At 62.0% G+C, this 57,301-nt stretch carries 48 protein-coding genes, 1 tRNA gene and 2 pseudogenes (1 of these 51 cut by a window edge); 31 read left to right on the forward strand and 20 right to left on the reverse strand.

The window, feature by feature from the left end; all coding sequences use genetic code 11:
* The 5 genes from FS767_RS22900 to FS767_RS18295 form a co-directional block, all read left to right on the forward strand.
* Positions 1–2,502 (forward strand): YDG domain-containing protein (locus FS767_RS22900; protein ID WP_256674283.1); only part of this gene is annotated, 2,502 nt, incomplete at its 5' end.
* A 277-nt stretch (positions 2,503–2,779) separates the two neighbouring features.
* On the forward strand, positions 2,780–3,301 hold the full coding sequence (locus FS767_RS18280; protein ID WP_144967251.1) for an RNA polymerase sigma factor: 522 nt from the start codon (positions 2,780–2,782) through the stop codon (positions 3,299–3,301).
* Complete coding sequence (locus tag FS767_RS18285; RefSeq protein WP_144967253.1) at positions 3,298–4,221, forward strand: FecR domain-containing protein; 924 nt, start codon at positions 3,298–3,300, stop codon at positions 4,219–4,221. Before FS767_RS18280 ends, FS767_RS18285 begins: the two co-directional genes overlap by 4 nt.
* 85 nt (positions 4,222–4,306) lie before the next feature.
* On the forward strand, positions 4,307–6,730 hold the full coding sequence (locus FS767_RS18290; RefSeq protein ID WP_256674284.1) for a TonB-dependent receptor: 2,424 nt from the start codon (positions 4,307–4,309) through the stop codon (positions 6,728–6,730).
* Between the two features lie 98 nt (positions 6,731–6,828).
* A complete protein-coding gene (locus FS767_RS18295) occupies positions 6,829–7,350 on the forward strand; it encodes an AAA family ATPase (protein ID WP_144967255.1) in 522 nt (173 codons plus the stop codon).
* 27 nt (positions 7,351–7,377) lie between these two features.
* Here FS767_RS18295 and FS767_RS18300 read toward each other — a convergent pair whose 3' ends face one another.
* Positions 7,378–9,333 carry an ATP-binding protein gene (locus tag FS767_RS18300; RefSeq protein ID WP_144967257.1) on the reverse strand — a complete coding sequence of 652 codons (1,956 nt, stop codon included), beginning with the start codon at positions 9,331–9,333 and terminating at the stop codon, positions 7,378–7,380.
* A gap of 211 nt (positions 9,334–9,544) precedes the next feature.
* On the opposite strand from FS767_RS18300, the gene FS767_RS18305 reads away from it, so the two are divergent.
* From FS767_RS18305 to FS767_RS23575, 3 genes and pseudogenes are all read left to right on the forward strand, one after another.
* Complete coding sequence (locus FS767_RS18305; RefSeq protein WP_144967259.1) at positions 9,545–11,320, forward strand: sensor domain-containing phosphodiesterase; 1,776 nt, start codon at positions 9,545–9,547, stop codon at positions 11,318–11,320.
* A gap of 176 nt (positions 11,321–11,496) precedes the next feature.
* Positions 11,497–12,183 (forward strand): annotated as a pseudogene (locus FS767_RS23570) (PAS domain-containing protein); the annotation flags it as partial.
* 102 nt (positions 12,184–12,285) lie between these two features.
* Positions 12,286–12,735 (forward strand): annotated as a pseudogene (locus FS767_RS23575) (methyl-accepting chemotaxis protein); the annotation flags it as partial.
* Between the two features lie 70 nt (positions 12,736–12,805).
* On the opposite strand, the gene FS767_RS18315 reads toward FS767_RS23575, so the two are convergent.
* Positions 12,806–13,627: an amino acid ABC transporter permease gene (locus FS767_RS18315; RefSeq protein ID WP_144967263.1), complete on the reverse strand. Its 822-nt coding sequence runs from the start codon at positions 13,625–13,627 to the stop codon at positions 12,806–12,808.
* A complete protein-coding gene (locus FS767_RS18320; protein WP_144967265.1) occupies positions 13,624–14,445 on the reverse strand; it encodes an ABC transporter substrate-binding protein in 822 nt (273 codons plus the stop codon). The genes FS767_RS18315 and FS767_RS18320 overlap by 4 nt, the downstream gene beginning before the upstream one ends.
* A gap of 118 nt (positions 14,446–14,563) precedes the next feature.
* Between FS767_RS18320 and FS767_RS18325 the strand changes: the two genes are divergently transcribed.
* Positions 14,564–15,448, forward strand: coding sequence for a homocysteine S-methyltransferase family protein (locus FS767_RS18325; protein WP_178102749.1), 885 nt, complete (start codon positions 14,564–14,566; stop codon positions 15,446–15,448).
* Between the two features lie 163 nt (positions 15,449–15,611).
* Positions 15,612–17,585, forward strand: a complete 1,974-nt coding sequence (locus FS767_RS18330) for a choline BCCT transporter BetT (RefSeq protein WP_144967267.1) — start codon at positions 15,612–15,614, stop codon at positions 17,583–17,585.
* A 6-nt stretch (positions 17,586–17,591) separates the two neighbouring features.
* Here FS767_RS18330 and FS767_RS18335 read toward each other — a convergent pair whose 3' ends face one another.
* From FS767_RS18335 to FS767_RS18345, 3 genes are all read right to left on the reverse strand, one after another.
* Positions 17,592–18,551, reverse strand: a complete 960-nt coding sequence (locus tag FS767_RS18335; protein ID WP_144967269.1) for an arsenic resistance protein — start codon at positions 18,549–18,551, stop codon at positions 17,592–17,594.
* Positions 18,552–19,033: 482 nt separating this feature from the next.
* A complete protein-coding gene (gene glyA / locus FS767_RS18340) occupies positions 19,034–20,287 on the reverse strand; it encodes a serine hydroxymethyltransferase (protein WP_144967271.1) in 1,254 nt (417 codons plus the stop codon).
* A 250-nt stretch (positions 20,288–20,537) separates the two neighbouring features.
* Positions 20,538–24,407: a bifunctional diguanylate cyclase/phosphodiesterase gene (locus FS767_RS18345; RefSeq protein ID WP_144967273.1), complete on the reverse strand. Its 3,870-nt coding sequence runs from the start codon at positions 24,405–24,407 to the stop codon at positions 20,538–20,540.
* Between the two features lie 199 nt (positions 24,408–24,606).
* Between FS767_RS18345 and FS767_RS18350 the strand changes: the two genes are divergently transcribed.
* The 3 genes from FS767_RS18350 to gdhA all read left to right on the forward strand — a co-directional run bounded on the left by FS767_RS18350 (position 24,607) and on the right by gdhA (position 28,564).
* On the forward strand, positions 24,607–25,005 hold the full coding sequence (locus FS767_RS18350) for a hypothetical protein (protein WP_144967275.1): 399 nt from the start codon (positions 24,607–24,609) through the stop codon (positions 25,003–25,005).
* A gap of 252 nt (positions 25,006–25,257) precedes the next feature.
* A complete protein-coding gene (ettA, locus tag FS767_RS18355) occupies positions 25,258–26,925 on the forward strand; it encodes an energy-dependent translational throttle protein EttA (RefSeq protein ID WP_023533201.1) in 1,668 nt (555 codons plus the stop codon).
* Between the two features lie 298 nt (positions 26,926–27,223).
* Entirely contained in the window at positions 27,224–28,564 is a 1,341-nt protein-coding gene (gene gdhA / locus FS767_RS18360; RefSeq protein WP_144967277.1) for an NADP-specific glutamate dehydrogenase, read from the forward strand.
* Between the two features lie 68 nt (positions 28,565–28,632).
* Here the strand turns inward: gdhA and FS767_RS18365 are convergent, their stop codons facing one another.
* The 4 genes from FS767_RS18365 to FS767_RS18380 all read right to left on the reverse strand — a co-directional run bounded on the left by FS767_RS18365 (position 28,633) and on the right by FS767_RS18380 (position 32,112).
* Positions 28,633–29,133, reverse strand: a complete 501-nt coding sequence (locus FS767_RS18365; RefSeq protein WP_144967279.1) for a GreA/GreB family elongation factor — start codon at positions 29,131–29,133, stop codon at positions 28,633–28,635.
* Positions 29,134–29,203: 70 nt separating this feature from the next.
* A complete protein-coding gene (locus tag FS767_RS18370; protein WP_144967281.1) occupies positions 29,204–29,554 on the reverse strand; it encodes a hypothetical protein in 351 nt (116 codons plus the stop codon).
* A 143-nt stretch (positions 29,555–29,697) separates the two neighbouring features.
* On the reverse strand, positions 29,698–31,551 hold the full coding sequence (locus FS767_RS18375) for a DUF4105 domain-containing protein (RefSeq protein ID WP_144967283.1): 1,854 nt from the start codon (positions 31,549–31,551) through the stop codon (positions 29,698–29,700).
* 72 nt (positions 31,552–31,623) lie between these two features.
* A complete protein-coding gene (locus tag FS767_RS18380; RefSeq protein WP_023533283.1) occupies positions 31,624–32,112 on the reverse strand; it encodes a DUF3015 domain-containing protein in 489 nt (162 codons plus the stop codon).
* Between the two features lie 253 nt (positions 32,113–32,365).
* Here FS767_RS18380 and FS767_RS18385 point away from each other — a divergent pair, with 253 nt between their 5' ends.
* The 4 genes from FS767_RS18385 to FS767_RS18400 all read left to right on the forward strand — a co-directional run bounded on the left by FS767_RS18385 (position 32,366) and on the right by FS767_RS18400 (position 36,619).
* Positions 32,366–34,804, forward strand: coding sequence for a Lon protease family protein (locus tag FS767_RS18385; RefSeq protein ID WP_058603100.1), 2,439 nt, complete (start codon positions 32,366–32,368; stop codon positions 34,802–34,804).
* A gap of 156 nt (positions 34,805–34,960) precedes the next feature.
* On the forward strand, positions 34,961–35,299 hold the full coding sequence (locus FS767_RS18390) for a hypothetical protein (RefSeq protein WP_027915475.1): 339 nt from the start codon (positions 34,961–34,963) through the stop codon (positions 35,297–35,299).
* 92 nt (positions 35,300–35,391) lie between these two features.
* The gene (locus FS767_RS18395) at positions 35,392–35,880 is read left to right on the forward strand and encodes a TIGR00645 family protein (RefSeq protein ID WP_003247486.1); all 489 of its coding nucleotides are present in this window, start codon (positions 35,392–35,394) and stop codon (positions 35,878–35,880) included.
* Between the two features lie 121 nt (positions 35,881–36,001).
* Positions 36,002–36,619 carry an FKBP-type peptidyl-prolyl cis-trans isomerase gene (locus FS767_RS18400; protein ID WP_058603099.1) on the forward strand — a complete coding sequence of 206 codons (618 nt, stop codon included), beginning with the start codon at positions 36,002–36,004 and terminating at the stop codon, positions 36,617–36,619.
* A 46-nt stretch (positions 36,620–36,665) separates the two neighbouring features.
* Here FS767_RS18400 and FS767_RS18405 read toward each other — a convergent pair whose 3' ends face one another.
* The 3 genes from FS767_RS18405 to FS767_RS18415 form a co-directional block, all read right to left on the reverse strand.
* Positions 36,666–36,911: a hypothetical protein gene (locus FS767_RS18405; RefSeq protein ID WP_023533238.1), complete on the reverse strand. Its 246-nt coding sequence runs from the start codon at positions 36,909–36,911 to the stop codon at positions 36,666–36,668.
* A gap of 83 nt (positions 36,912–36,994) precedes the next feature.
* Positions 36,995–37,336: a zinc ribbon domain-containing protein YjdM gene (locus FS767_RS18410; protein ID WP_144967285.1), complete on the reverse strand. Its 342-nt coding sequence runs from the start codon at positions 37,334–37,336 to the stop codon at positions 36,995–36,997.
* Positions 37,337–37,463: 127 nt separating this feature from the next.
* Positions 37,464–38,432, reverse strand: coding sequence for a polyprenyl synthetase family protein (locus tag FS767_RS18415; RefSeq protein WP_058638612.1), 969 nt, complete (start codon positions 38,430–38,432; stop codon positions 37,464–37,466).
* A 245-nt stretch (positions 38,433–38,677) separates the two neighbouring features.
* On the opposite strand from FS767_RS18415, the gene rplU reads away from it, so the two are divergent.
* The 5 genes from rplU (at position 38,678) to FS767_RS18440 (ending at position 42,366) form a co-directional block, all read left to right on the forward strand.
* Positions 38,678–38,992, forward strand: coding sequence for a 50S ribosomal protein L21 (gene rplU, locus FS767_RS18420; protein WP_023533254.1), 315 nt, complete (start codon positions 38,678–38,680; stop codon positions 38,990–38,992).
* Positions 38,993–39,030: 38 nt separating this feature from the next.
* The gene (gene rpmA, locus FS767_RS18425) at positions 39,031–39,288 is read left to right on the forward strand and encodes a 50S ribosomal protein L27 (RefSeq protein ID WP_023533198.1); all 258 of its coding nucleotides are present in this window, start codon (positions 39,031–39,033) and stop codon (positions 39,286–39,288) included.
* A gap of 189 nt (positions 39,289–39,477) precedes the next feature.
* Positions 39,478–40,704 carry an Obg family GTPase CgtA gene (gene cgtA, locus FS767_RS18430; protein ID WP_023533221.1) on the forward strand — a complete coding sequence of 409 codons (1,227 nt, stop codon included), beginning with the start codon at positions 39,478–39,480 and terminating at the stop codon, positions 40,702–40,704.
* 85 nt (positions 40,705–40,789) lie between these two features.
* Entirely contained in the window at positions 40,790–41,908 is a 1,119-nt protein-coding gene (gene proB / locus FS767_RS18435) for a glutamate 5-kinase (RefSeq protein WP_058603097.1), read from the forward strand.
* A gap of 2 nt (positions 41,909–41,910) precedes the next feature.
* Positions 41,911–42,366, forward strand: a complete 456-nt coding sequence (locus tag FS767_RS18440; RefSeq protein WP_371259680.1) for a CreA family protein — start codon at positions 41,911–41,913, stop codon at positions 42,364–42,366.
* Positions 42,367–42,500: 134 nt separating this feature from the next.
* Here FS767_RS18440 and mksF read toward each other — a convergent pair whose 3' ends face one another.
* From mksF to mksB, 3 genes are read right to left on the reverse strand one after another with little or no spacing between them, the layout of a single operon-like run.
* Positions 42,501–45,332, reverse strand: a complete 2,832-nt coding sequence (mksF, locus tag FS767_RS18445; protein ID WP_144967287.1) for an Mks condensin complex protein MksF — start codon at positions 45,330–45,332, stop codon at positions 42,501–42,503.
* Positions 45,329–46,036, reverse strand: coding sequence for an Mks condensin complex protein MksE (gene mksE, locus FS767_RS18450; RefSeq protein WP_144967289.1), 708 nt, complete (start codon positions 46,034–46,036; stop codon positions 45,329–45,331). The genes mksF and mksE overlap by 4 nt, the downstream gene beginning before the upstream one ends.
* Complete coding sequence (mksB, locus tag FS767_RS18455; protein ID WP_144967291.1) at positions 46,026–47,315, reverse strand: Mks condensin complex protein MksB; 1,290 nt, start codon at positions 47,313–47,315, stop codon at positions 46,026–46,028. The genes mksE and mksB overlap by 11 nt, the downstream gene beginning before the upstream one ends.
* 222 nt (positions 47,316–47,537) lie before the next feature.
* On the opposite strand from mksB, the gene FS767_RS18460 reads away from it, so the two are divergent.
* From FS767_RS18460 to FS767_RS18470, 3 genes are read left to right on the forward strand one after another with little or no spacing between them, the layout of a single operon-like run.
* On the forward strand, positions 47,538–48,323 hold the full coding sequence (locus tag FS767_RS18460; RefSeq protein WP_144967293.1) for an energy transducer TonB: 786 nt from the start codon (positions 47,538–47,540) through the stop codon (positions 48,321–48,323).
* Complete coding sequence (gene rimI, locus FS767_RS18465; RefSeq protein ID WP_023533216.1) at positions 48,320–48,772, forward strand: ribosomal protein S18-alanine N-acetyltransferase; 453 nt, start codon at positions 48,320–48,322, stop codon at positions 48,770–48,772. The genes FS767_RS18460 and rimI overlap by 4 nt, the downstream gene beginning before the upstream one ends.
* Before the next feature lie 41 nt (positions 48,773–48,813).
* On the forward strand, positions 48,814–49,407 hold the full coding sequence (locus FS767_RS18470; RefSeq protein WP_178102748.1) for a D-Ala-D-Ala carboxypeptidase family metallohydrolase: 594 nt from the start codon (positions 48,814–48,816) through the stop codon (positions 49,405–49,407).
* Here the strand turns inward: FS767_RS18470 and FS767_RS18475 are convergent.
* Positions 49,347–50,264: a LysR substrate-binding domain-containing protein gene (locus tag FS767_RS18475; protein ID WP_144967295.1), complete on the reverse strand. Its 918-nt coding sequence runs from the start codon at positions 50,262–50,264 to the stop codon at positions 49,347–49,349. The genes FS767_RS18470 and FS767_RS18475 overlap by 61 nt on opposite strands.
* A gap of 174 nt (positions 50,265–50,438) precedes the next feature.
* On the opposite strand from FS767_RS18475, the gene FS767_RS18480 reads away from it, so the two are divergent.
* Entirely contained in the window at positions 50,439–51,050 is a 612-nt protein-coding gene (locus FS767_RS18480) for a LysE family translocator (protein ID WP_144967297.1), read from the forward strand.
* Positions 51,051–51,132: 82 nt separating this feature from the next.
* Here the strand turns inward: FS767_RS18480 and FS767_RS18485 are convergent.
* Positions 51,133–51,209: transfer RNA gene (locus tag FS767_RS18485), tRNA-Met, on the reverse strand.
* A gap of 314 nt (positions 51,210–51,523) precedes the next feature.
* On the opposite strand from FS767_RS18485, the gene FS767_RS18490 reads away from it, so the two are divergent.
* From FS767_RS18490 to FS767_RS18495, 3 genes are all read left to right on the forward strand, one after another.
* A complete protein-coding gene (locus FS767_RS18490) occupies positions 51,524–52,738 on the forward strand; it encodes an MFS transporter (protein WP_144967299.1) in 1,215 nt (404 codons plus the stop codon).
* A gap of 119 nt (positions 52,739–52,857) precedes the next feature.
* Positions 52,858–52,995 (forward strand): hypothetical protein, encoded by a 138-nt coding sequence (locus FS767_RS22905; protein ID WP_167338938.1) that lies wholly within the window; start codon positions 52,858–52,860, stop codon positions 52,993–52,995.
* A 76-nt stretch (positions 52,996–53,071) separates the two neighbouring features.
* The gene (locus FS767_RS18495; protein ID WP_058638607.1) at positions 53,072–54,232 is read left to right on the forward strand and encodes an MFS transporter; all 1,161 of its coding nucleotides are present in this window, start codon (positions 53,072–53,074) and stop codon (positions 54,230–54,232) included.
* A 67-nt stretch (positions 54,233–54,299) separates the two neighbouring features.
* Here FS767_RS18495 and FS767_RS18500 read toward each other — a convergent pair whose 3' ends face one another.
* Positions 54,300–55,253 carry a FecR domain-containing protein gene (locus FS767_RS18500; RefSeq protein WP_144967301.1) on the reverse strand — a complete coding sequence of 318 codons (954 nt, stop codon included), beginning with the start codon at positions 55,251–55,253 and terminating at the stop codon, positions 54,300–54,302.
* Positions 55,240–55,755, reverse strand: a complete 516-nt coding sequence (locus FS767_RS18505; RefSeq protein WP_027915459.1) for a sigma-70 family RNA polymerase sigma factor — start codon at positions 55,753–55,755, stop codon at positions 55,240–55,242. Before FS767_RS18505 ends, FS767_RS18500 begins: the two co-directional genes overlap by 14 nt.
* Before the next feature lie 171 nt (positions 55,756–55,926).
* Between FS767_RS18505 and FS767_RS18510 the strand changes: the two genes are divergently transcribed.
* Together FS767_RS18510 and ada are read left to right on the forward strand one after the other, a co-directional pair.
* A complete protein-coding gene (locus tag FS767_RS18510; protein WP_144967303.1) occupies positions 55,927–56,550 on the forward strand; it encodes a DNA-3-methyladenine glycosylase in 624 nt (207 codons plus the stop codon).
* A gap of 36 nt (positions 56,551–56,586) precedes the next feature.
* A protein-coding gene (ada, locus tag FS767_RS18515) for a bifunctional DNA-binding transcriptional regulator/O6-methylguanine-DNA methyltransferase Ada (protein ID WP_144967305.1) crosses the window boundary here: on the forward strand, positions 56,587–57,301 show its 5' portion. 341 nt of this gene lie beyond the right edge of the window; 715 of the gene's 1,056 nt are visible here — the first part of the coding sequence; it begins with the start codon at positions 56,587–56,589; its stop codon lies off the right edge, out of view.

A 57,301-nucleotide genomic window follows, 5' to 3' on the forward strand; every position in this document is an offset into this window, starting at 1 on the left:
ACCGGTAAGGCCGACGTGGCCAACAAGGTCTACGACGGCGGCACCACTGCTCAGTTGAGCGACCTGGATCTGGTTGGCGTGGTTGATGGCGACGAGGGCAAGGTAACCGGTACGGGGACCACAGGTGCATTCGTGGACAAGAACGCTGGCACCAACAAGTCGGTCACCGGTGCAGGCGTTGCCCTGACCGGCGAAGAGGCCGGGAACTACAGCTTCGACACCACCGCTGAAATCGGCAAGGCCAACATTGATCGCAAGGTCCTGATCGGTAAGGCCGACGTGGCCAACAAGGTCTACGACGGCAGCACCACCGCTCAGCTGAGCGATCTGGACCTGGTTGGCGTGGTTGATGGCGACGAAGGCAAGGTAACCGGTACGGGTACCACAGGTACATTCGTCGATAAGAACGCTGGTACCCAAAAATCCGTAACCGGTTCCGGTGTTGCCCTCACCGGCGAAGAAGCAGGCAACTACAGCTTCGACACCACCGCCGAAATCGGCAAGGCCAACATTGATCGCAAGGTCCTGATTGGTAAGGCCGACGTGGCCAACAAGGTCTACGACGGCAGCGCCACCGCTCAGCTGAGCGATCTGGACCTGGTTGGCGTGGTTGATGGCGACGAAGGCAAGGTAACCGGTACGGGTACCACAGGTACATTCGTCGATAAGAACGCTGGTACTCAAAAATCCATAACCGGTTCCGGTGTTGCCCTCACCGGCGAAGAATCAGGCAACTACAGCTTCGACACCACCGCCGAAATCGGCAAAGCCAACATCGACCGCAAGGTTCTGACCGGCAAAGCCGACGTGGCCAACAAAACCTATGACGGCACCACTACCGCTCAACTGAGCGACTTGAGCCTGATTGGCGTGGTCGATGGTGACGAAGGCAAGGTAACCGGTACCGGCACCACAGGCGCGTTCGTGGACAAAAATGCTGGCACCAACAAGTCGGTCGATGGCTCCGGTATTGCGCTGAGCGGCGAAGAAGCCGGGAACTACAGCTTCGACACCACCGCCGAAATCGGTAAAGGCGCCATCGACCGCAAGGTCCTGACCGGCACCGCCGATGTCACCAACAAAGTCTATGACGGCACCACCCTCGCGCACTTGGGCAACATCAGCCTGATCGGCATCCTCGATATCGATATGGGCAAAGTCGACGGTACCGGCACCATCGGCGCCTTCGTGGACAAGAACGCAGGCACCAATAAGTCGGTCACCGGCGCAGGTGTGGCGTTGACGGGTGAACAAGCCCGCAACTACAGCTTCGACACCACTGCCGAGATCGGCAAGGCCAACATCGACCGCAAGCTGCTGACCGGCACTGCCGATGTGGCCGACAAGGTGTATGACGGCAACACGGTCGCGCAGTTGGGCAACGTGGGTCTGATTGGCCTGGTTGACGGTGACCAGGGCAAGGTCGTCGGCGCAGGCAACACAGGGGCGTTCGTCGACAAGCAGGCGGGGACCGACAAGTCCGTTTCCGGTTCAGGTATCGTGCTGACGGGCGAGGAGGCGGGCAACTACAGCTTCGACACTACCGCATCGATCGGCCGTGCCTCCATTACGCCGAAGACCCTCGGCGGCACGGTGGTGGTTGGCAGCAGGCCCTACGATGGCAGCACCCAGGCGCCCATCGAGCGAATCGTTCTGGACGGCGTGATCGGCGGCGATACTGTCAGCGCTTCAGGCACTGGCCACTACGCAACAGCCGTGGCCGGCCTGGGCAAGCCGGTAAGCGTGGCAGAGCTGCTGCTCAGCGGCGCCGATGCCGGCAACTACCGCATCGACCCGGCCATGCTGGTGGGCGAAGGGGTCATCGAGCCGGTGCTGTTCACGCCAGTCGGCCTGATCACCGACGCGCAGGGCGCAAACGGTACTGCCTTGTTCGTCGAGCGTAGCGACGCGCTGGTAGCCGACCAGCTTGCCAGCAGCCAGCAGGTCGCCAACAGGCCGCTGTACGCTGACGCCACGTCGGCTACCTTCGACGGGCGTGATGCTCAGGCGCTGGTGCTCGATACCCCGCTGCGCAGCCATGGACGATTGAGCCTGGCCTTGGCTGACCAGGCGCCTGAGCCGACTACCCGCGGTACGTTGGGCGTGTTCAACCTGGAGCAGGGTGACCGTGCGCAGCTTCAGGGCCGTTACCGTGCAGCCGACATGGGCAACAGCATCACGCTCGAGTCCACCACCGACGCGGTACAGGCAGTGCCTGACCTGAGCGGCAATCACTCGGCCTGGACCCGTGCCGAGGTCCGTGATGGCAACGGCACCGCCGTCACCATCCAGGTCATGCTGTTCAGCAACGGCACGCTGCGTATCGATGCACCGGTTCCGGCGGCGGCGGTTTCCGACGAAGAACTGGCAAGCCAAGGCCTGGCTGTTGCCAAGCTGCGGCTCAAGGCGGGTGTGGCCGGCATCCGCGCCGTGTTGATCGAGCGCAGCGCCCGCCAAGGCGCAGTGCCGGGAGGTACGCACTACACCGTGGCACAACGCTGAGCCTAGGGCACGGCGGGGTAGCCTGCTGCCCCGTGGCCCCTTGATGCAGCCCAGCGGCTGACGTTGCTTTCGCAACGTGCGCAGCAGGCTGCATCCCTTCAAGCCATCCGAGTTCCGTCTGGGGCCGGATGGCTTTGTCGTTTCACCGCCCACCGTGCATCCGTTGATTTGAAGAACAGTGTTATTGGCGCTTCAATCTGGCCAGATGCCATAATCTCTTGCGAGTAATTCTCAACAACGTTAGCATCGCCGCTTCTTCTGTGCCCGGCATACGCCAATGTCTGACGAGCAGCAAGCCCGCAGCCTGTCGCTGCTCTATCAGCGCCACCGCAACGAGTTGCTGGCGTTCCTCACCCGCAAGGTGCGTTGCCGTGAAACCGCTCGCGACCTTACGCAGGACACGTTTGTACGTCTGCTGCACAGTGAACACGGCCACGTAGGCAATTTACGGGCCTTTCTGTACCGTATCGCCACCAACCTGAGTATCGACCATGCTCGCCGCACCCAAGTACGCGGCGTCAACGACGAGCAGGCGCTGGAGCAGTTGCTGACGGACGCCACGCCTGAGCGCAGCGCGGTCGCAGGCAATACGCTGGCCCACTTGGAGCGCCTGATCGATGGCCTGCCGTCGCCAACACGGGAGGTCTTTCTGCTGGCTCGTGTCGAGCAATTGGGGTACAAGCAAATTGCCCAGCGGCTGGGGCTCAATGAGCGGGCAGTTGAACGGCACCTCAATAAAGCCCTCCAGCAGTGCGCAGCGGCCGCCCTGGACGCGCGTATGCAGATCGAATCGTCATGACTGGCTCCCAAAAACACGATGCCACCACCCAGCAGCAGGCCCTGGACTGGTTTACTCGTCTGCGCGCTGCAGACGTCACGGTCCAGGAGCGCGACACCTTCGAAACGTGGCGTCAACTACCGCAGAACGCGCATGCCTACGCCCAGGTGGAGCACATGTGGCAGTGCCTTGAGCTGCCAGCACGGCGCGTGCGCAAGGCACGGCGAACCGTAAGGGCAAAAGGGTTGCGCCTGGGCGCAGCGGCCTGCCTGTTGCTCGCACTGGGTACGCTCATCCTGGCACGGCCCGGGCTGGTGAATCTTGGCGCTGACATTGCCACCGCCACAGGTGAGCGACGCGAAATCCAGCTTGGCGACGGCTCCCGTCTCATGCTCGACAGCGCCAGCGACGTGGATGTGGATATGGCTGGGGCTACTCGCAGCGTTCGCTTGCGCCATGGGCGCATGTTCGCCGATGTAGTCCACGATGGCCGACCCTTCGTGGTTCAGGTGGGTAAAGCCAGAATCCAGGTGCTGGGGACACGGTTCTCCGTCAGCCGCGCGGGAGACGAAGATGAGGTGATATTGCTGAGCGGCCACGTACAGGTGTCCACGCCGACCCAGCAGCAACACCTGACGCCCGGTCAGCGCGTGACGCTGCGCGGGGCTGAGGTCACTGGCCCGGAGACGGTAGACGCCGAACGTCTGCTGGCCTGGCGCACTGGGCAACTCAGGGTTCGTGATGTGTCGTTGCAACAGGTTCTGCAGCAACTGGCGGCCTACCAGGGGAAACAGCTTGTGCTGGTGAACGAACAAGCTGGGCAGCGTCGGGTGAGCGGAAGCTTCAACCTGGATGAGCCTGGCACTGCACTCGATGCCTTGATCGCCAGCCAGCATCTGCAGGTCAGTGAGCTATTGGGCCACTGGTTGATCATCCGATAGGTTCCCTCGTGCGGGGAATGCGAGGCGTGCTGCGTCATACCCATACATAAGAAAAATTTGCATTCGCATTTCTTGGGGAAGACACATGCACCGCTTACGCACAACGCTGTTCAAACGCAGTACGCTGGCCACGGCGCTCCTGGCGCCAAGCCTGTTGCCATCGATGTTCTCGCTGCCCGTTCAAGCGCAGGAGCACCCAATGGAACGGGCCCAGGTGCAGCAGCATACTTTCGATATTCCTGCCCAGCAGCTGGCTGACGCCCTAGACGCGTTCAGCGCGCAGAGTGGCTATCAAGTGATCTACACCGCCGAGCAGGTAAACGGTCAAACATCGGCTGGCGTGCGGGGCAGTTTCGGTGTTCGTGAAGCCCTGAACGTGTTGCTGAGCAGCAGCAAAGCGCAGGTCAGCCAGCCCAATGGCAACAGCTTTGTGATCACTGTGCCGATGCAGGTCGGTGGTAGCATACAGCTCGATACGCTTAGCATCTCTGGCAAGGCGCCTGGCTCGACTACAGAGGGGTCGGGGTTGTACACCACCTATTCTTCGAGTAGCTCCACACGCCTGAACCTCACCCCGAAGCAGACGCCGCAGTCGCTGACGGTGATGACGCGTCAACGGCTCGACGACCAGAAGCTCACCACACTCAACGAGGTGTTGGAGCAGACCCCAGGCATCACTGCCTCGCACACCAGCATCGGGGCTGAAAACAACACCTACTGGTCACGCGGATTCCAGATCAACAACTTCGAGATCGATGGCGTACCGACGTCGTCGCGCATCGACAATTCGACGCACTACACGGCCATGTACGACCGGGTCGAGATCGTGCGCGGCGCCACAGGGCTGATCAGTGGCTCCGGTACCCCCTCGGCGACAATCAACCTCATTCGCAAGCGGCCCACTTACGAGCCTCAGACCAGCGTTCGTGCCGAGGCTGGCAGTTGGGACCGTTACGGTGTCGGCCTTGATGTTTCCGGACCATTGACCGAGTCGGGTAATGTGCGCGGCCGCCTGGTACTGGACTACAAAGACCAGAGGTACTGGGTTGACCGCATGTCGTCCGACGCCGCGCTGATATATGGCATCGCCGAAGTTGACCTGGCGCCTTCGACCCTGCTCACGCTGGGGTTCAGTCATGCCAATACGCATACCAACTCACCGCTTCGTGCGGGCTTTCCCGCTTATTTCAGCAACGGCAACAAGACTGACTTCCCTCGCTCGACGAACAGTTCGCCTGACTGGGCGTATTACGATCGCAAAGTGACCAACCTGTTCGGCTCGGTAGAACATACCTTCGATAACGGCTGGAGCGCCAAGATGGAGCTCAGCCATACGCAGAATACCTTCGACCAGCTCACCAACTACCTTAACGGCGCGATCGATCAGCAGACCGGAGAGGGCGCCTACCTCTACCCCAATCGCTGGACCGGCACACCTCGACAAGACACCGTGGACGCCTATGTCACTGGGCCGTTCAGCCTGCTGGGGCGCGAGCATGAACTGATCGTGGGCACGACGCTGTCGCGTTATCGAGAGCACACCCCCGAGCGTGGCGGCTGGTACGGGCCGTGGACTGGCTACGACGGTACCCTGGGCAGTTTCTTCACCTGGGACGGCAGCGGGCCTCGTCCCGACACCACCCCGGTGGGCAAAAGCCTGATCGACGAGGACCAATATGCCGCCTACCTCACCACGCGTCTGCATGTAACGGACAATACCCATATTATTCTGGGTAGCCGGGTCACCGACTGGAAACGGTCCAACGACAGGGTCGACGAAGGCGGCCTCAGGATTAGTGACAGCCAGAACCGGCATGGCGTGTTCCTGCCATATGCAGGGCTGGTTTATGACCTGAACGATACCTGGTCCCTGTACGGCAGTTACACCAAGATTTTCAACCCTCAGCAATACGGCATGAAAGGCGATAACGACAAGGCGCTAGACCCTCAGGAAGGGGTTGGCTACGAGGTGGGGATCAAAGGTAGCTTCAACGACGATCGGCTCAACGCCAGCCTGGCGTTGTTCAAGATCGAGCAGGACAACCTGGCGGTCTATGTGCGTGACCCGGATATCTATCGGCTCGAGCAGGGCACCACGACCAAGGGCGTCGAGTTGGCGCTTGATGGCGAACTGGCTGATGGTTGGCAAGTCATGGCCGGCTATGCCTATAGCATCAGTACCAACCAGGACGATCAGCGCATCGTCACTAACATTCCCCGCCACAGTCTCAAGACATTCACTACCTATCGCCTCCCTGGGGCCCTGGACCACGTGACCGTAGGGGGTGGCGTCAATTGGCAGAGTAAATACGGTCAGGACTTGCGCACCTTCACTCAAGGCAGTTTTGCCGTAGTCAACCTGATGGCTCGGTACGATGTGAGCAAGGACCTGAGCCTCAAGCTGAACCTTAACAACGTCTTCGACCGGTCCTACTACGGATATGCCGACAGCTGGGTGGTGTATGGCGAGCCACGTAATTTCGTGACCAGTGCTGAATACCGTTTTTGATCAGCGCTCAGCGGGCTGCGCGCAATTGGCACGCAGCTTCGAGACTTCTTTACAACCCCAGCCTCATGTACAAAATGGCGGGTTGAAAAGGAGTCCCCATGAAACGCGTCATGATCGTTGGTCAACCGGGCGCCGGCAAGAGCACGCTGGCTCGCCAGCTGGGCGAGCGAACCGGCTTGCCGGTCGTGCATATCGATACCATTCACTGGCTACCTGGCTGGGTCGAGCGCAGCCGGGACGAAAAGACCCGCCTGTGCCATGAAGTGGAGGCGCGCGAACGGTGGATTTTCGAGGGCGGGCATTCGGCGACCTGGGACAACCGTCTTGCCAGGGCCCAAATGCTTATCTGGATTGACCGTTCCCTGACGGTCCGATTGTGGCGTGTGCTGGTCAGGACCCTGACCCAGTTGGGCCGCACACGCCCGGACCTGCCAGACGACTGCCCCGAATCGCTGCGCAATTTGCCTGGCTTCATCCGGTTCATCTGGTCCACGCGGCATTCTTCACAGGACAAGATCAAGCACCTGATGGCGACGGCGCCTGCGGGGTGCCGGGTCGTGCACCTTCGCTCCAACCGGCAGACGCGTCAGTTTCTGGCGTCGATCGATTCGCAGCCCTGAGGTATGTGACGCTTGTCGGCCATGGTGTTAGCGGCGTTTGGCCTGGTCCAGCAGCAGGGGTGCATCCTGGTCACCGAACATCCCTTCGACGCACGCCTTGAACTGGCCGAGCGTGAAGGGCTTGGGCAGCAAGCGTGAATGAGGCTGCTGCTCGGCAAGGCTGGCCGGCGCCTCGATCAACCCTGAAATGAACAGCACCCGCACTGCCGGCACAAGCGCCCGCACCCCTTGGGCGATGTTGTCTCCCGTCAGGCCGCCGGGCAGGACCAGGTCGGTCACCACAAGCTTCAGGTCTTGGCACTGTTCGATCAGGTGCAGCGCATCGGCAGGATGGGTGACTTCGATCACCTCGAAACCGAGCTCCTGCAACGCTTCGCCGACCAGCTCCCGGATCGCGCCCTCGTCCTCGATCACCAGTGCACTGCCGCGGTTGTCGGTACGGGCTGCCAGGGTGGCGTGCGTGATCGCTGTGACGCTGGACGGGGCCGGCTCAAGGTGGACGGGCAACAGCAGACTGACCGTGGTGCCGCTGCCCATGACCGATTCGATCACTGCCGTGCCACCCGCCTGGCGAGCGAAGTCCCTGACCATCGAAAGCCCCAGACCCGTGCCCGACCCCAGCGGCTTGGTGGTGAAGAACGGTTCAAAGGCCCGCTCGGCAATGCTGGCCGGCATCCCCAGGCCTGTATCGGTGACACTTACCTGAATGTACTCGCCAGCGCGTAGCCCAAGCTGCTCCAACTCAGCCGGGCTGCGGGTGACCTCGCTGATCCGCACCTGCAAACGGCCCCCTTGGGGCATGGCGTCGCGTGCGTTGATGCACAGGTTCAGCAGCGCATTTTCCAGCTGATGGGCGTCGCAGTAGCACAAGGCTGGCGCAGGATATGGGCTGAGCTGAAACTCGATCTTGGGTGTAAGGGTTCTGGCCAGCAGCTCTTTCATGTCGTCCACCAGCAGCACCACATCGACCGTGGTGCTGGCCAGTGGTTGCCGCCTGGCGAAGGTCAGCAGGCGGTGGGTGAGGGTGCTGGCCTTGCGAGTGGCAGTTCTGGCCAACGCCAGGTAACGGCCCAGTTCGTCATGCCGGCCCTGCGCCAGGCGTTGCTCGATCATGTCCTGCGTGCCGGTGATCACGGTCAGCAGGTTGTTGAAGTCATGGGCCAGGCCGCCGGTGAGCTGCCCGAGCGCTTCCATCTTCTGGCTTTGCTGCAGTTGCTGGCTGACCTGCTCGAACGCCTGCTGCCGCTCGCGGTACTGGGTGACGTCACGTGCCACGGCAAAGTAACGGCCCTCGAAGCCGGCAATGCGCCAGTTGAGCAGCAAGGGTTGGCCATCGCGGCGCACGCTCTGGGTGTCGAGCTCGACGATGGGCTTGTGATTGAGCTCGCGTAACGCGTTCGCCAATTGTGCGGGAGAGATGAAACTGTAGAACGTCCCAGTCTTGAGCTGTTCTTCAGTGAAGCCCGTTTCTACCTGCCACGCCGGGTTCACCGATAGCACCTGGCCGTTTTCGGACAACGTGCAGATCAGGTCGGGGGACACGTTCCACAGGCTATCGCGCTCCCCCGTTCGGTGTTGCACTTGTTGCTCGAGCGTATCGTTGAGCCGTTCCACGGCGCTCAGGTTACGCCTGAGCGAAGCACACACCACCGCCATGGCGAAGGTCACAACGCCAAAACTCAAGCTGTTGGCCCACGTGGCCCAGTCAGCATCGAAACCCAGCGGCCCGATGAAAAAATACTGGGCGATCAGCACCGCCATGATGCAGCCCAGCAGGGACGGACCTGCGCCGAACCAGAACCCGATCAGCATCAGCCCAGGGATGAAAAACAGGTAGGGGAGCGCGACAGGCGACATCTGCGCGCGCGCCAGGGAGCACGCAGCGATGATCAACGCGGCGCCCACGTAGCGGCTGGCCGTGCTCGGTTCAGCACGTCGCAGGCGTTGCAGGATGGCGGTAATCCTTTCTTTGAACCAGGCCAAGGCTGACTCCGTAACAGGCTGAACATCATCTAAGCGATCTGCCGTGCCAAGCGCGGCTGACAGCCTTTTAGGCTAGCTGACCGCAGGCGTCCAATAGATTTTTTGGCCGACCGCCGGTGGGGGCGCTCAATTGTCGAGAGAAACCGATCACAGCTAAGCTGGCAATGTGCCTTCTGGGCTAGAATTTGCTGTTACCGCGACCGGAGCTTTCATGGACAACTTGACGACCCTTCGAGACGAGCGCTTGCGCCTGGTTGAAGTGGACCGCCTTACATCGGACCTGACAAATGGAGAGGATCCGGTGCTCAATGGCGTCGTCAACATGCTCTGTGCGCACTTCGACGTCCCCACCGCGCTGGTTAGCATCGTCGACCGCGATTACCAGGTATTCAAAGCCAAGATCGGCATGGCCGACGACCGCACGCCGCGCGAAATGTCCATCTGCGCCCACGGCCTGCGCCAGGAAACGGTGCTGGAGATCTGCGACACGCTGCAGGACCCGCGCACGGTGGATAATCCTCTTGTGCAATCGGCCCCCCACATTCGCTACTACGCTGGCGCACCGCTGATCGTTCGGCCAGGCGTCAGCCTGGGTGGGCTGTGCATCATCGACCATGCCTCGCGCGAAGCCTTGTCGGAGCGCGACCGTAATCTGCTGACCAACGCCGCCAAAGTGGTGGTGGCTCGTCTGCAATCGATCCACCGGCAGAACTTCTACGATCCGATGACCGGGCTGCCCAATCGGCGGCGGTTCGAGACGGACTTCAAAGAAGGTGCCGTGACGGCCGGCCAGGTGGCTGTTTTCATCGAGCCGGTGTCGGCTGCGGGTATGGACCGACTGTTCAAGGCGCTGGGCATCGAGTTTTTCACCGATTTCATGCTGGCAGTCAAAGAAGTCCTGCTCACAACACTTCCGCCCGGCTGCCGCCTTTATCGGGCCAGTACCCTGGGCTTCATGACGGTTATCGGGGCGTGCGATACCAGCTTTCTCGCTGGTTGGCTTCAGACGCTGGTGGCTTCGCTCGGTGGGCCACTGCGCAGCGGTCACGTACCGGTCACGCCGGATGTCGGCATCAGCGTCCTGACACTGGGCGTGGACGCCAGCGCCTCGCCGGATATCCTGCGACTGATGGCCAGCATGACCGACACCGCTCGCAAGAGCGAGCAGCGCTGGTTGGCGTACGACCCGGTGGTGGACGCCAGCCTGCGGCGCAACACCGCCATCCTCAATGCCCTGGAAGCCGCACTGCTGGCACCCGACCAGTTGAGCCTGGCCTACCAGCCCAGGATCGACCTTGGCAGCAACCGCTGCGTGGCGGTCGAGGCGCTCTTGCGCTGGACGCATCCGCAGCTGGGCGTGATCAGCCCGGCCGAGTTTATTCCGCTGGCCGAAACCACCGCGTCCATCCGCGGCATTACTCGCTGGGTGGTGGAACAGGTGTGCCGTCAAATTGCCCAGTGGCAGGCCAGCGACCTGATGTTGCAGGTCTCGTTGAACATCTCGGCCCTCGATCTGGGTGATGGTCAGCTGTACGAAGATGTCACGCGAGCGCTGGCCCGACACCAGGTGCACCCGAGCCTGGTGGAGCTCGAGTTCACCGAAAGCGCCCTGGTAGCCGACTTCGATGCCGTGCAGGAGCAGCTCCAGCGCTTCCGCGCCCTGGGCATTGCGATCGGCATCGACGATTTTGGCAGCGGCTACAGCAACTGGATCTACCTGCGTAAAATCCCCGCCACCAGCGTGAAGCTCGACCGTTCCCTGCTGGCCGAACTGCAGCCTGGCGGCAATGACTGGCACATTGTGCGCGGGCTGGTCAGCCTGCTGCGCGACCTGCGCCTGACGGTGGTGGCCGAGGGTGTGGAGACGGACCTGCACCATCATGTGCTACGGGGATGGGGCTGTGATCAAGGGCAAGGCTATTATTACGCAAGGCCCCTCCCGGCAGATGACCTGGCTGCATGGTTGTGTCAGCCGCGGCAAGCCTGACGTTAGGTGAAGCAGCACTCGGTGTGCGCTGCCTGCCAGCGCCTGTTCAATCCCAACAGTTGTCATCCGCAATGACGAGGATCGCCATGTTCAATAAAGCGCTTAGGGATGAGGTCGAGGCACTCAAACGGGAGCTGCATGGGCTCAGGGCTGCGCAACAAAGCAGGTCCAGCGAGATGCTTGAAATCACCGTGGACCGCGACCTGCTGATCACGGCCGTCAACCCGCGGTTTTCCAGCTTCGTGGGGATCGACGCTTCGAAGCTTGTCGGTACACCGATGGGCGCGCTCACACCCGACTATGTGAAGGACTTGCCGTGCTACAAGGATTTCCAGATCGCGATGAGCCAGGGCACTGGGGTGAGCGACGACTACCGCTACATCGCGGCTGATGGGCGTCTGGTCTGGATGCGCGCGGCGTGGTGCCCGGTCAAGGCTCCCAGCGGCGAGGTGACCCACATGACGGCCTACGGCACCGAGGTTACCGCCGCCATCGACAAGGCCCGTGAAAACGACGAGCTGATCAAGGCGCTTTCCCGGTCCACGGCGGTGATCGAGTTCGCACTGGACGGCACCATACTCACCGCCAACCAGAACTTCCTGAACACGGTGAACTACACGCTCCCGGAAATCGTCGGCAAGCATCACAGTATTTTCTGCGATCCGGCCTATACCAGGTCGCCGGATTATCAGCGACTGTGGGCCAGCCTCAACGACGGTCGGTTCGTTGCCGAACGCTTTTTGCGGTTTGACAAGGGCGGCCGCGAGCTGTGGCTCGAAGCTTCCTACAATCCGGTGCGCGACACCCGCGGGCGGCTGTACAAGGTCGTGAAGTTCGCGGTGGATATCACCGCTCAGGTCGAAAGCGAGAAGCAGGTCAGCTCGGCGGCGGACGTTGCCTATGAGATCTCCATGAAAACCGACAGCTCCGCCCAGCGCGGCGCGGAGGCGGTCAGGGACACGGTGGAAACCATGAACCGCATCGTCGAGCAGGTCTCGAACGTGTCCACGGGTGTGGAGGCGCTGGGGCATCAGTCGCACCTGATCACGTCCATCGTGTCGACCATCGGCGGCATCGCCCAGCAGACCAACCTGTTGGCGCTGAACGCGGCCATCGAAGCTGCGCGTGCAGGTGACCAAGGGCGAGGCTTTGCCGTGGTGGCGGACGAGGTTCGCAAGTTGGCCGGCCGAACCAGTGCCGCGACCCAGGAAATCGTCGAGGTGGTGCAGAAGAACAACGCGCTGGTGGAGGAGGCGGTACACAGCATGGGCGAGAGCAGGAAACAGGCTGAACTGGGCCTGAGCCTGGCCCAGCAGGCGGGTACCGTGATCACGGAAATCCAGTCAGGTGCGCAGGAAGTGGTCACCGCCGTTGGCCAGTTCTCTTCGAAACTGGTGGCGGAGGCGGGGCGTTAGTCCGATCCGGCAGCACGGCTGCCGATGAACGCAACGCCTGCTCCTGGCCAGGGGCAGGCGCTAGGCACCGTCAGCGCTGATAGGCCTTGCCGTAATGCCGCTCAAGGCGCGCCTGTACCAGCTCCAGCGCGATCGACAACACCCAGTAGATCACGGCAGCGGTGGTCAGCATTTCCAGGTAGCGGTAGCTCGACCGTCCGTAGGACTGAGCCAGGAACATGATTTCCCACACTCCCATCACCGAGATCAACGACGAATCCTTGAGCATGGAGATGAACTGGTTGGCGGTTGGCGGGATGATCACCCGCATGGCCTGCGGCAGTACGATGTGGCAGAAAATCTGCGGCGGGCGCATGCCCAGCGCCAGCGAAGCTTCGCGTTGGCCTCGGGCAACACCCAGGATGCCCGCGCGGAAGATTTCACTGAGGTAGGCGCCGTAGTTCAGCGACAGGGCGATGATACCGGCGCTGATCGCGCCGGGCACCAGGCCTATCTGCGGCAAGCCCAGGTAGATGAGCAGAATCTGGATCAGCAGCGGTGTACCGCGGAAAAACGACGTGTAGAAACTGGCAACACCCACCAGCACTGCGCTGCCGGACAAGCGTGCCAGCGCGGCGGCAAAGCCCAGCGCCACCGACACCACCATCGAGCACACGCACAGGAACAGTGTCAGCGCTGCACCCTGCAGAAAACCATTGGGCCCCAGTTTGAAACCGGCCAGGTTGGGAAACTTCTCCAGGATGATCGAAAACTTGAGGTCGAAGCTCAGGAAGAACCCGACGAACAGTGCGAACATCACCAGCCAGGTGAGCATCAGCCGTGTGCGAAAGCCCAGCAGACGTGTGCCCGTGGTACTGGCCACGGGCTTGGGGGAGGGCGGAAACGTGCTCATTTGCTGATATCGGCGCCGATCCACTTCTGCGACAGCTTGCTCAGGGTGCCGTCTGCCTTGAGCTCGGCGAACACCTGGCGAACCTTGGCATCCCATTCTGGGTCGCCCTTCTCGATGGCGACCGAGTTAGGTTCTTCATACAGCGGCGCACCGGCGAGCTTGAAACGTTTGTCCTGGTCCAGGCGCGGCTTGGCCGTGACCAGGTTGGTCAGGATTGCATCCAGACGCACGCCCGCGCCCAGCCCTAGGTCCTGGAACGCCACATTGTCGGTGTCATACGGGGCGATCTGCACGAAGTCGAAGGGGTAGTCGAGGGTTCGGCCCTCGTCACCCTCGATGACCAGATTCTTGTTCAGGTAGCTTTCATAGCTCGACGCGCTGGTCAGGCCGACCTTGCGCCCGTCCAGGTCCTTTGCACCGTGGATGCGGTCATCCTTGGCATTGACCACGATGACCGCCGGGGAGGCGTAGTACTCCACAGGGAAGTCGAACACCTGGGCGCGGGCCTTGCTGGGGGTCATCGAGCAAATGCAGATGTCGTAGCGCCCACTCCAGCGACCGGCGGCGATCACATCCCAGGAAGGCGTCTCCAGGCGCAGCTTCACGCCCAGCTTGTCCGCCACTGCCTTGGCCACATCCACGTCGAAGCCGTCGAGCTGGTTCTGGTCATTGAGAAACGAGAACGGGGGATAGCTCTCCATCAGCACATTGACCAGTTCCTTGCGTGATTCGACCCGCTCCAGCGTGGCGCCGGCAAAGGCCTGGGTAGCGGTTGCAAGCAGCGCAAGGCCTGCCCCGAGCAATGTGGAAAAACGCATGTTCATACCTGAAGTGTTGGCCAAATGAGTATTAGGGTATTAAATAGTTATATATCTAACCCACATAATGAATTTTATTCATAAGCACCTTCAGAGTAGTTATATGACAGAGCGAGCGATGGTGATTCTCGACGGTGGCATGGGCCGCGAACTGCAGCGCAGCGGTGCGCCGTTCCGCCAGCCAGAGTGGTCTGCACTGGCGTTGACCGAGGCGCCGGAAGCGGTGGTGGGGGTGCATGCGGCGTTCATTGCCGCAGGTGCTCAGGTCATCACCAGCAACAGCTATGCGGTCGTCCCCTTCCACATTGGTGAAGCGCGCTTTGCCGAAGAAGGCCGGCAGTTGGCCAATGTTGCCGGTCAATTGGCCCGCCACGCAGCCGACACCGGCCCGCACCCGGTGAGGGTGGCCGGTTCGCTGCCGCCGTTGTTCGGCTCCTACCGTCCCGACCTGTTCCAGCCTGAGCGCGTCGAGGAAGTCTTGCGGCCGCTGCTTGAGGGTCTGGCGCCACATGTTGACCTGTGGCTTGCCGAAACCCAGAGCGCGATCGCTGAGGTCCGCGCCATACGTGCCCACCTGCCCGAGGACGGTCGCCCGTTCTGGGTGTCCTTCACCTTGCAGGACGAAGACGTCGATACGGTGCCGCGCCTGCGCTCCGGTGAGCCGGTGGCCGATGCCGTGCAGGCGGTGATCGAGCTCGGCGCAGCGGCGGTGCTGTTCAACTGCAGCCAGCCAGAAGTGATCGGCGCGGCCATCGATGTCGCCCGTTCGGTCATCGACCAGCAAGGTGGCGAAGTCGCCATCGGTGCCTATGCCAACGCCTTCCCACCCCAGCCCAAGGAAGCCACCGCCAACGACGGGCTGGATGAACTGCGCGAAGACCTGGACCCACCGGGCTACCTGGCCTGGGCCAAGGACTGGCGCGCACGCGGCGCCAGCATGGTAGGTGGCTGCTGCGGCATTGGCCCTGAGCACATTGCCGAGCTTAAACAGCGTCTCGGCTAACGGGTCCCGGGCATCGACAAGGCAAGCGAAGCGTTTAAGTTTGGGAAATGCTGGAACTGACGGTAAGGTTTGAGCATCTTCCATTCATCATGCGCCACGGGCAGTCCTGTTCTGACTGCCCAACCATGGAGCGCTACGCTGAACGTCAGAAGGAGCAATGCCTATGCCCGAAGAACAACAACGCAGGAGCACCATCAACCCACCTGTCTTTTTCACCAGTGCCGTATTGATTCTTTTATTGGTGCTATACGCCACCCTGTTTCAGGAGCATGCCCAAGGCGTGTTCGAAGCGGTTCAGCAATGGATAATTACCAATGCGAGCTGGTTCTACATTCTCTCTGTCGCCTTGATATTGATCAGCGTGGTCTTCCTCGCCATCAGCCGGTATGGCGATATCAAGCTCGGGCCTGACCATAGCGAGCCGGATTATCCCAACAAGAGCTGGTTCGCCATGCTCTTCTCTGCCGGCATGGGCATCGGCCTGATGTTCTTCGGCGTGGCCGAGCCGGTCATGCACTTCATCAACCCCCCTGTGGGCGACCCCAACACCGTTGCCGCCGCCCGTGAAGCCATGAACATCACGTTCTTCCATTGGGGGCTGCATGCATGGGCCATCTACGCCATGGTGGCGTTGATCCTGGCCTACTTCAGTTTCCGCAACGGCCTGCCGCTGACGCTGCGATCAGCGCTGTATCCCCTGATCGGTGAGCGCATCTACGGACCCATCGGCCACGCCGTAGATATCTTCGCCATCCTGGGTACGGTCTTCGGTGTCGCGACATCGCTGGGCTACGGCGTGCTGCAGATCAACAGCGGCCTGAACCAGTTGTTCGACCTGCCTATCAACACGACTGTCCAGGTTATCCTCATTGCCGTGACCTGTACCCTGGCCACGCTTTCGGTAGCCAGCGGGCTCGATAAGGGCGTTCGTATTCTGTCCGAGGTCAACCTTGGGCTGGCCGCCATACTGATGCTGTTCGTGCTCGCCGTAGGGCCGACGGTGTTTCTGCTGCAAGCGTATGTGCAGAACACCGGCGCGTACCTGTCTGACATCGTCAACAAGACCTTCAACCTCTTCGCCTACGAACCCACCGACTGGATCGGTGGCTGGACGCTGCTCTACTGGGGCTGGTGGCTTTCCTGGTCGCCCTTTGTCGGGTTGTTCATTGCACGCATCTCGCGTGGCCGGACCATTCGTGAGTTCGTCTGCGGCGTGCTGTTCGTGCCTGCCGGCTTCACCCTGCTGTGGATGACGGTATTCGGCGACTCGGCCATCCACATGATCCTGCATGGGGGTGTCAAGGAACTTGCGGCGGTGGTGGACAAGGACAGTTCATTGGCTCTGTTTGCGTTCCTTGAACAATTCCCTTGGTCAACGGCCATTTCCATGGTGGCCGTGCTGATGGTGGTGGTGTTCTTCGTCACCTCCGCCGACTCGGGTGCGTTGGTCGTCGACATGCTGGCCTCGACCGGCAAGGGGCAATCGCCGCTGTGGCAACGCGTGTTCTGGTCGATCACGACCGGCGCGGTGGCCATTGCCCTGCTGTTGGCCAATGGGCTGAAGGCGTTGCAGGCTGCCACCATCGCCAGTGCCTTACCCTTTGCGATCATCCTGCTGGTGGCCATGTGGGGGCTGTTCAAGGCACTAGGGATGGACGCCACACGCCGCGGCCTACGCACACAGGCGCTACCTGGCCAGCGTCAGCACCGGCAGAACCACGGCGGCTGGCAGCGCCGCCTGCGCAACATCGCCATGATGCCGCGTCGCGCTCACGTCACCCGGTTCATTGGTGAGGTGGTCAAGCCAGCGTGCGAGGAGGTCGCCCAGGAGCTGCGCAAGCAGGGCTATGACGTCACTGTCGATGAACGTGAAGATGGCCGCGTTGCATTGGAACTGTCCCACGCCGGCGAAGGCCGTTTCCGGTACGAGGTGCGCCCGCGAGCGTTCAATACCCCAAGCTTCGTGTTGCGCGAAACCGACGACAGCAATGACTCACGCAAGTATTTCCGTGCGGAGGTGTACCTGCGCCAGGGCGGGCAGGACTACGACGTCATGGGCTGGAGCCGTGAAGACGTGATCGGCGACATCCTCGACCAGTACGAGCGCCACCTGCACTACCTGCACGTGGTCAGCTGAGCCCGCCTACGTGCGGGCGACCACTGGAATCGCCCGCACGTACACCAGCTCGCAGATCAGCTCGATCATTGTCTGCGTGATCACCGCCGCTGCTGCCAGCGTTCGTATCTGCTCTGGCAAGGCCAGCGCCAACGGCAACACCACCAACGAATTGCGCGTCGAAGCACTGAACATCACGGCGCGCTTTTGTTGTACAGGCAAGCCCATCAGTCGTGCCGTCGCCCAGCCAATCACCGGTGCCAAAAGCGCAAAGCCCAGGTATACCGGCACCACGGGCAGCAGTTGATCCAGCGCCTGCAACACGATGCCGATCTGCGAAGCGATCACCACGAACAACACGAGTGCCATCGCTGGCACGGGCATCCAGGCCCAGGCGTCTTTCCAGCGACTGACCCGCTTTGATTTGGCCACGTGCGCACTGGTAAGCACCGCCAAGGCCAACGGCACGACGATCATCAGCACGAACGCCTGCACAAAAGGCCCGAGCGCCAGGCTTATGTGCTCGCCGTCTTCAAACATGAGCGCCAGGTAAAGCGGCAGCAGCACCAGCTGCAGCAGCAACAGCACGGGTGTGGCGGCCAGCATGAGCCGTGCATCGCCCTTGCCCATGTGCGTGAACACCACCACGTAGTCGATGCAGGGCGCCAGCAGGACCAGCAAGGCGCCGATCAGCAAGGCCGGGTGGCCTGTCAGCCCACGGGTCAACGCCCACGCCAGGACGGGCACCAGCACGAAGTTGGCCAGGAGCAAGGCAGTCATGAAGCGCCGATTGGCCAGGCTCGCGCGCAAGTGCAGAAAGGGTATCTGCAGGAACATGGCGTACATCAGCACGGCAATGGCTGGCGTGATCAGTGCTTCCAGATCAGGGGCAGCACCTGCATCGGCTACAAGGCCGAAGGCGATGGCTGCCAGCACGGTGGCGAAATAAAGGGGTGTCTGCCGGGTTTCGAGTTGGTCTCTGGTCAAGAACGTACCTGTTTGGAAAAGGCGCAGCGCTGCAGTGCGATGCGGCATTCGTCTACTGCCTTGTTAGCATCGCAGTCAGGGTCGAGCAGTGGTCTGAACGCTACGTTGCAATTGTTCCCGGCCCATGCACCAGTAAGCGTACAGACAAAGAGTGCGCTTTGTGATTCATCGCCGACGTTCAGGGACGAACCCAGAGGCTATGCCGATGTGCGCTAGGGGACTAACCGGAATGGGTCCAAACGCAGGATACAAAAAAGCCCGGCACCTAGCTGTAATGCTTTTACTTGAAATTGTTGGGGCCGCTGCGCGGCCCATCGCGGCACGAGGCCGCTCCTACAAGTACCCGCTAACCGATCAGCTCAGTGGTCACACGGTCAGTGTAGGAGCGGCCTTGCGCCGCGATGGGCCGCACAGCGGCCCCAACGATCTTAAGTGAAAAGCATTACGGCACCTGGCCGGGCTTTCCAGTTAGCGATCAGCGATCAGTTGCCGTACACCGGCAGCTTTTTGCAGATGGCTTTGACCTTCTCGCGCACGGCGTCGATCACCGCTTGGTTGTTCAGGTCGGCGAGGATGTCGCAGATCCAGCCAGCCAGCTCGCGGCACTCTGCTTCCTTGAAACCGCGAGTGGTCACGGCCGGGGTGCCGAAACGCAGGCCCGAGGTGACGAACGGGGAGCGTGGGTCGTTCGGGACCGAGTTCTTGTTGACGGTGATGAACGCCTTGCCCAAGGCCGCGTCAGCGTCCTTGCCCGAGATGTCCTGCTTGATCAGAGACAGCAGGAACAGGTGGTTTTCGGTACCACCGGATACCACATCGAAGCCACGCTCGATGAAGACGCTGGCCATGGCCTGGGCGTTTTTCACCACTTGCTGCTGATAGGCCTTGAACTCTGGCTGCAAAGCTTCCTTGAAGCAGATGGCCTTGGCTGCAATCACGTGCTCCAGCGGGCCACCCTGGGCGCCTGGGAAGACCGCAGAATTGAGCTTCTTCTCGATCTCTTCGTTCTTGCGCGCCAGGATCAGGCCGCCGCGCGGGCCGCGCAGGGTCTTGTGCGTGGTGGTGGTGACGACGTCGGCGAAGGGAACCGGGTTAGGGTAGACGCCAGCGGCTACCAGGCCCGCCACGTGCGCCATGTCGACGAACAGGTAGGCACCGACCTTGTCGGCGATGGCGCGGAAGCGGGCGAAGTCCAGTACCTGGGAGTACGCCGAGAAACCGGCAACGATCATTTTCGGCTTGTGCTCGACTGCCAGGCGCTCGACTTCGTCGTAGTCGATCAGGCCATTGCCGTCGATGCCGTACTGAACGGCGTTGTACAGCTTGCCCGACGAGCTGACCGAAGCACCGTGGGTCAGGTGACCACCATGGGCCAGGCTCATGCCCAGGATGGTGTCACCAGCCGACAGCAGGGCCAGGTAGACAGCGGCGTTGGCCTGGGAGCCGGCGTGCGGCTGGACGTTGGCGTAGTCGGCACCGAACAGTTGCTTGGCGCGGTCGATGGCCAGTTGCTCGACCACGTCGACGTATTCGCAGCCACCATAGTAGCGCTTGCCTGGATAGCCTTCGGCGTACTTGTTGGTCAGTACCGAACCCTGGGCTTCCATGACGGCCGGGCTGGTGTAGTTTTCCGAGGCGATCAGCTCGATATGCTCTTCCTGGCGCAGGGCTTCTTGCTGCATGGCTTCGAAGAGCTCGGCGTCGTACTTGGCAATGGTCAAATCACGGCTGAACATGGCGGTCCTCAAGGATCGGGGGTGAAGTGGGTGGGCATTCTACCCCATTGATCCGCCGCTGGCATATGAAGTGGCATCAAGTCGCGGACCAGTGGGGCTCATGTTGCATCCCGCGCCGTTGCTGGGCTCGGCGGGCATTCGAGTTGACTTTCAGGTCCGGTTTTGACGCTGCCTGCGCATGCCGCAGGACCAGGGGTGAGCAGGCCCGCTGCCGTTTGAGCGGCAGTGCGAAGACAGGGTCAAGGGCGGCTCAATTGAACATGAACAACGTCTCATTGGCGAACTGCGCCTCGAACTGATGCGCCGGCATCGGTCGTCCGAACAGGTAGCCCTGTACTTCGTCGCAGCCGTGCTCACGCAGGAACTCAAGTTGCTCATGGGTTTCGACGCCTTCGGCGATGACCGCCAGGTTCAAGCTGTGGGCCATGGCGATGATAGCCCTGGCGATCTGCGCATCCTGCTCACCTTCGGGCAAGCCGTCGACGAAGGTACGGTCGATCTTCAACACATCGATCGGGAACTGCTTGAGGTAGTTGAGCGAAGAATAACCGGTCCCGAAATCGTCCACCGCAATGCTCAGGCCCAGGTTCTTGAGGCTGGCCAGAATCTGCAGCGCTTCGTTCACTTCGCGCATCAGGATGCTTTCGGTCAGCTCAAGCTCAAGACACGCCGGTGGCAGGCCGCTTTCTTCCAGAATGTTGGCGATCCGCGTACCCAGCTGACCATCGGAAAACTGGCGCGCGGAGATGTTGACCGACACTTTCGGCACACGCACCTTGGCCTTGTGCCAGGCCTTCAGCTGACGGCTGGCTTCGCGCAGCACCCAATCACCGACGTCCACCACCAGGCCCAGTTCTTCGATCACGGGAATGAAGTCGCCCGGTGGCACCAGGCCGCGGGTGGGGTGCCGCCAGCGCAGCAGTGCCTCGGCACCGGTCAGGCGCTTGCCGTCGCCGCTAAATTGCGGCTGGTAATACAGAATGAATTCGTTCTGCTCCATGGCATGGCGCAGGTCACTTTCCAGTTCCAGACGCTCCAGGGCGCTGGCGTTCATCTCGGCCTGGTAGAACTGGAAGTTGTTTTTGCCGCGCTCTTTGGCGTGATACATGGCGGTGTCGGCGTTCTTCATCAATTGGCTCAACTCGCCGCCATCCTGCGGGCTGAGTGCGATGCCGATGCTGGCCGTGACGAAGAACTCGCGGTTCTCCAGCACGAACGGCTTGACCAGGCTGCCGAGGATGTTTTCGGCCACGTGAATGGCGCGGTTCAACGCCAGCTCGCGGGTAGGCCGGGGCTGTAGCAGCAGCGTGAATTCATCGCCGCCCATGCGCGCGACCGTATCGTCCTCGTCTACGCAAGCCAGCAAGCGCAGCGCCATGTCCTTGAGCATGCGATCGCCCGCGGCATGGCCAAGGGAGTCGTTGATAGGCTTGAAACGGTCCAGGTCCAGGAACATCAACACCACCCAGGCCTTCTGCCGCTCGGCCTGCTGCAGGGCGTTGTAGAGCCGGTCCTGGAACAACGTACGGTTGGGCAGGTGCGTGAGGGCGTCGTAGTAGGCCAGGCGGTGAATGCGCTGTTCGCTGGCCTTGCGCTCGCTGATGTCGGTAAAGAAGCACACGTAGCTGGCCAGGTCGCCTTCATCGTCCAGCACGGCAGTGATGCCTACCCAGGCCGGGTAGTGATCGCCATCGCGGCGCTTGAGCCACACCTCGCCCTCCCAGCTGCCACGCTGGTTGAGCTGCTTGAGGATGTAGCGCAGGTGCGCCTGCTGCTGGTCGTTCATGACCAGCATGCTCGGCAATTGGTCCAGCACCTCGCTGACCGCGTAGCCGCTGACCCGGCTGAATGCCTCGTTGGCCTGCACGATGTAGCCGGCAGGGTCGGTGATCAGTATGGCCGAGGTCGAGTGCTCGAAAACCGTCGCGGCCATGCGCAAGTCTTTCTCTGCACGGCGCTGCTGGCTGATATCGCGACCTACTCCCAGTACACCCTCGAAACGCTGGTCGTCATCCCAGACCAGTACCAGGCGCAACTCGATGGGGATCTTGCGGCCGTCGGCGCGCAGGCAGTCGAACAGGAACAGCTGGGTCGGCAGCTGGCCACGCAGTTCGGCCAGTTGAGCCGGGTCGTCCATCGCCTTGCTTACCCGCTCCATCAACCCGTAGATGCCCGTGAGCTGGGCGGGGTTGGCGATGATCGAATGCCAACCGTTGGCGAAGATCCAGTCGGCGTGATAGCCCAGCACGCTTTGCACCGAGGGGCTTACGTAGTCGAGCTTGAGCTGGCTGTCGGTGGAGAAGATCACGTCACTGATGCTTTCGGCCAGCATCCGATAGCGCTGTTCGCTGTCGCGCAGCGACTCGCTCGCCTCGATCTGTACGGTCACGTCCTTGCCTACACCGATGATGCGCGTCACCCGGCCGTCGGCGTCACGCGCCAGCACTTGCTCACGTATGTCGTAGCAGCGCCAGTTGCCATCATGGTGCCGGAAACGAAGCTGGCAGTGCAGCGGCAAGTCGTGGCCGTTGTCGAGCTGCTGTTGGCGCAGGTCCTGGTAATGCGCGGCGTCTTCGGGGTGCAGCAGCAGCTCCCAGAAGCGGTCGCCCATGCGGGCCAGTTCCGTGCGGTCATACCCCAGTGTCTGGCCCAGGTGGCGGTTGCTGAAGATCATCCGCTGGCTGTGGATATCCTGGACGTAGAGCTGATCCGGTACGGTACGCACCACGTCCGACCAGAACCGCTCGCGCTCGAGCAACGACAGCTCTACCTTCTTGCGGCTGGTGATGTCGCTGATGCTGAGGATCACGGCCTGGTAGTTGCGGCGCAATTGCGGCAGGCGCGCTGTGAGCCACAAGTGCAGTGCGTCGCCATGCGCAGCAGGCAGGCGCACCTCGAGCTCCAGGGACGGGCGTTGGTCGATCAAGGCTTCGAGCAGCTGCATGCCAACGCTGTCCTGGCCGTCACCGCTGTCGTCGATCAGGCGCTGCCAGGCTTGCTGGTGGTCTTCGATTTGGAGCAGCTGGCGCGCTACCTGGTTGATTTCGGTGATCTTCAATTGCGCCAGGAGCGAGCGGCGCAGGTGAGGGTCCAGCATCAGGCTGTGCTTGAGCGCGGCGCGGTTGCGCACGTGATAGCGGTCCAGTTGGCCGGGCAAACTGGACAGGTCCAGCACGCACAGGGCCACACCTGTGCCTTCGAAGATCTCCTGATAACGCCTGCGGTCTTCCTGCAAGGCCCGCTGCCGGCGGCGCATGTTGACCAGCGCCAGTACTGGGAGCAGGGCGCAGAACAGCACCAGCAGGCATTTGCCTATCAAGGCAGGCAGCAGGTCATTGCGCGCCCGGTCAGCGTCGAACAGGCCGCGCAGTTGCCAGGCACTGTTGTCGATGAACGCCAGCATGACGCTCTGCAAGGGCGCGTCGGGGCGCTCGGAGGCCAGGTCGCGTTGCAGCACCTCGCCTGTACGGCTGTTTTCCAGCAGCCATAGCAGATGGTCAGCTTCGTGCAGATGGCCGGTAAGCGCGCGGTAATAATCAGGCGACAAGCGCAGTAGCCAATGGCCTTGGCCTGGTGATTGGCTCAGCAGCAGGTACACGCTGGCGTTGCTGGGCGCATTGGTAAAGAAATAGGGCCGCTCCTGGTTGAGCCTCAGCACCTCACCGATGACTGCGTGGTCGTCGCTGGCAGGTGCACTGTCGGCAACGATCTGCCCGGCATCGTCTAGCCAGACCACGCTGCGCAGCGCAGGCACTCGCTCGCGCAGCGTGATCACCAGGGGCCCAGCTGCCGATGCCGCCACGGTTGGGTAGGGCTGGAGCAGGTTGATCGCCTGCTGCGCCTTGAGTGCCATGTTCAGACCCAGGTGGTCCGCCAGCTCGGTCGTGTCTTCCAGGCGCTTGTTGCGCAGTTCGGCCTGGGTCAGGCTGAACTGCGCGAATAGCTGCCATAGCAGCAGCCCGAGCAGAATCAAGGCGAGCAATGCCAGCGCACCCTTGATCGACCCGCGCAGGCTGGCAGCGGGCGCCTTGGACACGCTACGCGATGACGGCGGTGGAGTGAGTGTGATCAAGCGTCGATCCTGCGATGGGCCTGGCGATGGCAGGGAGGGGTCGGGCATGGCGTATGCTTTTTTTATGAGGTAACCGATGCGCGGTGGCGCACTATAAGCCGACCACTCGAAACCGGCTAGCATGCCTCGCATTATGGCAAAGTGCCAGTGCCATTCATGCTTCCGACCGCCCGTATTCGGCAAGCGCATGCCTGCTGTGCGAGAATGCCGCCCGCTTTACATGACAATGCCTGGGAGATGTTCGGTTTTGGTTACTCATTTTTCCATCAATGGCCTCGATTCCGCCTGTGGGCGCAGCAGTCAGACCCTTGTCAGCTCTGCCGTGACCGAGGACGTGTCCTGCAAATCGTGCCAGCGCTCACTGGCCAAGCCCGAGGCGGCCACTTCTACCAAAAGCAAGGCGCCGTCGCTGGCCGAGCTGCGCAAGTCTGCCAAGGCACCTGCCCCAGCTGCAGTCGTTTGCGCCGCCCCACCTGCGCCGACGGCGGCATCGGTCACGTCCGGCACCTCTGATAACCGTGTCGCCGCTGCGCAGCCTGCGCGCTCGGGCGGGTTTTGCGTCAAGTCCGCCTGGGCGGCGCGCCTGGCCGAGCAAGGCGACCGTTGCCGACTGCCACGGGGCAAGGTGCGCCAGCGTCACGTCTGAGCAAGGGCTGCTCGCCAGGCGCGGCCACAGGGCCTGGTCGCTGCTACCGGACGACCGTTCCATGCCTGCACCGCAGGCAGATCCAGGCGTGTACAGCGCCGTGATGCCGGCGCGTTCTTGCGCTCGGCGGCTCCTATCAAATACTGCGCGTTGGCGTAGAATGGTCCACTTTGTTCAACGACACCCGACCCCTGGCCGACCCGCTGGGGCGATCGTCGATGTCTTTACCTATCTGAATTAGAGGGCTTGGTTTTGGCTCAATACGTCTACACCATGCATCGGCTGAGCAAGGTCGTGCCGCCGAAGCGGGAAATCCTGAAGAACATTTCCCTGTCGTTCTTCCCTGGCGCCAAGATCGGCGTGCTGGGCCTCAACGGCGCGGGTAAATCGACGCTGCTGCGGATCATGGCGGGCGTCGACAAGGAATTCGACGGCGAAGCCCGTCCGATGCCTGACATCAACGTGGGCTACCTGCCCCAGGAGCCTCAGCTGGACCCGAGCAAGTCGGTCCGTGAGGTGGTCGAGGAAGCCGTCAGCGTCATCAAGGACGCCCAGGCGCGCCTTGACGAGGTCTACGCGGCCTACGCCGAGCCGGACGCCGACTTCGACAAGCTGGCCGCCGAGCAGGCCAAGCTCGAATCCATCCTGCAGGCCGCCGACGGGCACAACCTGGAGCGCCAGCTGGACGTTGCCGCCGACGCGCTGCGCCTGCCGGCTTGGGATGCACGCATCGAGCACCTCTCCGGTGGCGAAAAGCGCCGTGTCGCCCTGTGCCGTCTGCTGCTGTCGGCCCCCGACATGCTGCTGCTCGACGAACCGACCAACCACCTGGACGCTGACTCGGTCGCCTGGCTCGAGCGCTTCCTGCACGACTTCCCCGGTACTGTGGTGGCCATTACCCACGACCGTTACTTCCTCGACAACGTCGCAGGCTGGATCCTGGAACTCGACCGCGGCGCTGGTATTCCTTATGAAGGTAACTATTCGGGCTGGCTGGAAGCCAAGTCCGACCGTCTGGCCCAGGAATCCAAGCAGCAAAGCGCCCATGAAAAGGCCATGAAGGAAGAACTGGAGTGGGTGCGCAAAGGCGCCAAGGCTCGCCAGTCCAAATCCAAGGCACGTCTGCAGCGTTTCGAAGAACTGCAGTCGCAGGAATTCCAGAAGCGCAGCGAAACCAACGAGATCTACATCCCGGCCGGTCCGCGCCTGGGCGACAAGGTCATCGAATTCAAGAACGTGACCAAGGGTTATGGCGACCGCGTCCTGATCGACAACCTGTCCTTCGCCATGCCCAAGGGTGCAATCGTGGGCGTGATCGGGGGTAACGGTGCCGGTAAATCCACCCTGTTCCGCATGCTCATGGGCAAGGAGCAACCGGATTCGGGCAGCATCGAGATCGGTGAAACCGTGCAACTGGCTTGTGTCGACCAGAGCCGCGAGGACCTGGACGGTGCCAAGACCGTGTTCCAGCAGATTTCCGACGGCTCGGACATGATCCGTATCGGCAACTACGAAATCCCGTCGCGTACCTACGTGGGCCGCTTCAACTTCAAAGGTGGCGACCAGCAGAAGTTCGTCAAGGACCTCTCGGGCGGTGAACGTGGCCGTCTGCACCTGGCGCTGACCTTGAAAGAAGGCGGCAACGTCCTGCTGCTCGACGAACCGTCCAACGACCTGGACGTCGAAACCTTGCGTTCCCTGGAAGAGGCACTGTTGGACTTCCCCGGCGCCGCCATCGTGATTTCCCACGACCGTTGGTTCCTGGACCGCGTCGCGACTCACATCCTGGCGTACGAGGACGACTCGAACGTGGTGTTCTTCGAAGGCAACTACACTGAGTACGAAGCCGATCGCAAGAAGCGCCTGGGCGACGCCGCTGCACAGCCGCACCGTGTGCGGCACAAGAAGCTGGCGCAATAAGCCAGATCTTGCTGCACAGAAATGGGGCCCTCAGGGGCCCCATTTTCGTGCGTCCAGCACAACTTGGCACGATCCTCTCGGCAGGTCGTGAGGGCCTACGGCAGGCCTTCTATCGTCTTGTATCTCACGCGTGTTGTTTGAACGATCGCCCCCATCTTTCCCGAAGGTTTGTATACATTTACATAAAACGCACCAAATTATTTCAATAAAACGACATTTCGCCCTGTTGCAGGGCAATTGCTTCTTGGTACATTCGGGAAAAACCAATAAGTCCAATCCTCTTGGTGAGATGTCTACCATGATCGAATCCGTCGACAATTTCCTTGCACGCCTGCAACAGCGGGACCCTGGCCAACCGGAGTTTCACCAGGCTGTCGAAGAGGTGCTGCGCACCTTGTGGCCCTTTCTGGAAGCCAACCCGCACTACCTGCAAGCGGGCATTCTCGAGCGTATGGTCGAGCCTGAGCGTGCAGTGCTGTTCCGGGTGTCGTGGGTGGACGATCAGGGCAAGGTCCAGGTCAATCGCGGTTACCGTATCCAGATGAACAGCGCCATTGGCCCTTACAAGGGCGGCCTGCGCTTCCATCCTTCGGTGAACCTCAGTGTTCTGAAATTCCTGGCATTCGAACAGGTCTTCAAGAATTCCCTGACCTCACTGCCCATGGGCGGTGGCAAGGGTGGGTCTGACTTCGATCCCAAGGGCAAGAGCGACGCCGAAGTGATGCGCTTCTGCCAGGCCTTCATGAGCGAGTTGTACCGTCACATCGGCGCCGACTGCGATGTACCGGCCGGGGATATCGGGGTAGGCGCCCGCGAGATTGGGTACATGTTCGGTCAGTACAAGCGTCTGGCCAACCAGTTCACCTCCGTGCTGACCGGTAAGGGCATGACCTATGGCGGTAGCCTGATTCGTCCGGAGGCCACGGGCTATGGCTGTGTGTATTTTGCCGAGGAGATGCTCAAGCGCCAGGGCCAGCGCATCGACGGTCGTCGCGTGGCGATCTCGGGTTCGGGCAACGTCGCGCAGTATGCGGCGCGCAAGGTCATGGACCTGGGGGGCAAGGTGATCTCGCTGTCCGATTCCGAAGGCACGTTGTACGCCGAAGCGGGCCTCACCGACACGCAGTGGGAAGCGGTGATGACCCTCAAGAACGTCAAGCGCGGCCGCATCAGCGAGCTGGCCGGGGAGTTCGGCCTGGAGTTCCGCAAGGGCCAGACGCCGTGGAGCCTGGCCTGCGACATCGCGCTGCCATGCGCGACGCAGAACGAACTGGACATCGAGGATGCCAAGGCGCTGTTGGCCAACGGCTGTATCTGCGTCGCAGAAGGCGCCAACATGCCAACGACTCTGGCGGCTGTGGACATCTTCCTCGAGGCGGGCATCCTCTATGCGCCCGGCAAGGCATCCAACGCCGGCGGCGTTGCGGTGTCGGGCCTGGAAATGTCGCAGAACGCCATGCGCTTGCTGTGGACTGCCGGCGAAGTGGACAGCAAGCTGCATGGCATCATGCAGTCGATCCACCACGCCTGCGTTCACTTTGGTGAGCAGGCCGATGGTCGGGTCAACTATGTGAAAGGGGCCAACATTGCAGGCTTCGTGAAGGTGGCTGATGCAATGCTGGCCCAGGGGGTCGTCTGATTGGGTGAGGCTTCGCAGCCCATCGCCGGTGACAGGGGCATTGGCCTCGCCGGGCCGACTGCGGTGGGCTATTGGCCCGCCGCTTCGATCTCGATGATCTCGATGGCCTGTTCACCGACAGGCCGGCGCCATGTCACTTCATCTCCAGGGGCTGCACCCAGCAAGGCCCTGCCCAGGGGGGATCCCCAGTTGATCAGGCCACGTGCCGCGTCAGCCTCATCTTCACCAACCAGACACACCAGGTGTTCCTGGTCCTGATCATCGATGAACCTGACGCGGCTGCCTATCTGCACTTTTTCGGTGGACAAGGCTGGTGGCACCACTTGGGCACTTTGCACTCTGGTGGCGAAATACCGCAGATCCCGCTCGACTTCGGCCAACCGCTGTTTGTCGGCACGCTCGCCTTGGGCCTGCAATTCACTGCGCAACGTATTGAGTTCGGTCAGCCGCCGTTGCAGCTGGCGCAGGCCGTTGGCGGTGACGTAATTGGGCTGGTCGCTGACGCGCCGCTCGACCGGTTGGTCGGCCTGGGCGGCGGCCTGGTCTTCGTTGACGAATGCTCGGCTCATGAGGGCCTCCTTGTGCAGAAGACCATCATGGCAGGGGCGGGGTTTCAAGCGATGTCCAGCTGCGACACCTTCAGCGCCAGGCGCGGGCGGCGCCGCGGTCTTTCTCCTGCTGCCACTGACGGTCCCGGTCGTCCCAGAAACGCTCGTGGTAGCGCTGCTGTTCGGCGCGCTCCTGCATGGCCTGGCATTGGCGAAAGCCATCATCCCAGCCAGACTCGTACTGCCGTTCTTGAAGATAGCGCGGCACGTTCTTGCGAAAATCACCTGCTGGTACACCCGCGGCCTGACGGCCGCTGCTGCATCCGTCCTCGAAGCCATCGGCGTAGGCAGGGGGATACCCCTGCCCAAGCATCTGTTCGTGAGCTGTTTCGCACCCCGACAGCAGCATCGCCACGCACAGACCCAACCAGAACCGCCCCATAGACCTTGCCCTCATGCCGTCCAGGTAAAGTCTAGAAGGCCAGTTGTGGGCGTGCTGTCAAAACCGTGTCAAAGACTAATTGAGGCGGACCACAGGCCGCAGTTGCGCTGTAAACATGAACACTTTCGCAACAAACCAGCCCATCAATAGTGATACCACTTCACTTCCAGCATGACCTCGTTCTGCGCCGTGGACAGGTGGCTGAACTGTCGCGCGGCACTCAGGCGCAGCCCCAGGTTCTGGCTGATTTCCCACTGCTGGTTCAGGCTGACGCTTCGGCGCACCTCGCCATTGGTGAAGTAATCACCCTTGGCCTCCAGCGTCATGTTGCCAAGCCCATTGCGCCACAGCAGCCCGCCATTGAAACCTGCGGCAGGCGCGATGAATTGCGCGAAGTCGTTGTGGTGTTCTACACGGACCGTGCCCAGTGCAAAGCCCAGCAGGTCATCACCCAGCTGCCAGGTGCCACCGGCGCCACCATTGACGTGGCTCACCAGCACCTCGTCATCATGTTTGCCCGGTACTCGCTCAAGACCGCCGGCCACTTGCCACGACCAAGGCTTGAGCAGTTCGTTGCGCGGTGTCAGCGAACGGATGGTCGCCAGGTCCAGGCGTTGCACTTGCCAGTCATTGCCTTCGTACTGACGCACTTTCAGTTGCAGGATCTCGATCTGCGCCCCTAGTGGGAAGCCGTAGGCGTTGTCGTTGAGATCATGGTAAGCCATGCGCAGGCCATACTCGGCATAGGCGCGGTCTTCTCGAGTGCCCACACCCAATTGCCAGGTCCGCGAGTCATGGCCGTCCTCGGGCAAGCCCGGGCGCTCGATGGCCAACGGCGGTGGCGGGTTGGTGTTGATCGCGCGTAGCAATTCGAAACTGCGCTTGGCTTGGCCGGGGTCACGTTCCTGGCCGTTGGCTCGGTAGCGCTCAAGGCGGTAGGCGGCGTCTTGTATCAAGGCCTGCCGCTCGCGGGGCAGTGCCTTGAATGCGTGGCTTTGCAATTGCGCCGTGTCGGCGCTTACAGCCAGCACCTGGCGTTTCTCGTCATGGTCCAGTGGCTCAGCACGCGCCAGCAGTTCGCGTTCGCGCGATGGCCGGTAGATCTCACTGGCGACCAAGCCCGATTGCTTCACCGCCTTCACGGTGTCGGTCGGTATGGCGGTCAACGGGAACTGCGAGGTCAGGTCCAGGCCTGGCCGAGCCACCTGCAGCAACTCCAGCAGGCGATAGGAGCAGTTCTCGTCGAAGAAGAAGTAGTCGAACTGAATCTGTTTCAGTTCCCAGACGTGCTCGACCATGCGGCCAGTTTCTTCTGGCGTGAGGTCCAGCTGGTATTCCCACAGGTCGCGGTTTTCCAGGCTGCGGTATTCCGACAGTTTCTCCTGGTAGGGCATCAGCGCGAACAGCCCGGGATAGCCACCGGCCAGCCCTTTCCAGGCATACAGAATGCTGTTGTCGCTGCCTTCGATGTACGCGCCGAAGTTGATCGCATAGCTGAGCAGCGTGGTGTCGTCACTGCGGGTAGTGGACTGGTCGATGCGCAGCAGCGTGTGTCCGAACATCGAAGAGGGGCTGTTCAGGTAGGCAGCCGGGAAGATCAACGCGGCGCTGTGCGGGTCGATCGACTTGTACCAGGTCTTGAATTCCTGGCACTGGGGTTGCGGCAAATCCTGTAGGCCAAGTTGCTCTTTCAGCCAGCGTGTACGGGCCGGGAATACACATTGGGCGTGCTTGTCGCCCAGGCTTGCCGGGGCATACAGCGCCTGCACCGTCGCCTTCAGCTCACGGTCCGGGTGGTGTGCGCCATCCTGGGCAAGGAAGAAGGCGTCATCGTCCACGTAGCTGCGCCAGCCACCGAGTTTGCCGGTTTCGTAATGGCCCAAAGCAATCCAGTAGGGGGTACTGGCCAACTGCTGGAGACGGCCTTGATCCAGCATCGGCGCAGCATGAACAGGGGCGCAGAGCAACAGCGCCAGAGAGGCAAGGCGTTTGAGCATATCGGGCAACTACTTCCAGACGATGCCGAAGAAAGAGAGACCCGCCCCGGAACCGGGGCGGGAAACGCGCGTTTAGGCTTCGGTAGCGTACTTGGCCAGGCGTGGGTCGTTCTTCAGAACGGCCAGGGTGTTGCTGTGCACGGTTTCAGCATTGACGTCGGCGCTGCTGAAGATCTGGTTGAAGTGGTCGTGGGTAACCGATGCGAAGTGCGCACGGTCTTCCGGCGCCACGCCCAGTACCACGGCGTAGGTGGTCAGTGCTTCACCCTGACCCATGGCCATGTCTTCGGAAAGCTCGTTCATCATGCCGTTCATGGCAAACCACGATTTGCCGCCGTAGGTCAGTGCAGACTTGGTGGAGCAGCCGTTGGTGCCGGAGGTCATGCCGAAAGTGGCGTTACCGGAAGTGCCGTTGGTGGTGGAAGCCAGGAAGTGTGCCGGAGTGCCGCGCTGGCCTTCGAACAGCATGTTGCCCCAGCCGCAGTTCGGGCCGCCTGGCGCGTCGGCCATGGCGTTGAGCGAAGCGACGGTGAACAGAGTACCCAGAAGAATCCGTTTCATAGCATTTATTCTCTATTTGACTTAAACCAAGGGTCAGGTTTCTGGCAACTCGGGTGCCAGGTCGGGAAAGCATTTCACCCACCCGCGCAAGTTGGAGTTTAGGCATGTTCTAAAGGTTGCGTTACTGATTGCGAAAAATTTGCTTGTACAAGACACCGTCGCACCTGCGACATAAATCCCCAGGAGCCTTGCAACCCGCGCGCAGGCAGCGCCAGAATGCTGCGTATCTGCCCCGCCGAAGTAAGGAAACCCAATGCCCGATCCTGTCGCTGCGCGCTTGCGTCTTGCGCCTGAAGCCCTCACCCGGCGTTTCTCTCCCGAGCAGTTTGCTTTCACCAACACGGACGATCTGGAGCCGTTCCGCGGCGTACTGGGCCAGGAGCGTGCTGTCGAGGCCCTGCAATTCGGCGTGGCCATGCCGCGCCCCGGCTACAACGTATACGTCATGGGCGAGCCCGGTACCGGCCGCTTCTCGTTCGTCAAACGCTACCTCAAGGCCGAGGGCAAGCGTCAGCAGACCCCATCCGATTGGCTGTACGTCAATCACTTCGACGACACCCGCGAGCCGCGAGCCCTGGAATTGCCATCGGGCAGTGCCGGGGACTTCATCGCCGACATGAACGGATTGATCGACAACTTGCTGGCGACGTTCCCGGCCGTGTTCGAGCACCCCTCGTACCAGCAGAAAAAAGGCGCCATCGACCGCGCCTTCAACCAGCGCTACGACCGCGCCCTGGATGTGATCGAGCGCGCTTCGCTGGAAAAGGACGTGGCCCTGTACCGCGATGCCAGCAACGTGGCCTTCACGCCGATGGCAGACGGCAAGGCTCTGGATGAGGCTGAGTTTGCCCAGTTGCCTGAGCACGTGCGGGAACAGTTTCACGAAGACATCGCCCTGCTCGAGGAGCGTTTGAACGAAGAGCTGGCCAGCCTCCCGCAATGGAAGCGTGAATCGAACAACCAGTTGCGTCAGCTCAACGAAGAAACCATCACCCTGGCGCTTGAGCCTTTGCTGGCACCGTTGTCGGAAAAGTACGCCGAAAACGCTGCCGTATGTGCCTACCTGCAATCGGTGCAACTGAACCTGTTGCGCACGGTGGTCGAGCAACTGGTCGAAGACAGCAAGACTGACGCCGTGGCGCGCAAGATGCTCGAAGAGCAATACGCACCCAGCCTGGTCGTGGGCCATCATCATGACGGCGGGGCGCCGGTGGTGTTCGAGCCGCATCCGACCTACGACAACCTGTTCGGTCGCATCGAGTACAGCACCGACCAGGGCGCGCTCTACACCTCCTACCGGCAGTTGCGTCCAGGGGCCTTGCACCGGGCCAACGGCGGCTTCCTGATCCTGGAAGCCGAGAAGATGCTGGGCGAGCCCTTCGTCTGGGATGCGCTCAAACGCGCGTTGCAATCGCGCAAGCTCAAGATGGAATCCCCCCTGGGCGAGCTGGGCCGGGTGGCAACCGTCAGCCTCACCCCGCAGGTAATTGCGCTCAACGTGAAGCTGGTGATCATCGGCTCGCGTCAGCTGTATTACGCGCTGCAGGACCACGACCCGGACTTCCAGGAGATGTTCAGGGTGCTGGTGGATTTCGACGAAGACATGCCCATGGTCGACGAGAACCTGGAGCAGTTCGCCCAACTGCTGCGCACCCGTACCAACGAGGAGGGCATGGCGCCCTTGACCAGCGACGCGGTAGCCCGGCTGGCCACCTACAGTGCTCGCCTGGCTGAAAACCAGGCGCGGCTCTCGGCCCGGATCGGCGATCTGTTCCAGCTGGTCAGCGAGGCCGACTTCATCCGTCAGCTGGCCAACGACGAAATGACCGATGCTGGCCATATCGAACGTGCACTCAAGGCCAAGGCGACGCGCACCGGGCGGGTCTCGCAGCGGGTGCTGGACGACATGCTGGCCGGCATCATCCTGATCGACACCCAGGGCGCGGCCATCGGCAAGTGCAACGGGCTGACCGTGCTGGAGGTGGGCGACTCGGCATTCGGCATGCCCGCGCGTATCTCGGCCACCGTGTACCCGGGCGGCAGCGGTATCGTCGACATCGAGCGCGAGGTCAACCTGGGCCAGCCCATCCACTCCAAGGGGGTGATGATCCTGACCGGCTACCTGGGCAGTCGCTACGCCCAGGAATTCCCGCTGGCGATCTCGGCCAGCATCGCTCTGGAGCAATCCTACGGTTACGTGGACGGCGACAGCGCCTCGCTGGGTGAGGCCTGCACGTTGATCTCGGCCCTCTCGCGCACCCCGCTCAAGCAGTGCTTTGCGATCACCGGTTCCATCAACCAGTTCGGAGAAGTGCAGGCGGTTGGTGGTGTGAACGAGAAGATCGAAGGTTTTTTCAGGCTCTGCGAAGCCCGTGGCCTGACCGGTGAGCAGGGGGTGATCATCCCGCGTGCCAACGTGGCCACGCTCATGCTCGACGAACGGGTGCTGCAGGCGGTTGAGAGCGGCACTTTCCACGTGTATGCGGTCAGCCAGGCGGATGAGGCATTGAGCCTGCTGGTAGGTGAGGAGGCGGGTGTACCTGACGAGAAAGGGCAGTTTACCGAAGGCAGCGTCAATGCGCGCGTGGTCGAACGGCTGCGCGAGATTGCCGAGATGATCAGCGAGGAAGACATCGAAAAGGCGGAGAAGGAGCGTCTCGAAGAGGTAATTGCGCAAGCTAAACCTGCTTGAGTCAATAAACCGGCGCTGGCGGCCAATGGCTACCGTTCGGCGCCGGTTTTCCATCTTTTGCTGGCGCTCTTCTATGCTGAACCAAGGACGCTATCAGTGTTCAGGATGAAGACAGCCCATTCGCAGGGCTGAACAGAGCTTTCAGAGGACGCGGCCATGCGCAACCTCAGCCTTACACGTCAGTGCCTGGGCCTTGTGACCCGCATCGAATGCAGCATTCGACCCCTGGCTGGCGATACTGGTATGTGGACATTGTTGTTCGCCGCCGGCATGGCCGGTGAGCAACCCTCGGCAGTAAAGGCCCAGGGGCCGTTTCACGGGCCGCAAGTGGCCGAGTCCGTGCTCAATGCCATCGTCGACAGCCTGACTCTGCACGGGTATCAGCTCAACGAAGACCCGCCCATCTGGTGCCTGCACCTGCAGGCGCAGTTGCGGCGCATGAACGGCGAGCGCACCAAAAACCTCGGCGATTATCAGTTCCATCCTGAGACCTGAACAAGCCGGGGCAGTCATCCAGCTTTTGCTGCATGAGGCGGCTGGCTATACTCGCGGTCGTTTTTCCAGCCACCTACGAGTCCCCATCCTCCATGGAACGTATTCTCGAAAATGCGATGTATGCCTCCCGCTGGCTGCTCGCCCCCATCTACTTCGGCCTGTCCCTGGGCCTATTGGCCCTTGCGCTGAAATTCTTCCAGGAAGTGGTCCATGTTCTGCCCAACGTCTTCGCCTTGAGCGAAGCCGACCTGATCCTGGTGATCCTGTCGCTGATCGACATGTCGCTGGTCGGCGGCCTGTTGGTCATGGTGATGATTTCCGGCTATGAGAACTTCGTCTCGCAGCTGGATATCGACGAGAGCAAGGAAAAGCTCAACTGGCTCGGCAAGATGGACTCATCTTCACTGAAGATGAAGGTGGCTGCGTCGATCGTGGCCATTTCGTCCATCCACCTGTTGCGGGTGTTCATGGATGCCCAGAACATCTCCACCGATTACCTGATGTGGTACGTCATCATCCACATGACCTTCGTCGTCTCGGCGTTCTGCATGGGTTACCTGGACAAGCTCACCAAGCACTAACCACAACTTCAGCTGCACGCGGTGGTCTGCCGCGTGCAGCGAGGTGCCTCTCGATATGCTAGGCTGCTCGCCCTTTTCATCAAGGGCGTGGCTACGCTGCGCCCTGCAGTGGAGCATGACAATGTCCGAGATCAACCTGTCTACCGACGAAACCCGCGTCAGCTACGGCATCGGCCGTCAGCTGGGTGGCCAGCTGCGTGACAACCCGCCGCCAGGTGTGAGCCTGGACGCGATCGTGGCCGGCCTGACCGACGCCTTCAACGGTGCAGACAGCCGCGTCAGCGAGGCCGAACTGTCGGCCAGCTTCCAGGTTATCCGTGAAGTGATGCAAGCCCAGGCGGCCGCCAAGGCCGAGGCTGCAGCGGCAGCTGGCAAGCAGTTCCTGGCCGACAACGCCAAGCGCGACGGCATCGTCACCCTGGATTCGGGCCTGCAGTACGAAGCGCTGAGCACAGGTGAAGGCGCCAAGCCATCGCGCGAAGACCAGGTGCGTGTGCACTACCACGGCACCCTGATCGACGGCACCGTGTTCGACAGCTCCTACGATCGTGGTCAGCCAGCCGAATTCCCGGTCGGTGGCGTGATCGCAGGTTGGACCGAAGCCCTGCAATTGATGAGCGCCGGCAGCAAGTGGCGCCTGTATGTGCCAAGCGAACTGGCCTACGGTGCCCAGGGCGTCGGCAGCATCCCGCCGCACAGCGTGCTGGTGTTCGACGTCGAGCTGCTCGACGTTCTGTAATACCGCTGGGGCCGCGTTGCGGCCCTTTCCCGGCTCGCTAGAACTGTCAGTTCCAGTCTGTTCCCACCGGGCGCAATGCCCGTGCATAGCAGAACAGAAACAGGTTGCGCACCAGCTCCTTCAGCACCCCCGGCTCATTCGAATTTAGCCCGCGCAGGTCCAGATCGCCCTGGTCGCGCAGTTCGTCCAGCGCCTCTGCTTCGAGCACCGCGCACACTTCACCGGTCTCCCGATGAAGAATGCGCAGATACGGATGAGGGCGGTCCAGCCAGGCATCGATCAGGTAAGTCATGACTACTCTCCTTGGATAACTTTCCAATGAGAATAATTCTTATTATCAAAATAGCAAGAACCAATTGGCGGATCTGGGTGAAATCAGACCTTGCGCACGAATTCCGATTTCAGTTTCATCGCGCCAATGCCGTCGATCTTGCAGTCGATATCATGGTCACCATCGCACAGGCGGATGTTCTTGACCTTGGTGCCAACCTTGACCACCAGGGACGAGCCCTTGACCTTCAAGTCCTTGATCACGGTCACGGTATCGCCGTCTTGTAGCACGTTGCCGACTGAATCTTTTTTCACCACATCGTCATTGGCAGTTTCGGCATCGCCGTTGGCCGACCATTCGTGGGCACATTCAGGGCAGATCAGCTGCGTGCCATCCTCGTAGGTGTATTCGGAATTGCATTTGGGGCAGGGTGGCAACGTACTCACTTCGGTTCCTCGAACAGACAGGCGGAAAAAGCCGCCATTGTAGAAGGTCTGGTTTCAGAAGTGATTATGTCCGGACAAAAGTCCGTGGCGGTTCGGGGACGAACCGCGTGTGGGGAAGGGCGTGCCGTCAGTGGGTGCGTGCGACCGCGAACTGGCTGAGCTCGACCAACGCATCCCGGTATTCGCTCGCAGGGAGTACTTCCAGGCACTCGATGGCGCGCTTGACGTAATCCTGCGCCAGGGCTGCGGTGTACTTGAGTGCACCCGATGCCTCTACGGCGGCACGGATCTGCTCCAGGTCTTCGAGGCCGCCTTTCTGAATGGCCTGACGCACCAGCGCTGCCTGCTCGGCAGTGCCCTCGCGCATGGTGTAGATCAAGGGCAGGGTGGGCTTGCCTTCGGCCAGGTCGTCGCCCACGTTCTTGCCCAGTGCTTCGGCATCGCCTTCATAGTCGAGCAGGTCGTCGACCAGCTGGAAGGCCACGCCCAGGTGGTCACCGAACATGCGCAAGGCCTCGCGCTGGGCATCGGAGGCCTGGGCCAGCGCCGCAGCACTGTGGGTAGAGGCTTCGAACAGCATGGCGGTCTTGCCGCGGATGACGTCCATGTAGACCTCCTCGGTGGTGCTGGCATCGCGTACCCGCGACAGCTGCAGCACTTCGCCTTCGGCAATGACCCGGGTAGCCCTGGACAAAATCTGCATGACCGGCATCGACCCCAGTTCGACCATCATCTCGAACGAACGGGAATAGAGGAAATCACCGACCAGCACGCTTGGGGCGTTGCCCCACAGGGCGTTGGCCGTGGAGCGGCCGCGGCGCATGCCCGACATGTCGACCACGTCATCGTGCAGCAGGGTAGCGGTGTGCAGGAACTCGATGGTGGCCGCCAGCAGCCGCAGGTCGTCGCCCCGGTGGCCCAGAGCCTTGCCGCACAGCAACACCAGCAATGGACGCAGGCGCTTGCCGCCGGCCGACGTAATATAGTCGCCGATCTTCGATACCAGCGGCACGCGCGAGGTCAGCTGCTTCTTGATGATCTCGTCGACGGCGCTGAAATCGTCAGCCACCGCACGGTAGAAGGTTTGGGGTTGCATCGGCTGCTCCAGTGAGGTTGCGCGGCATGCTAGGTTGCGGGTCCCGGTGTGTCAAGGCACGGTGCCAGTCGGTCGGGCGCTGCACTTGCAAGCAAAACCTGTGTTGCGTACAATCGCGCACCCTAACTTCCTGGGCAGCACCTGCCTTACGCAATTGCGCCGGGCCGTTCCAGCCCTGTGCAGCCATGCCAGCCAATACTCATCATATAAAGCGCTGGGTGAGCAGGATTATCGGAGAAATACCCATGTCTTACGCAGTAATCGTTACCGGCGGCAAGCAGTACAAAGTCGCTGAAGGTGAATTCCTCAAGGTCGAGAAACTGGAAGTCGCCACTGGCGAGTCCGTGACTTTCGATCGCGTTCTGCTGGTCGCCAACGGTGAAGAAGTCACCATCGGTGCTCCAGTTGTTGCTGGCGCTAAAGTAGTGGCCGAAGTCGTTTCGCAAGGCCGCCACGACAAGGTTCGCATCATCAAGTTCCGTCGTCGTAAGCACCACATGAAGCGCATGGGCCACCGCCAGTGGTTCACCGAGATCAAAATCACCGGCATCCAGGCTTAATCCCCTAGATCCCCTGAATTTATTTGGAGAATTGAACCATGGCTCACAAGAAGGCTGGTGGTAGTACTCGTAACGGTCGCGACTCAGAATCGAAACGCCTTGGCGTGAAGATGTATGGCGGCCAGGTTATCAAGCCAGGCAACATCATCGTCCGCCAGCGCGGCACCGAATTCCACCCAGGCTACGGCGTGGGCATCGGTAAAGATCACACCCTGTTCGCCAAGATCGAAGGCGTGATCAAGTTCGAGAAGAAAGGCGAGTTCAACCGCCGTTACGTGAGCATCGTCGCAGCCTAATCGCGACGTCGCTCCAGAAGCCCCGTCATGCGACGGGGCTTTTTCGTTTGTGGTGAGCCTCTTGCAAAGCTGTTTGTATGGGTTGCCGGCGTGGGTTTCTACGGTCGTACGGGGCCGCCGCGCTCATTTTTGCAAGAGCCTCATGTTTATCAGTGTTCAACTCGTCGGAAGGCGAGAGGCGGTTTTTGAATGAAGTTTGTTGACGAAGTATCCATTCGGGTCAAGGCCGGTGACGGCGGTAACGGTTGCATGAGCTTCCGCCGCGAGAAGTTCATCGAGAACGGTGGCCCCAACGGCGGCGATGGCGGTGACGGTGGCTCGGTGTTCATGGTGGCAGACGAGAACCTCAACACCCTGGTCGACTATCGCTACACCCGTCACCACGAAGCCCAGCGCGGCGCCAATGGCGGCAGCACCGACTGCACGGGCAAGAAGGGCGAAGACCTGTTCCTGCGTGTGCCGGTGGGCACTACTGTGATCGATGCCTCCACGCAGGAAGTGATCGGTGACCTGGTCAAGCCGGGGCAGAAGCTGATGGTCGCCCAGGGCGGCTGGCATGGCCTTGGCAATACCCGTTTCAAATCCAGTACCAACCGTGCACCGCGCCAGACCACCCCTGGCAAGCCGGGTGAGCAGCGCGACCTGAAGATGGAAATGAAAGTGCTGGCCGATGTGGGCCTGCTGGGCCTGCCGAATGCGGGCAAGAGCACCTTCATCCGCTCGGTATCGGCCGCCAAGCCGAAAGTGGCCGATTACCCGTTCACCACCCTGGTGCCGAACCTGGGCGTGGTCAGTGTCGACCGCTGGAAAAGCTTCGTCATCGCCGACATTCCTGGGCTGATCGAAGGTGCCTCCGACGGTGCTGGCCTGGGTATCCGCTTCCTCAAGCACCTGGCGCGTACCCGTGTTCTGCTGCACCTGGTGGACATGGCGCCGCTGGACGAGAGCAGCCCGGCCGATGCCGCCGAAGTGATCGTCAACGAGCTGACCCGCTTCAGCCCGTCACTGGCTGAGCGTGAGCGCTGGTTGGTGCTGAACAAGGCCGACATGGTCATGGATGACGAGCGCGACGAACGGGTCAAGGAAGTGGTCGAGCGCCTGCAGTGGGAGGGCCCTGTGTACGTGATCTCGGCCATCTCCAAGCAAGGTACCGAAAAGCTCAGCCACGACCTGATGCGCTACCTCGAAGACCGTGCCGACCGCCTGGCCAACGACCCGGCCTATGCCGAGGAACTGGCCGACCTCGACCAGCGCATCGAGGACGAGGCGCGGGCCCAGTTGCAGGCCCTGGACGATGCTCGCACCTTGCGCCGTACCGGTGTCAAGAGCGTGCACGACATCGGCGATGACGATGACTGGGACGATGACTTCGAGGACGACGAAGACGGCCCGGAAATCATTTACGTGCGCGACTGATCGGTTGCAGTACACTAAACGCCGCTCGCTTGAGCGGCGTTTTTGTATCCACGGTATCTACAGATTCGACATAGGTTGGAAGACGATGCGAAGCAAGGTGACGGGCGCCAGGCGCTGGGTCGTGAAGATTGGCAGCGCGCTGCTGACCGCCGATGGCAAAGGCCTCGATCGCGGCGCCATGGCCGTTTGGGTCGAGCAGATGGTCGCGCTGCGTGAAGCGGGCGTGGAGTTGGTGCTGGTCTCCTCGGGCGCCGTGGCCGCCGGCATGAGCCAGCTGGGCTGGACGTCACGCCCCAGTGCGATGAACGAGCTGCAGGCAGCAGCGTCCATCGGTCAGATGCGCCTGGTGCAGGCCTGGGAGTCGAGTTTTGGCGAGCATGGCAAGCACACCGCGCAGATCCTGTTGACCCATGACGACCTGTCCGACCGCAAGCGCTACCTCAATGCGCGCAGCACCTTGCGCACCCTCGTCGAACTGGGCGTGGTGCCGGTGATCAATGAAAACGACACCGTGGTGACCGACGAAATTCGCTTCGGTGACAACGATACCCTGGCGGCATTGGTGGCTAACCTCGTGGAAGCCGACCTGCTGGTGATCCTGACCGATCGTGATGGCATGTTCGATGCCGACCCGCGCAACAACCCCGACGCGCAACTGATCTTCGAGGCCCGTGCCGATGATCCGGCGCTGGACGCCGTGGCCGGCAGCACCGGTGGTGCACTGGGGCGCGGCGGTATGCAGACCAAGCTGCGCGCTGCGCGCCTGGCGGCACGCTCTGGTGCCCACACCATCATCATTGGCGGGCGCATCGAGCGCGTGCTTGATCGTCTCAAGGCCGGTGAGCGGTTGGGCACCTTGCTGTCGCCTGAGCGTGGCATGTTGGCAGCCCGCAAGCAGTGGCTGGCGGGCCATTTGCAGACCCGCGGCACGCTGGTATTGGACGAGGGTGCGGTACAGGCACTGCGCCAGGCCAACAAGAGTTTGCTGCCAGTGGGCGTCAAGGCCATCCAGGGCAGCTTCAGACGTGGCGAGATGGTGGTGTGCGTGGGCCCTGATGGGTTGGAAGTGGCCAGGGGCCTGGCCAACTACAGTGCCCTGGAGGCGCAGAAGATCATCGGGCAATCCTCCGACGTCATCGAGTCTATCCTGGGTTATAGCGCCGAGCCTGAGCTGGTGCATCGTGACAATCTGGTGCTGGTATGAACATGCTGAAGAAACTGTTTGTCGTGGCAGCCCTTGGGTTGCCGATGCTGGCTGGCGCCGAGGAAATCGGCCAGGTGTCCACTGTCTTCAAGTTCCTGGGGCCGAACGACCGCATCGTCGTGGAAGCCTTCGACGACCCCAAGGTCGAAGGTGTGACGTGCTACCTGTCGCGAGCCAAGACGGGGGGTGTGAAGGGTGGACTGGGGTTGGCCGAGGACCGCGCCGAGGCCTCGATCGCCTGCCGTCAGGTAGGACCGATCAGCTTCAAGGGCGAACTCAAGGATGGCGATGAGGTATTCAAGGAGCGCACCTCGCTGGTATTCAAGACCATGCAGGTGGTGCGCTTCCTGGACAAGAAGCGCAATACGCTGGTGTATCTGGTGTACAGCGACCGCATCGTCGAAGGCAGCCCGCAGAATGCCGTGACGGCGATTCCGATTCTGCCGTGGGCTCAGTGACGGGCAGGTCTGGGTCGACTTGAGTTGGATGCGTTGTGAGTGTTGAGGTGGGGGTGATGGGAGGCGTGTCAGTCCCAGAACCTCAGCTTCGCAACATCCATTGTCGGGGCCGCGCAGCGGCCCCATGATCTCCGTCAGATAACCACTTCACCCTGATCTTCGCGTACCACCACCTTCACCTCCTCCAGCGGGCTGATGAACTTCCAGTCCGATTCGTCGATGTAGATGCCGTTGGGGCCGCTGCCGCCTTCCAGGTCGATGGCCACGTGTGCCGAGACCTGCGGTTTGACGCTCGCCAGGATCGGCACGAAGCCCAGCTGCAGGCTGGTCTCCAGCAATGCCGCCTGGTTGCGTTCGTCGATGTCCGCCGCTTCGTCCAGGTAGTACGGCAGGCGCACACGCCCGGCCAAGTCGCGGTCCATCAGGTGCAGCAACAGGTACATGTTGGTCAGCGCCTTGATGGTCATGGTTGTGCCGTTGGACGCCGCGCCGTCGATGTCGGCGTGGATGATCGGCTGGCCGTTGACCTTGGTGATCTCGAACGCCAGTTCGAACAGGTCCTTCAACCCCAGCTGGTTATGGTTCGCGGCGACCAGGCGCGCCAGGTATTCCTTGGCCTGCTCGTTCCGGTTGTCCTGGTCGGCGTTCTGGGTGAGGTCGAACACCGACAGGGTTTCGCCTTCTTCATATTGGCCAGCACTGTGGATGATCTGGTCGATGTGCTTGAGCGCCTCCTTGTTCGGTGCCAGCACCACACGGAAGCTTTCCAGGTTCGACACCTGGCGTCGGTTGATCTCGCGGTTGAACAGGGCAAGCTGGTGCTCGAGGCTGTCGTAGTCGCTGCGGATGTTGCGCAGGGTACGGGCAATGTCGGTCACGGCAGCGCGACGCGCCTTGGCCAGGGTCAATGCCTCGTCGGTACGGTGGGCATAGGCGTTGACCAGCAACTGCAGGCGGCGCTCCATGTCGTCTTCGCTGTCGAACTTGGCCACGCCTTTGAGGCGCACCTGCGCGTACAACGCTTCGATCTGGTTATCCACCCGCTGCAGGCTCTGCCAGCTGTCCTGGTAGTCGTTGAGCAGTGGCAGCAGGTTGTCCATGGAGTCGTCGATGGCTTCCATGAACGGGGTGCCGAGGGGCAGGTCGGCCGGTAGCAACTGACGGCGGCGCAATGCGTCGTCCAGGGTGCGTTGCTTGGACTCCAGGTCACCCAACTGGCGCGCCACCAGTTGCAGCTTGGCCGACAGCTGCTGTACCCGCTCGGTAAACGCATCGCTGGAGCGCTTGAGTTCATCCTGGGCGGCCTCCATTTGTGCGAGCTGTTCGAGCTTGGCAGGCTCTTCGGCGGCCAGGGTCTGGCTGCGGCGGTAGTCTTCCAGGGCTTTCTGGGCGTCGAGTACCTGCTGGTACAGCGCTTCGGTCTGCGCCTTGGAAGCCGAGCGGTCGGCGCTTACCGCCTGCTGGGTCTTGAGCTGGCGCAGCTCCTTGTCCAGGCGCTCCTTCTGATCACGCAACGCGGCGCGGTCAGCCAGCGCCTGCAAGGCCGGTGGGTCGATGTGGGACAGGTCGATGGACAGACCAGGCACCTCGAAACGCTCACCCTTGAAGCGGTCGAGCACCGCTTCAAGGGATTTCACCCACAGGTCGCTGTCGTCCAGCTCGATGCCACGCTCACCCAATGGCAGGCTGAACAGGGCACCATTGAACAGGCGCATCAGGCGGTCGACATCCTGCTGCGAGAACTCTTCGCGCAAGCGGGCGTAACTGTTGTTGTCGGCGTGGTCGAGCTGCTGCTTGACCTGCCTGAGGCGTTTTTCCAGGTCGCCAACGCGCTGGTCGAGGTCTTCGGCACTGAACTGACGGGACTGGGCCAGGGCGCCGGCGAGCTCGTCATGGGCATCCTTGGCCGCCAGCAACTGCTGCTCCAGCACCTTGACGTCATCGACCAAGGCAAAACGATGGCGCAACACCGACAGCTCGCCCAGCCAGCGCTGGATGCCGGTGATTTCACGCTCAAGGCGCATCAGCTCCTGGGTGCCGCCGCGCTGATCGTTTTGCAAGCGGTCCTGTTCACCCCGGTAATGCTCGGCCTGGATGACCAGCTCTTCCTTGCGCGCCATGGCGTAGTCCTGCCAGGTACCCAGCAGGTTGTCGAGCAGCGGCGAAATGCGGTGCAGCTTGCCACGCAGGATGTCGCGTTGGGCGACGCCGCCGGCCAGTGCCTCGACCAGTGGGCCGGCGGCGACCAGGGCGTTGTAGTCCTGTTCCATGCGTCGCACATCGCGGAAGGCTTCTTCGCAGGCGGCAATGTAGTCGACACTGCCAGAACGCAGGCTGTGCTCGAAGGCATCGAGGAACAGCTGCTTGAGCTTGGCCGCCGTGATTTCGCGCATGTGCAGCAGGTTGATGAACAACGCGCGGAAGGTCTTGAGGCTCTGCTCGCTGGTCGAGCGCAGCGGGATCAGGGTCAGGTCCAGGGGCACCGAGGTATGACCGCCGACCAACAGGCGGCGCAGCTCGTCCGGCTTGAGCTCGTAGGCTTTGATGCCCTTGCTTTCAAGGTTGGTGAACAGCTCTTTCTGGCGCAGGCACGTGTCGTTCTTCTGATAGTGCGCCAGGTCCAGCTCGCCTTGGTAGGCAAAGAACTGGTGCCCGAAGCCGCCACCCGGCCCACGGCCGACGACCCCGATCACGTGCGGCCCGTGGGGCAGGCTCAGTTCGCAGAGGATGTACGAGGTGTCACTGGCGAAGTAGAAGCGGCGCGACTGCTCCAGGCTGTACTTGCCAAAGCTCATGTCCGACATGCGGGCCAGGATCGGGAACTGCAGGGCGTTGATCGATGCCGACTTGCCCAGGTTGTTGGCGCCGTACACCGACAGCGGGTGCTCCAGCGGGAACAAACCCAGGCTGTAGCCTGCCGTGTTGAGCAATGCGAAGCGGCGGATGCCGTAGCGTTCCTGGCTCATGCGTCGATCTCCTGTTGCTCTTGGCCGATGGCACGAGCCAGGGCCTGTTCTTCGTCTTCCTCAGCCTCGAACGGCGTCAGATCGAGCGGATCGTCGGTGTGTTCGAGCATTGGCTCGGCGGGGTCTTCGGCCAGCACTGGGGTGGGCAAGGGCAGGGCGCTGTGCAGCGTCGCCGCCAGGTCCCGGTCCTGCTGCACGGCCAGGCAAACATCCAGGAACCGGTGCATCGGCGGCAGGAAACGGTAGATGCCACCTTCTTCATGGGCGAAGCCGAGCTGGGTCATGCGGCGCAGGATCTTTTCTTCCAGGTCCTCGACCGTCTGCACCTCGGCCTGCAGGAACAGGTCACGGTATTTATCGAGCAACGAAGGCAGTTCGTCGCGACCAACGCTGCCGCCGTCGAGCACCGCGATCGGGTCACGGCCTTGATCGGCCAGGTGCTCGACCAGAATGAAGGTGAACAGCGACAGGCGCTGCGCCGTCTTGTTGACCTGCGCCGCCGTCATGTCCGGCACGAAGTAGTAGAAACCGCGGGTGTCGCACACCAGCTCGAAGCCCAGGGCCTTGAACAGGCTGCGGTACTGGTCCTGGAAGTTGGACAACTGCGCGTACAGCTCCGGGTCGCGGCGGCTGATGTGGAAACCTTTGAACAGCTCGCGGAAGATCGGTGCGAGCTGGGACAGTTCGGAAAGATCAAGATGCATGGGCTGGGCTCGCGTGGGGTTCTGGGGACGCACTGGCGGCGTCTTCGCGGCTGGAGGTCAGGGCGTACGAACGCAGGCTGACGCGGTGTTCCTGGGTCTCGTAGTCACGCCGCTCGAGGCGCTCGCGGTTGAAGCGTTTTTCCCGTGACAGGCGCGAGAACCAGTACAGCAGTTCGTCGGTGGCGCCTTCGGGCTCCTGCTCCAGCAGCCACACCATCAGGTCTGGCAATGGCAGTGCCTGTTCACAGCGTTCGGTCATTTCCTTGACCGTGCGCGGTGCGCGAGGCTTGGCGTCGGACGTGCTCTTGTGCGCCTTGGGGAAACGCGCTGGCTTGGGCTCGAAGCGCGCCAAGGCATAGACATAGGCTTCGACCTGGCTGGCGCTGCCCAGGAATGTGCTTTGCGGGCGGGTAAACAACGGCATGGCCGCCTGGGGCAGCGCGTCCAGGCCCTTGCGGCGCACCACCGACAGTGCAAGGGCTGCGCCACGGGTAACCGCGTTATGGCGCCGCGCTTCCTCGCGCAGCGGCAGCAGCAGTTCACGGGCATGACGCAGGGTTAGCTGGGCGCTGGTCTGCATCTCCAGAATGCGCGCATGAGTGCGCAGCAGCATGTCGTCGTCGACCAGGTGGCCAAGGCGCGCCTGTTCACCGAGTAGCTTCAGCAGCACGGTCTCGACCTTGCGCACACCTTGCTCGAAGGCGCCGTCGGCGTTGACCAGCTGGATCATCGGCTCGACGTATTCGTCCCAGGTTGCCAGCACCTCGGCATAGCGCTGGCGCAGCGGTATCTGGCGGCTGCTGGTCTTGGCCCGCTCGGCGACGGCCACCAGGGCTTGCTCATCGTTGTCGAGCTTCTTCAGCACGTCCCGCACGCGCATGTCCAGCAACCGCAGTTGCCGCGCCAGGTCGTCGCTGTCGCGGTTGTCGAAGGCATCCTGGATGTGCCCGGCCAGGCGCTCCAGGTGACGCAGGTAGGCCTCGATCTCCAGGCACAGGCCGAGGCGATGTTCACGGCGCAGGTAGGCGAGAAAATCGTGGATCTGGGCATTGAGCTCGAAGCGGTTCGGGCTCTTGGCAACGGGTACCAGGATGTCCAGGCGGATCCACACATCGAGCAGTTGGGTAATGTCCTGCGGGGTGCTCTCGATCTGCTGGCGGGCCACATGCTGGCGCAGCTCCACCAGGCTGAGGGTGCCCTGGTCGAAACGCTCGCACAGCGGCTCGATCAGGGCCCAGTGTTCGGCTAGGGCACGCAGGACGCGCTTGGGTTCGATCATCGGCTTGGACTCGTTGCCAAGAAAAAGGGAGCGATTGTACTGCATCCGACGGGTTGGTTCTTATTCGCTTGGTCTGTAGTGCGACAGGCTGATCGAACCGCGCGCCTCCTATGGCTTGCCCAGGCAGGCAGGGGATGCGTAAAAAACCGCCGAGCAGATGCGGCACTGTCAGGTCATCGGCGTTAGAATGCGCACCTGTCCCAACCCCCTCGGATGACCGCCTTGCTTACCGAACAACGTCGCCGCGCCTACCTGTCCGCCATGCAAGTGGTGCACTGGCTGCCGCGCGCCGAGCTGCCGTTCGCCGCGCCGTCACGGCCCGAGCTGCTGCTGCCGTTGGCGCCGCCCGAGGACATCGATTTCGAACCGCCGTCACGCCCGATAGCCGACAAATCACCTGTCGCCCCCCAGGCACGGGTTGTCGAGCGGCCGAAGATCGAGGTCCCGCGCCCTGGCGCTTCCGCCAAGGCCGCGGCCAAGCCTGTGGAGGCGCCCGAGCAGGCTGCGACCCCTCGCCCAGTGCCGGTACCGCCTCCGCGCTTTGCCTTGCAATTGCTGCGCGCTGGCGATTGCCTGTTGCTGGTCGAGCTGGCCACCGGCCAGCCTTTTCAGAGCCGTGACCCGTCCTACCTGCTGCTCAAGGACATGCTGCGCGCCGCTGGCCTACCCGATGCCCCGCAGATTGTGGGTGAGCCAGTGCGCTGGCCGCTGCTGATGCGCGGCAACATGGACCAGGGCCCGGACGCAGCCCGCGATTTTGTACAGGGTTTTGTCCAGGCGCGTCTGGAAGAAGCGCCCTGCACCTGCCTGTGGCTGGTGGGCATGCCGGCGCTGCGCTTTGCTGCCGGCGCCGACGACCAGGCTTATTACCAAACCCTCAAGCTCGACGACCTGGGCGAGGCGTGGGCCTTGCCGGGCCTGGAACTGTTGATGGACGAGCCGCAGCGTAAAGCGGACGTCTGGAAAGCCATGCGCCAGCTGATGGCGCGCTGGAAACGTGTTGAATGAGTGACTCGATCAGCTTTCGCCCCATGACCGAGGCGGATCTGGATGCCGTGCTGAAAATCGAATATGCCGCCTTCAGCCACCCCTGGACCCGCGGCATCTTCCTGGATGCCCTGAAATCCTATGAAGTCTGGCTGATGTTCGATGGGCAGCAACAGGTTGGGCACGGCGTGATCAACGTGATCATCGACGAAGCCCACTTGCTCAACATCACCGTCAAGCCGGAAAACCAGGGGCGCGGCCTTGGCTTGCGGCTGCTCGAACACCTGATGTCGCGCGCCTACCAGCTCAACGGTCGCGAGTGTTTCCTGGAGGTGAGGGCCAGCAACCCGGCTTATCGCCTGTACGAGCGTTTCGGCTTCAATGAAATCGGCCGCCGGCGCGACTATTATCCAGCTGCAGGTGGTCGCGAGGATGCGCTGGTGATGGCCTGCACGTTGTTCCCGGACTGAGCCAGCGGCAGGGCCGCTGCCATGACGTGCAGAGGTGTGCCATGGCGAAGAAACGGAGTGTGGTTGCCGCGCTGTTGCTGGCGGTAAATTCGGCGTCCAGCGGGGCCATAGCCGATGAACGCGACCTGAGGATGTTCGCCCAGTGGGCGGGTGAGCACCCGACACGGCCTTTTCGGGACATGCTCGTGCAGGCACGCCTATACGGCGTGGTGCCCATTGACCAGCTGCTGCGCTCGGCCTCGGACTGGAAAGTGTGCCGGGCTTCACCGTTTTCCGTCCCGCCCGAGCAACAGTGGCCGGCTGTGCGCGCTACGCTTTCGTTGCTCCGAACGCTGGGTGAGCAAGGAGCTTTGCCCGATTTCGAAGTGGTCTCCGCCTACCGTGATCCAGGCCTCAATCGCTGTGCCGGCGGGGCGATCGGCAGTGCGCATACCCAAGCATTTGCCGTGGATGTCCTGCTGGCGCCCTGGGCCGACCCCAACCCGCTGTGCCGTTTCTGGCAGCAGCGCGGTCAGGCGTGGGGCATGGGCCTTGGCCGCTACCCGAGCGGTCGTATTCATCTGGACACGGCCGGCTACCGTACCTGGGGCGGTGACGGCAGCGCGGCGTCATCCTTTTGCAGCAAGCCCAGGTGAGTCAGGCAGCCCTCGCACTCCTGTTTCACCCATTCGGCAAATCGCTGGCGCTTGCCTGCGTCATTCAGGTCGCAGGGGCTCAACAGGTGGTAGGCCGAGCCATCGCGTACAAAGCCCAGGGGTGCCTGTAACTGCCCTGTATCGAGTTCGTCACGCACCATCAAGGCTGATGCCATCGCGACCCCCAGCCCCGCGCTGGCCGCTTGAATCGACAGGTAAAAATGCTCGAAGTCGCTGCGTTCGCCAGCGATGGCCGTCTGGCCGGTAAGCCGCAGCCAGGTGGCCCAGGCGTCGGGGCGGGTCGCACTGTGCAACTGCCGACACCCTTGCAGCTTCGCCGACAATGGCGGGCGCCCCACAGGGCCAATCCACTCGTCACAGATCTTTTGCTGATGCAGCGTCAGGCCCCAATGAAAATCGTCGCGGCGGATGGCAATGTCGACGCCCGTGCGGGCGAAGTCCAGCGGGCCGCCTGCGGCCACCAGCTGCAATTGAAGATCAGGGTGGGCAGCGTGAAGACGCGGCAGGCGCGGGATCAGCCAGCGCATGGCGATGGTGGGCTCGCAGGAGACGACTAATATCGGACTGTCATCGCTGTCCTTGAGGCGCTGCACCGTGCTTTCGAGCTGTTCGAAGATGGCTTGGGTCGTGGCATGCAGCGCGCGCCCTGCCGAGGTCAGGAAAACGGCCCGGTTGCGTCGCTCGAACAACGCCACCTCCAGGCTTTCTTCGAGCAGGCGCACCTGGCGGCTGACGGCGCCATGGGTGACGTGCAGGCACTCGGCTGCACGGATGAAGCTTTGGGTAGAGGCTGCGACGTCGAAGTAACGCAAGGCGGCCAGGGGAGGAAGCTTCATGGCAGGCGGGGGCCCTCATGGGGTGCGGTATACGCGTGGAGAAGCAATCGATACCAGTGATGAAAGGTGATGAAAACTCACCGATTGCGCACACTTTAAATCGATTTTAGGCAGCTGATAAGCGTTCGATAATGCCTGACCTGTGCATGTTCATCGCCTATCGAGTGTTCCTGAATGACTGAAATCCTTGCTGTCGCCTTGTTCACCCTACTAGCGGTCATCAGCCCGGGGGCCGACTTTGCAATGGTCACCCGGTGTAGTTATGCGCATGGGCGCATCGCTGGCCTGGCTGCTGCCGTAGGCATCGGCCTTGGGGTACAGGTGCATGTGCTGTACACCGTACTCGGGCTGTCGATCATCGTGACCCAAAGCCCGCTACTGTTTTTGTGCATGAAGGTTGTCGGAGCGTGCTACCTGCTGTACCTGGGCTATCGGTCCTTGACCAATACCGTGCGCGTGCGCCTTGACGACAAAGGCACTGCGGGCGGTGCGCTGCAAGCGCTGCGCACCGGGTTCCTGACCAATTGTCTGAACCCCAAGACCATGCTGTTCGTCATCAGTGCCTTCAGCCAGGTGGTAGAGCAGGGCAGCCCGCTGTGGCTCAACCTGGCCTACGGCGCCTTCATGTCGCTCGCACACTGGGCGTGGTTCAGTCTGGTCGCTGTCTTTTTTTCCAACGGCGTTTTGCGCAAGGCAATGATCGAGCGGCAAATCATCGCGGACCGGGTGATCGGAGTAGCACTCATTGCGCTGGGGCTGATGGTGGCGATGAGCAGCGTGGGGTGATTGCGCAGGCTGCCGAAGACCGCCTGACTTTCTGGCAGGCAAAGAAAAAGGGCTTACCTTGCGGTAAGCCCTTCGTCTTGTTTGGTGGCTACACAGGGACTTGAACCCCGGACCCCAGCATTATGAATGCTATGCTCTAACCAACTGAGCTATGTAGCCGATGGCGCGCATTATTCTCTTGAACGGCCCCCCTGTCAACACGCTTTATAAAAAAAATTTGCACGCTTTCAAAAACTTAGCGAGCGATCGCGGTGCGCGTAGCGTTATCGACCCGCTGAAACCCCGAATCGTGTGGTTGATCGGCTTCAATCTCGGCCTTTAGCTGTTAGAGCCCCAGACTCGCTCGACCCTCTTTGAAGCCCATCAGCGCCTGGAAGAAATGCCTGGCCAGGCTGGATATGGAAAAAAAGGTAGCTATGTATCTATTTGTATCCCGATAATCGGAGCCCAGCTTTCCGACGGAGATCCAGGCCATGGCCATCCCCAGCGCCGCCCCGGCGTCCACCCAAGCGCAGGCGAGCACCGCTACGCCGTTGGTGATGCGCATCATCGGCTTCTGCGCCCTGGCGCACCTGATCAATGACCTGATCCAGTCAGTGCTGCCGGCCATCTACCCGATGCTCAAGGCCAATTACGACTTGAGCTTCGCCCAGATCGGCATGATCACCCTGACGTTTCAGATCACCGCGTCGCTGCTGCAACCCTGGGTGGGCTTTTTCACCGACCGCCGGCCTACACCCAATCTTTTGCCCATGGGCACGGTGTGCACGCTGATCGGTATCGTGATGCTGGCGTTCGTCGGCAGCTTCCCGATGATTCTGCTCGCCTCGGCCCTGGTGGGCATCGGGTCTTCGACATTCCATCCCGAAACCTCGCGTATTGCGCGATTGGCGTCCGGAGGCCGCTTTGGCCTGGCGCAATCGACCTTCCAGGTAGGCGGTAACACAGGTTCTGCCCTGGGCCCGTTGCTGGCTGCGGCCATCGTCATCCCGTTCGGGCAAACCCATGTCGCCTGGTTTGGCGTGGCTGCACTGTTCTTTCTTGCCGTGACCCTGATGCTGCGCCGCTGGTACATCGAGCACCTGAGCCAAGCCAAGGCGCGCAAGGCGGTACAGGCTACCCATGGCATCTCCCGCGGGCGTGTAGTCGCCGCGCTGGTGGTGCTGGGGCTGCTGGTGTTTTCCAAGTACTTCTACATGGCGAGCTTCACCAGCTACTTCACCTTCTACCTGATCGAGAAGTTCGGCGTATCGGTCGCCAGTTCGCAGTTGCACCTGTTCCTGTTCCTGGGCGCGGTCGCGGCGGGCACCTTCTTTGGCGGGCCCATCGGCGATCGCATCGGGCGCAAGGCGGTGATCTGGTTCTCGATTCTGGGCGTGGCCCCGTTCACCCTGGCACTGCCTTACGCGGACTTGTTCTGGACGACTGTACTGAGCGTGGTGATCGGCTTCATCCTGGCCTCGGCATTCTCCGCCATCGTGGTGTATGCCCAGGAACTGGTGCCCGGTAGCGTAGGCATGATCGCGGGCATCTTCTTTGGCCTGATGTTCGGCTTTGGCGGCATCGGCGCGGCATTGCTGGGCTATGTGGCTGACCTGCGCGGTATCGAATACGTGTACGGGCTTTGCTCGTTCCTGCCCCTGTTCGGGGTGCTGGCGGTATTGCTGCCGAGCACGGGCAAGCGCTGATGATCAAAAAGGGGAAGGGATGCCCCCTTGACGCCACAGGCACTGAGGCAATTGACGGTATCGCCTGCTCTGGCCTAGAGTGCCGCCTCTTGCTCACTTTCTGCGTAGTAGCCAAAGCAATGCGCCGTTTCCTGTCCTTGCCCTGTCGCCGTCAGCCTGCCCCGGATGGGCTGCGCCGTGCCTGGCCGAGCGACACCGTGCTCAAGCGCCGTCGTAGCGTCCTGTTTGCCTTCACCTTCTCGCCCCACTTGAACTGATCAGCGTTTGAACAGCGTCCGCCGTGCTGGTGGATGCCTTTGTCTGCACGTCTTATCGGTTTGCTGGGAGTGGTTCATGAACATGCGTTTGCTGGCGGGCTTACTGTTCGCCGTTTCGGTCGTGGGGTTCAGCCTGGGCGCGACCCTGCCCCTGGTGTCGTTGCGCCTGCACGAGGCTGGCGCAGGCACCCTTGAAATCGGGATGATTTCCGCCATTCCGGCGGCTGGCATGATGCTGTCGGCCTTTCTGGTTGATGCCTGCTGCCGGTATTTCAAGCGGCGCACACTCTATTTGCTCTGTTTCAGCCTGTGCACACTGAGCATCGGCCTGCTGGAACCTGCATTTGCCTCGTTGTGGTGGCTGGCGATCTTGCGCCTGGCGCTGGGCCTTGGCATGGGCATCGCGATCATTCTTGGGGAGTCGTGGGTCAACGAACTGTGCCAGGAGCACAACCGGGGCAAGATCATGGCCCTCTACGCTACCAGCTTTACCGGTTTCCAAGTGCTTGGGCCGGCGATGCTGGCGGTGCTTGGTGCCCACAGCCCATGGATTACCGGCGTGGTCACGGCCTGCTATGGCCTGGCGTTGGCGTGCATCGTGGTGACGGTGCCCAATGACCGGGTGCTGCACGCTGAAGACGACAAGAGCTTCGGCCTGGCCGGCTTCTTTCGCGTGGCCCCGGCGCTGTGCGTGGCTGTGCTGTTTTTCTCGTTTTTCGATGCCGTGGTGCTCTCGCTCTTGCCGGTGTACGCCAGCAGCCACGGTTTTGCCGTGGGTGTGGCGGCGCTGATGGTGACCGTGGTGTTCGCAGGGGACATGCTGTTCCAGCTGCCGCTGGGCTGGCTTGCCGACCGCGTCGAGCGCACCGGCCTGCACCTGGCGTGCGGGGTAGTGGCCATGGCCATTGGCATCGGGTTGCCCTGGTTGCTGAACATGACGTGGCTGTTGTGGCCATTGCTGGTGGTGCTGGGTGCTGTCGCGGGCGGCATCTATACCCTGGCGCTGGTGTTGATAGGCCAGCGTTTCAAAGGGCAGGACCTGGTCACAGCCAATGCCAGCGTCGGTTTGTTGTGGGGCGTCGGCAGCCTGGTGGGGCCGCTGATCAGCGGTGCGGCCATGGACGTGGCGCCCCACGGGCTGCCCATGGCACTGGCATTGATGGCCGGGCTGTTCGTGTGCTTTGCACGGCAGTCTTATCGGCGTGAGCAGCCGTCCTGCACCCCCTCTGAAAGCTAGCGGATTTGCCTGCAGGAACGGCATTGCAGCTCGCTCCGGTGGTTACCAACTGAGCCGTGTCAGTGACCTAAGCGGCGTCGATGTTGACCCAGTACTGGGTGTGGTAATCGATACGCACTGGCAGGCTGCGGGCCAGTAGCTGCAGGATCTGATTGGTGTCGGCCAGCTGGTAGGTCCCGGAAACCATGAGTTTCGCCACCGCTGGGGCGCAGCGCAGCAGACCGGGGCGGTATCGGTTCAGCTCAGCGACGAAATCTGCCAGCGGCATTTGCCGAACGCTGAGCACACCCTGCGTCCAGCCCCAAGGGTCACTGGGCGGGGTGACGGCTTGATGGCTTCCATTGGCCTGCACGCGCAAGGTCTCGCCGGAATGCACCCGCACTGGCGTAGCACCGGTCATCACCGTGACTTCGCCCCGGCGCACCGCCACCAGCAAGCCGTGATCGCTCTGGCGCACCAGCAGTTGCCCGTCGAGGGTCCGCAGGGTGGCTATTCGGGTATCGATGAAGAACGGGCGTTTGTCGTCAGAATTGCTGTCCAGGCTGACTTCACCGCGCAGAAGCGCCAGGCGGCGTTGGCTCGCCGTGAAGCGCAGGTCAATGGCACTGGCGGTGTTCAGTTGGATGCGGCTGCCATCACTGCCTTGCAATTGTCGGCGCTCGCCGGTGGCAGTGGCGCTGTCGGCCAGCAGCTCCGGCAGGCCCAGCGGCTCGCGCGCCATCCAGCCAAGGCCGCTGCCGACCACCAACAATGCACCCAGCTTGAGCTGGTCGCGCCGGCTGATGCCCTGGCGCTCGCTGCCTTGCAGGGTACGACGGCTGAGGTCCTTGGGTAGCCCGGCGAGCTCATCGCCCAGGTTGCTGACGCGCTGCCAGGCCAACCCATTGTGAGGGTGCAACGACAACCATTGCTGGAACTGCGCCTGGGCATCCGGCCCTGGGCTGCCGAAGCGTAGCCTTACCAACCAGTCGATGGCCTGGTCGACCCGGGCCTGGGCGGGTGCTTGGTCAGGCGTCGGCATAACGCAACCGGTAGCAAGTCTTCAGCGCCTTGGCCAGGTCGCGCTCCACGGTCGCTTTCGAAACGCCCAGGAGCAAGCTGATCTGGATGATGCTCAGCCCGTCCAGTTGCGCATGCAGAAAAGCTTGGCGAGCACGCGGCTTGAGCTGGTGCAGGGCACGATCGAGGCGCTCCAGGCTGTCGAGAATGACCAGCCTGTGTTCTTCGCTCGGGATATCGGTTTCGGGTAGGTGCGCCAGGCTGTCCTGGTAGGCCCGCTCCAGCGCACGGCGACGAAACTGATCGATCATCAGGCCGCGGGCGATGCTGCTGAGGTAGGCGCGAGGCTCTTTCAACGGCGAGGTCTGCCGGGCGCGCAACAGGCGCACGAAGGTGTCCTGGGCCAGGTCGGCCGCATGTTCGCTGCAACCGACGCGACTGCGTAGCCAGCCGCGCAACCACGCATGGTGGGATTGGTAGAGCAGGGCGACCTCGGTCGGTTTGAGCGTGTCGGGAAGCTGCATCGTCGCCACGGTCGGTTCCTGTCGGATGTGATTGTGAATGGTTCTCAATTCTATGCGGGTAAGGCCATGGCGGGCAATGCTGCCTCAGGAATTACTTGCGCAAGATCCGGCAGTCGGCCGATGAGTGGCTGGGTTAAGCTGGCATCTCCACTGATCGATGGAGCCGCTTCAATGTTGATCGACGCCGAACCTTTCGCCTACCGGCAAGCGGCCGAATACCTGGGTGGCCTGGATGCGGACTGGGCGCGGCACACTGCCGCCGTCGGCCCCTGCCGCCACCGTACTACCCCGGGGCGTGAACCCTTCGAAGCACTGGTGAGGTCGGTCGCTTACCAACAACTGCACGCCCGTGCAGGCGACGCCATCCTTGGGCGACTGCTGGCGCTGTTTGGGCAAGAGGCTTTCCCCACGCCCACGCAACTGCTGACAGCGGACCCCGCCGCCTTGCGCAGCTGCGGCTTTTCGGCCAGCAAACTGGCCACGGTGCTGGGCATTGCCCAAGGCCGCTTGGACGGTGTGGTGCCAACCCGCGAACAGGCCCTGGGCATGGCTGACGATGAATTGATCGAGCGCCTAGTGACGCTGCGCGGGGTAGGGCGATGGACAGTGGAGATGCTGCTGATCTATAGCCTGGAGCGTCTGGATGTGTTGCCGGTCGATGACTTTGGCGTACGGGAGGGCTATCGGCGGCTCAAGGGCTTGGAAAAAGCACCGACGCCTGCACAGATGCGCGCGCTGGGCGCCGCCTGGCGACCGTATCGCACCGTCGCCGCCTGGTACTTGTGGCGGGCCTGAGCGCTTGCCGAACTGCACTGAGTCTGGAAGACGAACATGACAACCTACAGCACTCCCGAGCAGCGCTGGCAGGCCGTTGCGGCACGTGTTGCCGAGGCGGCGGACCATTTCGTCTATGCTGTGCGCACCACCGGCATCTACTGCTATCCAGGCTGCAAGGCCAGGCTACCCCTGCGCAGCAACCTGGAGTTCTTCGAGTCCCCGGCATTGGCCGAGGCAGCGGGCTACCGCGCCTGCAAGCGCTGCGCAGGCCCGCCTGCCATTTCGGCGCGTACGCGGCGCCTGGTCAGCGATGCCTGTCGCCTGATCGAGGCGTGCGAGCTACCGCCCAGCCTGGAGCAGTTAGGCGAGCGCCTGGCCGTCAGCCCGTTCCACTTGCATCGGCTGTTCAAGGCGCAAACCGGCCTTACACCGAAGGCCTACGCCGAGGCCTTCCGCGCCCAGCGCCTGAGGAGCAGCCTGGGTCATGAGCAGGGCTCGGTCACCGATGCCATTTTCGAGGCGGGCTACAACTCCAGCAGCCGCTTCTATGCCGGGGCTGAGCAGCGGCTGGGCATGCCACCCCGGCAGTTTCGCGCAGGCGGCGCCGGGGTGACCATTCGCTTCGCCGTGGGCCAGTGCTCACTAGGTGCCATCCTGGTTGCCCAGAGCGAAAAGGGCATCTGCGCGATTTTGCTCGGCGATGAGCCTGAGGCGCTGGTGCACGCCTTGGAAGACCAGTTCTGCAACGCCGAGCTGATCGGTGCCGATG

Source organism: Pseudomonas sp. DE0010 (assembly GCF_007680745.1).
Classification (GTDB): domain Bacteria; phylum Pseudomonadota; class Gammaproteobacteria; order Pseudomonadales; family Pseudomonadaceae; genus Aquipseudomonas; species Aquipseudomonas parafulva_B.

Bases quoted from the DNA above. Each gene is read 5' to 3' on its own strand.
- FS767_RS18280 (WP_144967251.1), top strand. From the start codon at position 2,780: ATGTCTGACGAGCAGCAAGCCCGCAGCCTGTCGCTGCTCTATCAGCGC.
- FS767_RS18285 (WP_144967253.1), top strand. From the start codon at position 3,298: ATGACTGGCTCCCAAAAACACGATGCCACCACCCAGCAGCAGGCCCTG.
- FS767_RS18290 (WP_256674284.1), top strand. From the start codon at position 4,307: ATGCACCGCTTACGCACAACGCTGTTCAAACGCAGTACGCTGGCCACG.
- FS767_RS18295 (WP_144967255.1), top strand. From the start codon at position 6,829: ATGAAACGCGTCATGATCGTTGGTCAACCGGGCGCCGGCAAGAGCACG.
- FS767_RS18305 (WP_144967259.1), top strand. From the start codon at position 9,545: ATGGACAACTTGACGACCCTTCGAGACGAGCGCTTGCGCCTGGTTGAA.
- FS767_RS18315 (WP_144967263.1), bottom strand. From the start codon at position 13,627: ATGAGCACGTTTCCGCCCTCCCCCAAGCCCGTGGCCAGTACCACGGGC.
- FS767_RS18320 (WP_144967265.1), bottom strand. From the start codon at position 14,445: ATGCGTTTTTCCACATTGCTCGGGGCAGGCCTTGCGCTGCTTGCAACC.
- FS767_RS18325 (WP_178102749.1), top strand. From the start codon at position 14,564: ATGGTGATTCTCGACGGTGGCATGGGCCGCGAACTGCAGCGCAGCGGT.
- FS767_RS18330 (WP_144967267.1), top strand. From the start codon at position 15,612: ATGCCCGAAGAACAACAACGCAGGAGCACCATCAACCCACCTGTCTTT.
- glyA (WP_144967271.1), bottom strand. From the start codon at position 20,287: ATGTTCAGCCGTGATTTGACCATTGCCAAGTACGACGCCGAGCTCTTC.
- FS767_RS18345 (WP_144967273.1), bottom strand. From the start codon at position 24,407: ATGCCCGACCCCTCCCTGCCATCGCCAGGCCCATCGCAGGATCGACGC.
- gdhA (WP_144967277.1), top strand. From the start codon at position 27,224: ATGATCGAATCCGTCGACAATTTCCTTGCACGCCTGCAACAGCGGGAC.
- FS767_RS18365 (WP_144967279.1), bottom strand. From the start codon at position 29,133: ATGAGCCGAGCATTCGTCAACGAAGACCAGGCCGCCGCCCAGGCCGAC.
- FS767_RS18370 (WP_144967281.1), bottom strand. From the start codon at position 29,554: ATGGGGCGGTTCTGGTTGGGTCTGTGCGTGGCGATGCTGCTGTCGGGG.
- FS767_RS18375 (WP_144967283.1), bottom strand. From the start codon at position 31,551: ATGCTCAAACGCCTTGCCTCTCTGGCGCTGTTGCTCTGCGCCCCTGTT.
- FS767_RS18380 (WP_023533283.1), bottom strand. From the start codon at position 32,112: ATGAAACGGATTCTTCTGGGTACTCTGTTCACCGTCGCTTCGCTCAAC.
- FS767_RS18385 (WP_058603100.1), top strand. From the start codon at position 32,366: ATGCCCGATCCTGTCGCTGCGCGCTTGCGTCTTGCGCCTGAAGCCCTC.
- FS767_RS18390 (WP_027915475.1), top strand. From the start codon at position 34,961: ATGCGCAACCTCAGCCTTACACGTCAGTGCCTGGGCCTTGTGACCCGC.
- FS767_RS18395 (WP_003247486.1), top strand. From the start codon at position 35,392: ATGGAACGTATTCTCGAAAATGCGATGTATGCCTCCCGCTGGCTGCTC.
- FS767_RS18400 (WP_058603099.1), top strand. From the start codon at position 36,002: ATGTCCGAGATCAACCTGTCTACCGACGAAACCCGCGTCAGCTACGGC.
- FS767_RS18405 (WP_023533238.1), bottom strand. From the start codon at position 36,911: ATGACTTACCTGATCGATGCCTGGCTGGACCGCCCTCATCCGTATCTG.
- FS767_RS18415 (WP_058638612.1), bottom strand. From the start codon at position 38,432: ATGCAACCCCAAACCTTCTACCGTGCGGTGGCTGACGATTTCAGCGCC.
- rplU (WP_023533254.1), top strand. From the start codon at position 38,678: ATGTCTTACGCAGTAATCGTTACCGGCGGCAAGCAGTACAAAGTCGCT.
- rpmA (WP_023533198.1), top strand. From the start codon at position 39,031: ATGGCTCACAAGAAGGCTGGTGGTAGTACTCGTAACGGTCGCGACTCA.
- cgtA (WP_023533221.1), top strand. From the start codon at position 39,478: ATGAAGTTTGTTGACGAAGTATCCATTCGGGTCAAGGCCGGTGACGGC.
- proB (WP_058603097.1), top strand. From the start codon at position 40,790: ATGCGAAGCAAGGTGACGGGCGCCAGGCGCTGGGTCGTGAAGATTGGC.
- FS767_RS18440 (WP_371259680.1), top strand. From the start codon at position 41,911: ATGCTGAAGAAACTGTTTGTCGTGGCAGCCCTTGGGTTGCCGATGCTG.
- mksF (WP_144967287.1), bottom strand. From the start codon at position 45,332: ATGAGCCAGGAACGCTACGGCATCCGCCGCTTCGCATTGCTCAACACG.
- mksE (WP_144967289.1), bottom strand. From the start codon at position 46,036: ATGCATCTTGATCTTTCCGAACTGTCCCAGCTCGCACCGATCTTCCGC.
- mksB (WP_144967291.1), bottom strand. From the start codon at position 47,315: ATGATCGAACCCAAGCGCGTCCTGCGTGCCCTAGCCGAACACTGGGCC.
- rimI (WP_023533216.1), top strand. From the start codon at position 48,320: ATGAGTGACTCGATCAGCTTTCGCCCCATGACCGAGGCGGATCTGGAT.
- FS767_RS18470 (WP_178102748.1), top strand. From the start codon at position 48,814: ATGGCGAAGAAACGGAGTGTGGTTGCCGCGCTGTTGCTGGCGGTAAAT.
- FS767_RS18475 (WP_144967295.1), bottom strand. From the start codon at position 50,264: ATGAAGCTTCCTCCCCTGGCCGCCTTGCGTTACTTCGACGTCGCAGCC.
- FS767_RS18480 (WP_144967297.1), top strand. From the start codon at position 50,439: ATGACTGAAATCCTTGCTGTCGCCTTGTTCACCCTACTAGCGGTCATC.
- FS767_RS18490 (WP_144967299.1), top strand. From the start codon at position 51,524: ATGGCCATCCCCAGCGCCGCCCCGGCGTCCACCCAAGCGCAGGCGAGC.
- FS767_RS22905 (WP_167338938.1), top strand. From the start codon at position 52,858: ATGCGCCGTTTCCTGTCCTTGCCCTGTCGCCGTCAGCCTGCCCCGGAT.
- FS767_RS18495 (WP_058638607.1), top strand. From the start codon at position 53,072: ATGAACATGCGTTTGCTGGCGGGCTTACTGTTCGCCGTTTCGGTCGTG.
- FS767_RS18500 (WP_144967301.1), bottom strand. From the start codon at position 55,253: ATGCCGACGCCTGACCAAGCACCCGCCCAGGCCCGGGTCGACCAGGCC.
- FS767_RS18505 (WP_027915459.1), bottom strand. From the start codon at position 55,755: ATGCAGCTTCCCGACACGCTCAAACCGACCGAGGTCGCCCTGCTCTAC.
- FS767_RS18510 (WP_144967303.1), top strand. From the start codon at position 55,927: ATGTTGATCGACGCCGAACCTTTCGCCTACCGGCAAGCGGCCGAATAC.